Here is a 57,671-nt window from a genome sequence, read left to right on the forward strand (position 1 = left end):
AGCAGGCGCAGCGCGGTGTGCAGGACATGCTGCACAAGGATCAGCGCCCCCGCCACCGGCACCGATGCCAGCGGCCAGAACATCGACAGGCCCAGTGCCGGCGACATCTGGTTGCTGCCGCGCAGGGCGGCGGCCCATCCCTCGACGGTCATCACCCACAGAAACCACGCGACCGCCAGCGCCACCAGCAGGTCGCCCGCATGGCGCAGAAGGCGGGGCAGACGGGTGCGCACCACGTCAATCGCAATATGGTCGCCATGGCGCAGCGCGACCGACGCGCCAACAAGTCCGATCCAGATCATCAGATAGCGCGCCGATGTTTCGGACCAGATCAGCGGCGCATTGAAGACATAGCGAGCAACCGTGCCGGCGATCACGATCGCCACCATAAGGAATCCTGCAGCAACAAGCGGTATAGCGACGGCGATGTTGACCGCCTTCGAGATCCGCCAAAGTCCTGTCACGATCCGGGATTTCATGGTGCCGCTATCCTTTGCCCTGAATGGCCGGGACCGCGATGGTTATCCCACGCGATCCCGGAAACTTGTCCCTGCGCGCTCAGTCCGCGTAAAGGTCTTTCTCAGCGGTCTTGACCGCCTCTTGCAAATCCTTGCCCAAGGCCACGGCCTCGGCGCCGAACTCGGCCTCCATCGTGGCGGTGACGGCCGGAATGGCAATGTTGCGGAAGGCGGCCAGTTCATCGGCTGAAGGTGCATAAACCTCGATGCCGGCATTCTTGAGGAACTCGTTGCCGAACTGTGTCGCACGCAGGGCCATCTTGGCGCCGCGTCCTGCCACCTTTGCGCTTTCGGCCCCGGTGGTGAAGATTCGCTTTTGTTCGGGCGTCAGACTGGACAGGAAGTCCTCGGACGTGACCCACCAATCGGCCCCGTAGAGGTGATTTGTGATGGTCGCATAGCTCTGGACCTCCTGCAGGTTGCCGATGGCAATGATCGGCACCGGATTGTGCTGTGCGTCGACCACGCCGGTCTCCAGCGCGCCGTAGAGCTCATCCCATGGCACCGGCGTTGCGGCGGCGCCCAGTGCATCCATCAACGCAACATGGCTGGGGACTGACATGGTGCGGACCTTCAAACCCTTCATGTCCTCGGGCGTTTTGACCGCGCGGGTGCCATTGGTGAAGACATAGAAATCCCCTGCCGTCACCGCCAGCAGCCTCAGGCCCGTCGCAGCGGACAATTCGTCGGACAGGGTCTGCCCGAACGGGCCGTCGAACACTCGCTCGGCCACGACTTCATTGGGGAACACGAAAGGCAGTTCCAGCCCGTTGATCGCCGGGTAGAACTGTGCCAGCCCGCCGATGGAGGCGATGTTGACCTGGATAATCCCAGCCTGCGTCAGTTCCATCCGCTCGCGTTGATTACCCAACGCACTGGAAGCCTGTATATCCACGGCCATATCCCCGTTGGACAGGCTTTCGACGATGCTTTTGAACACGGTTGCGGACATATGCGCCGCAGAGGTTGCGGTATCTGCGGGTTCTTCATGGGCGAGAGTGATCGTCACGCTCTGCGCCCAGGCCGGAACCGCTACGATGGCGGTGAGGGCCGTTGCGAAAAAGGCGGATGCAATGGTCTTCATGAACTATTCTCCTGTCAGTACCGGCGCATGTCGTGCGCGCCATTTTTTCTTGAGCGGGAACCGCACCAAACTTCCGACACCCGGCAAAGTCACCCCTGATCTCGCCGTGAGAGTTCAATGGATAGCGTTCAGAAACAAGCAAGAGTTTGGCACACCGGTTTGCCGAAACAAGAACGCTGGAGCGGTGGGTGACCCACCAGAGACACCCCGCATCAAGGATGAAGCGCAACATCGAATCGCTGCCTGCGCCGGGCCAAGGGTCCCAACGCCGCGGTCGCCCTGAACCGCGTCAGAAAGGGGCGGTTTCCATGATGCGGGACAGGATGGTGCAAAACCGGCGCGTCACCGGCGGCAGGTTGCGATGCCGCCGGGCGACAAGCGAGATGGTCGCGTTCTTAAGCGGCGCATCGCGCAGCGACCGGGCCACGAGCGCGCCCGCGCCCAGCTGGTCATGGATGCAACACATCGGCAGTAGCGAGATCCCCTGCCCCTCTTTCGCAAAACCCACCAGGCCATAAACCGAATCGCATTTCAGCGCGGGGTCCAGCGCGACACCGGCCCGGTCGATCACATCGCGGATACCATAGATGCTGTCGGGGGGCATCGCGATCGGCAGATGCGCGATATCGGCCAGTCCCAACGTGCCGTCGGGCAGGGCGTATCCCGGTGCCACCACCGCATAAAGCGGCGCGGGCGTCTGTGTGACGACCGCGACATCGCGATGCGCGGGCGGATCGAAGGCAAGACCGAGATCCGCCTCATCGGCCGCTACCGCGCGCATGACGGCAGTGCTGCCCGCGCGCACCACCGACAATTTGACATCCTTCGAATTGGGTCGGAATTCCACGATGGCGGGCGTGATCAGCCCGCTGATCGTTCCCTCGACACAGGAGATGCGGATGGCGCCGCGCCGCAGGTCTCGCAGGGCCTCGATCTCACCCATGGCAAAGGCTTCGTCGCGCCTGACGCGGCGGGCGTGATCCATGAAAATCCCCCCCGCGTCAGTCAGGCGCAATCCGCGCGCGTGACGCTCGAACAGCGGCACGCCCAGATCCTCCTCCAGCCCGGTGATGCGCCGACTGACGGCAGAGGCTGCGATATTCAGCTTTTCCGATGCCTTGCGGATCGACCCTTCGGCCGCCACGATCAGGAAACAGTTCAGGTTGGGATCAAGCACCGATTACGTCCGTTCGAATTTCCAAGTTGCATCCCGCGGCAGGCTCGTATTAGAACCGGGGCACTCCGACGACCCTGCAAACTTATCCTTGCACAACTTTGCGACTTGCGAGGATTCAAAAATGGCGTTCAGGGTACTTCTCGGGCAGTTTATGCACGAGACCAACACCTTCTGCAAAAGAGTAACCGACGAGGACGCCTTTCGCGCCTTCTACTGCCACGAGGACGATGACGTGCTGTCCGCCTTGGCCGACACCGCCAACGAGGTAGGCGGCTTTGTGGATATCGCGCGCGCACGCGGCTGGACGCTGATCCCGACGGTGGCCACATTCGCCACCCCGGGCGGCATGGTCACGGACCGCGCCTGGGACGCCTTCGCCGGCCGCATCTTGGACACAGCGCGCCGTCAGGACCCGTTTGACGGGGTGGTCCTGTCCCTGCATGGCGCGATGGTCCGACGGGACGGCACGGATGGCGACGCCGCACTGGTGTCCAGGCTGCGCGACATTCTCGGGCCGGATGTGCCCATCGCCGTGACTCTGGATCTGCATGCCAACCTGGCCCCGGTCCTGTGTGATGACGCGGAAATCGTCATGTCCTACAAGACCTTTCCGCATGTCGACATGCGCCAGACCGGACGCAAGGCCGCGCTGGCTCTTCAGCGTCGGATGCAGGACCGGATGGCCGTGGCCACAACCATTCGCAAACTGCCCATGCTAACTCTGCCGGAAGGCGGCCGCACCGACAGCGAGCCGATGCTGGGGTTGATGGCGCTGGCCGCAAGACTGGAATCGGACAATGCCAATTTGCTGGACATCTCCATCAATGCCGGGTTCTCGCTGGCCGACGTTCCGGAAATCGGTCCGACCGTCACCGTTTGCCACAGCGGCGCGCAAATGGCGGCAGAGGCGGCGGCCGATCAGGTGGCCAAAGCGATGTGGGACGCACGCAATGCCCCCGCCGAAGAGATGCTGACGCCTCCCGAGGCAGCACAACTTGCCCGGTCGCATGACGCGGCAGAGCCGCTCGTTCTGGCCGATCCTTCCGACAATCCCGGCGACGGCGCCTATGGCGACACGACCAGCCTGCTGGCGGAACTGATCAACGGTGGCGGCGACAATATTCTGTTCGGCGCATTATGCGATCCCGCCTCCGTACACGCTGCGCAGCAGGCCGGAGCGGGGCAGACGGCGCAGATTTCACTGGGCGGGCATTTCGACGCCGGGTTCGGCGGCGGCCCCCTGCCTACCTCGGCGCTGGTTCTGGCATTGGGGGATGGGCGCTATGTATGCGACAGTCCGATGTGGAACGGCGTAGCACAGTCCTGCGGGCCGTCCGCCTTGCTGCGCATCGCGGGCGTTGACGTTCTGGTGACATGTGCCGCCACGCAGGCGCTGGACATGAACATCTTTCGCGCCTTGGGAGTCGAGCCGTTGCACAAGCGGGTGATCGCGTTGAAGTCTACCCAGCATTTCCGCGCCGCCTACGCGCCGGTCGCACATCGCATCGCGCTGGTAGATGGCGGGGGATTGGCAAGTCCACGTCTTGATCGGCTGGAATTCAAGCATATTCCGCGCCCGATCTTTCCGTTCGATCCGGTGCCATGAACAACTGCCGCAGCGACGACAAAAACCTGACTTGGCCATCATCTGATGCTCTTCGCGAGCCAGAATTCAGGACACAAAAACCGCCCTATTGGGTGGTTTCAAGCTTCGATCATGACCAATTGGGACCGCAGCCCTATTATGTTAAGTTGACAGACCGGCCTCGAGGTCTCCGACCCGGCAGAAATCCACGCCGATCTCGGACTTCGCCACCACAGGGCAAACGCCGTGCCGTTTCAGCCGACCGATCACCTCCCCAATCTGGAAGTCATGCTTTTCAGCGATCCTCGCCGGATGGATGAACCGAGATTTGAAATCGGTCGAACCGAGGGATACGCTGATCCCTCGTCATGAACATCTCCTTCTTCCCAAACTTGGGAGGTTACAGGAAATGTCCCCCGAGTAACGGCATATCGACATACGATAGCTTCGGCCGTGGCCAATGCGCTTGTGGACAGGTTACCTTTGGCGCCGGGCCCATAGGAGCAGCCGCCCAGCCCCCCGACCGTGCTGTCAAAAGTGCGCAGACCGAGTTCCAGCGCGACCGGCACATTGCCAAGCGCCTGCCCGCCGGTGTTGTGAGAATACCCGGTGAGGCGCTCGGACGGGAGTGTTCGGGCCAAGGCTGCTCTGTAAAATGCTAATCTGTCTTCGGTCTCCATGTGGTCGGTGCACAACCGGCACCTGCCCTCTCGATGAAAGGGACAGGATCTGCGCTAAAAGTCGGGTAGTCCGCTCCGGTGTCAGCGGGCCATCAGGTCCGGTAGAAACAGCGTGATCTGCGGAAAGGACAGCAACAGGATCAACACGACAATCTCCATGCCAAGAAAGGGCAGAATCCCACGAAAGATTGTGCCGAGCGGCACACGCGTCTGGGCCGCCGCCACATAAGCGTTCAGGCCCAGAGGCGGCGTCAACAGTCCGATCTCGACGGTCTTGGTCACGACAATGCCGAACCAAACGGGATCGTAATCCAGCGCCATCGCCGTGGGAAAGGCCAGCGGCATGGCGAGCGACAGAATCGCAAGCTGATCCATAAACATGCCCATCACCAACAGTACGAGAATGATGATCCCCATGATGACCTCGCGCCGCATTTCGGTCGTTGCGACGAATTCCAACATGCTGTGCGTGATGCGCGTGAAAGCCAAGTAATTCGAGAAGATTGCGGAACAGGCAACAATGGCAACGATCATCACTGTGGCGCGGATCGCTCCACTGACGGATCTGTTGAATTGAACGAAGCTCAACGTTCGCTGAAACAGGACTATCAGCAACGACCCCATGACGCCCAACGCAGCCGCCTCCGACGGTGAGGCAAGACCGCCATAGATCGCGCCAATCACCGCCACCAGTAACAATACCATCGGAATGACGTGGCGGCTTTCCTTGACCGCCTTCTTCAAGGCGAACGGCTCCCCCTTGGGTGCCTGATCGGTGGTTTGGGCGATGATCTTAATCACTACGGCGAGGCCGGACGCAGTCAGGAGGCCGGGAATGATCCCGGCGATAAATAGCTTGCCGATCGAAGTCTCGGTCAGCACGCCGTAGACCACCAGTACGATCGATGGCGGCACGACCACGGCCAGCGTTCCGCCGACGCTGACCACCGCCGCCGCGAGACGATCAGAATACCGGTGCGCCCGCATCTCGGGAAAGGCCGAGGCCGACATGGCCGCGGTCGAGGCCGTGGAACTGCCCACCAATGCCGCCAGGATGACGGACGCGGCGACCGTCGCCATGGCCAGTCCACCCTTGACGTGGCCGATCCACGATTGACAGGCAATGATGGCGCGCCGCGTAACATCCCCTGCGGTCAGCAACTCGGCCATGAGGATGAAGAGCGGAATTGCAACCAAGATGAAAGAGGCAGAAGTGTCAAAGAAGGTCCGCTCGAGCACCGCAAGGGCCGGGCGCGCGCCCAGTTGCGCGACAATGCCGACGGTTCCGGCGATCCCCATCGCAAAGGCAATGGGAACCCTGAAGGTCATGAGAACAGCCAACAGAACGACTATGGCAATAAATGTTAGCATTTAAGGTCCGCGCATTTTCAGGGGTGTGAGACAGCCGCCGCAAACGGCGACTGCCTTCGATGGTTTTCGGGATCAGGTTACTGGCTGATCAGTTCGCCATAAGTTTCCAGAACCGCCTGCGCCTTGTCGTTATCGATCCGAGTGACCCAATCAGCGCTCACGGCTTCCAGCTCGGCGGACATGGCCGCCAGCTCTTCCTCTGTGAACTCGTAGGTATCGATCCCCTCTGCGGTCCACTTCTCGATGAGACCGGCGACCGACTCGTCTTGGGCTTGCGCGACGTGCAGCGCGGTCTCGTCGCCGAGGCGGATCAACTCAGCCTGCGTTTCCGCTGACAGGCCGTCAAATAGGTCGCTGCGGACCACCATGACGAAGCTGTAGCCTCCAAACGAGCCGTTGGTCGAAATATGGCTTACCACCTCGTTCAGCTTGTAGCCGGGAACCGAGGCCAGCGGGAACAGCACGGCGTCAAGACGGCCGCGCTCCACCGCGGTATAGACTTCGGGCCCCGGGATCGAGATTCCGACACCGCCAAGCGCACGCGCCGTCATGGCCTGGGTCGAACCCGACGTGCGGATGTCCTGAGCGTCCCAGTCCGTGGGCTCACCCAGCCGCGTCTTGGCCAGTACCTGGTAGGGCGGCAACACGAAGCCGAAGATCGGCGTAACACCCGTTGCCAGAATCTCTTCCCGCAGAGGTCCCTCTTTCAGCATGGTTTGCAGCGCCTCGGTGCCCTGCTCTGCCGAGCCATAGAAGCCCGGCAAGGCGACCACTGAATTCAGCGGGAGTACATCGGCGTGGTAAGGTGTGCCCAGCAGCGCAGCGTCAAGAATGCCGTTGGTGACCGCATCGAGCTGGGCCTTCGATTTCGCCGCCTGCTGCGACGGGAAATGCTGGAACGCAATTTCGCCGCCGGTGGCCTCTTCCACGGCCTCCATCCATTTGGTCGTACCCTCGACGGATACGATATGGCTGGTCGACTGGAAGTCCCCGAGCCGCAAGGTTTCCGCGTAGACACCAGCCGTTCCGAATGTAACTGCGACAGTCAGTGCCGCAAGAAAAGTAGTCGTCGTTTTCATTTTGGTCTCCTCCCATTGGATTTTTGTCTTCAGGTCCCCGCAAGATCGCGCTTCATCAACGCGTCGTGCAGTAGCCGCAAGACCAGTACACCGCATCCCAGAGGGATGACGGCATAGGCCCACCCAAGCGGCCAATCGATCACCCCGTATTCCACATGCCCGTGCGCTATGGCTTCGAAGGCGAATTTTCCGGACATGGCAGTGACGGCGGCAAAGAAGGCCGCCGGCAGCAGAAGGCGCAGCAGGGAAATCACATGCCCGAGTAGGCCCGGCAGGACTTTGGGCGTGAATTCCAGCGCCAAGTGGCCGCCATCGCGAAAGACTCGCGACAACGACAAAGTGGCGAGCGCCGGCATAAGAAACAGCTCGGTCAGTTCGAATTGGATCTGCACGGGTCTGTTCGCAAAAAGCCGAAGCAGGATGTCGGCATTGATCAGTCCTGCCACGGCGACAAGGCTGAGGCACCCCGCGAGATGCAGGATGTCCTCCAGTTTGCTAAGGACCTTTTCAAGCATCGGCCTTGCCTCCCTTGCCGTTGCAGTTCCCGGTTTCAGCGCTTTGGCAGTTCCACAATGGCAGAGCCCATGGCCGACAACTCGCCGTCCTGCTGCTCCGCGCGCTGCTGGATCTCGAGCAGGTAGCGACCGTCCTCCTGAAACTTCCGGATGACCGTGCCGTGAATCAGAATGATGTCTCCCTCGGGATTGTGCCGGCGAACCTGGCACTTGGCCTGCCGCAGGAATCCGTCATCGCCCATCCAGTTCGTGATCTGGTGGGTCAGCCATGAGGTGCGCTCAGGGCCGTAGTCATAGGCGCCGGGTGCGCCGACCTCGAGCGCAAATTCCTCTTCCCAATGCACACGCTCGGGGCAGTCGGGAATGCCGTAGCGATTCTTCGGCCCTGCGCTGGGGTGTTTCTGCTGAAGCTGCCAAGCTAGCTTATTGGCGCGAATATACAGACCGCCCCAGCCCTGCGCATAGGCAATGAAACCGGTAGCCGTCATCGGGCCCTTGACCATCGTGGGCAGTTCTTCACCCTCGGCCACGTCGTCCCAATAGCGGGTCTCGGCACCGCGGATCGTCTCCTGCTCGTAATACTTGTAGTATTCGTTCAGTTCGTCCTCGGTCCAAACCTTACGGCCTTTCTCCTTGGCCTCGGTGTACTTCGTGCCGTTCTCGCGTGCCTGGTCGCGGTCGGTCCGAAAGCACCAGCTGTCCGCATCGGCGACCAGATCACCGGATGCCGTGTCGTAGAAATCGACATGGTAGATCTGCTGAACGGCCTTGCCAGCGAACCGAGTGTCATGCTCGATCAAGTCCTTCAGCACCGCCTCGGTGCGGAATTCCATGTTGCGGGTGATGGTCTTGTGCCAGTTCCAATTGGCGCCGGACCACATGGCGTGCACGCCCGGCAGACCGCCGACGTAGCCGGAGATGATGCGGTTCGTGGCGAACAGGAAGCTGGGCAGCGCAATCACGTCGCCGTACCCAGTGGTTTTGGCATAGGCTGGATCGCACCAGAGCGGGTTGTCGTCGCCGATGCCGTGCGCGTAGTGACGAATGTTGTCGCGAGTGGCTTCATAGCACCACGGCTCGACGGTCTTCTCGATCTTTACACCGATCCGCTTGCGCAGATCGTCCAGACCCTCCTCGGTGATCTTGGGGAATTTTCTATGGGTCATGTCGTTCATGGTCTTCTTTCTCCTCAGACTATCTATCGGGCGCGCGGGTCATTCCGCGTTTTCGAATTTCTTGGTTTCCTGATCGCGCAGGATCTTGCGGTTGACCTTGCCAGCCGGGGTTTTCGGCAGTTCAGTGACAAACTCGATCTGGCGGGGGTATTCATGCCGTGCGAGCCGGGCACGCACGTGGTCCTGAATGTCCTTTTTGAGGCCATCAGTCTCCTCGGTCCTGAGGATGATGAATGCCTTGACCACCAGTCCGCGCAGTTCGTCGGGTGCGCCGATCACGCCGCATTCGGCGACCGCCGGGTGGCTCAGCACTGCGTCTTCGACTTCGACCGCGCCAATGGTCCAGCCAGCCGAGATGATCACGTCGTCGGCTCGTCCGCCGTGATAGAAATACCCGTCCTCGTCGACGTGCCCCAAATCCTTGGTCGGGAACCATTCGCCGCGTTTCCTGACCATCAATTCTCCGGTCTCACCGGGAGAGGCGGGGCTGCCATCGGCGCGTTGCACTTCTACCTCGACACCAGGGACCGCCTTGCCCATTGCACCTTCCCGAACTTCGAGATCGTCGGCGCCGGGGTAATTCGCGATGATCACACCTATTTCGGTGGTACCGTACATGGACCGCACCTTGGTGCCGAACACGTGTTCCACATAATTGGCGGTTTCCGAGTCGATGGGCTCACCGGTGAAGGACAGCTTGTCGAAACAGTAGGTAAAATTCTCCGCTTCTCCGGAATTGCGCATCATCCGGTAATGGGTTGCCGCAGCCGTCAGGTTGGTGATTTCAAAATCATGCAGTGCCTTGAGCAATCGCACGGGATCGAACTTGCCGCTGAAAGTGCCGGTCGAGACCCCCATCGCCAGCGGCGCGAACGTCCCATGCCACAAACCATGCCCCCAAGCCGGTGAGGATGGGCAGAAGAACCTGTCGCCGGGTCGGATCCCGGTGGCGTAGAGTGCGGCGACCATCAGCGTGACGATGGACTGGTGGCTGTGCTCGACTGCCGCAGGCAATGCCCGCGTCGTGCCCGAAGTGTACTGCAGCGCCGCCATGTCACTGCCAGTCGTGGTCCAGTCAAACGTCGCGGGAAAGTCGCTCAGACCATCGAGGAAGTCCTGATCGACAACGGTGACGTTCTTCGCGTTACCCTCTCGCGCCTCTGCCGCTTTTTCGGCGTTGGTGAAAAAGACCTCAGGCTTGCAATCGCCCACACGCAGCCGGATGCCATCCGGCCCGAACAGCGAGAACATCGGCACCGCGACGGCGCCAGCTTTGATCACACCGAACAGCGCGCAATAGAACGCCAGTGACGGATCGATCATCACGGCGACGCGGTCGCCCTTGCCTACGCCCTTCTCCGTGAGGAAGTGGGCGATTTGCGATGAACGGCGCGAGATTTCCTCGAAAGTGATTACTTCGTCTGCGCCGTTTGCATGAGCGACCCGCAGGGCCACCCTGTTGCTATCCACATGACGGTCGATGCATTCATGGGCAATGTTGAAACGCTCCCGGTTTCCATCGAACAGCTTCCACAGTCCATCCTTCGAATAATGCTTCTGTGCGTCTGCGTACGACGTGAAATCCGTCAGGCGGGTCATTCTGGTCTGCCTCCCAAAGTCTCGTATTCGGCGCACCGCAGGGTGCTCATCCGGCTCGTTGACAACGGTAGAGATTAGAGGCAATTATTGTCAATACGCTAATATTATTGTATATAGGCAATGATATTCAGCGATATCGAGGTTAGAATGACAACAGATCAGGCCACATCTTCGACTAAACGGCAGGTGCCCGCCGTCACACGCGCCCTTGCTATATTGAGATTTCTTGCCCGATCTACCGAACCGGTCGGGGTCAATCCGATTGCGCGCGAGCTGAAACTGGTCCCCAGTACCTGCCTACACATTCTGCGCGTCTTGCAGGATGAGGGACTGGTGGAATTTGATTCGGAAACGAAACGCTACTCCATCGGGATCGGCATACTGCCGCTCGCCAGGTCGGCTCTACAGCGCAACACCTTCTCAACCCTGGTCCAGCCGAAGCTTTCAGGCTTGTCGCAAAAGTTTGGCGTCACTGGCATTGCAACGCAACTGGCTGAACCCAACCAGATGATCGTCGTCGCCCTGTCGCAATCCAGCCTACCCTTCCGCCTTCAGGTCGACCTTGGCAGCCGATTTCCCGCCTTGATCAGCGCGACGGGTCGTCTGATTGCCGCTTTCAACGTCCAGGACGAGGTTGCCCTCAAAACGGGCTTTGACAAACTGGTCTGGGATCACCCGCCAACCTTCGATGACTGGATGGACGAAGTCCGCGAAGCACGGGACCGCGGCTATTCCGTGGACCATGGCACCTATATCTCGGGCGTCACAGTCGTGGCGGTACCCGTCTTCAGCAATAACGGAACGATGTCGCGATCCATCGTCGCCATCGGCATTTCCGAGCGCCTGAAGGACAAGGAAATTCCGAAACTGGCCAAGGCCATGCAGGCTGTCCGCGACCATATCAACGACCTGCAGATTGAAACAGGGAGCTAAAACTTGAGTACACATAATTTTGTGCCGGATGGCTGGAAAACCGTCCCGATCGAGGGATTCATGGGGCTGATTGGGCCTCTGCTTCGATCGACCGGCATCGAAGAGAAAAACACTTATGGATTGCAGACCACGGACAATCACAGGAATCACATCGGACTGGTGCATGGCGGCGTGCTGACAAGCCTGATGGATCAGGTGCTGGCCATCGTGGCCTGGAACGCGGCGGACCGTCAGCCGACTGTGACCGTCCAGATGGACACACGGTTTCTGGGCACGGCCAAGGTCGGCGATTTCTTGGAAACCCGTGCCGAGATCCGCCACGCGACCCGGAACCTGATCTTCGTTGAAGCCGAAGTATCCTGTGTCACCGGCCCGATCGCATCCGCATCGGCCATCATGAAAACCACGACGCAAGCGAGGCACACGAAATGAACGACACGGCCGAACGTACGGGCCCCCTGGCCGGGGTGAAGGTGCTGGACTTCTCAAGGATCCTGTCGGGTCCCTATGCCAGCATGGTCCTGGCTGACCTTGGCGCCGAAGTCATCAAGGTGGAACCGATCGAAAAAGGCGACGAGACCCGGGGGTTCCCGCCCTTTCAGGGCAAGCTCAGCCACTATTTCATCGCGCTCAATCGCGGTAAGCAGAGCATCGCTCTCAACCTCAAGTCGCCCGAAGGCGTAGAGATCGCCAAGGATCTCGCCCGGCAGAGCGACATCGTGCTCGAGAACTTTCGTCCCGGTGTCATGAGCAGGCTCGGGCTTGGATATGAGACCCTGCGCAAGGACAACGCGCGGTTGATCTATTGCACGATCACCGGCTTCGGACAGGAAAGCCCCCTTGGCGACAAGCCTGCGTTCGACATCGTGGCGCAGGCCCTGTCGGGTGTGATGAGCGTGAACTGCGAGCCGGGCCAGGCGCCAAACAAGCTTGGTATTCCCCTGGGCGACATCGCTGGAAGCATCTTTTCGCTCTTCGGACTTCTGGCCGCCCTGCACGAGCGCAACGCCACCGGCAAGGGACGGCATGTCGAAGTCGCCATGCTGGACAGCCTGATCGCCTTGCAGGGCTACCTGTCGCAAATCTACTTCGTGACCGGACAAAGCCCGCAGCCGGTCGGCAGCCAGCACCCAAGCATCGTGCCCTACGGCTCCTTCCCCACATCTGACGGACATGTGATCGTCGCCTGCCTGACTGAAAGCTTCTGGCACAACTTCGCGCGATGTCTTGGTCACGCGGATCTCATCGAGGATCCGCGATTCGCGGCCTACGAACAGCGACTGGCCAATCGCGATGCGTTGCAGGTGATCATCCAGGATCGGATGACGTGCGACACGACGGATTACTGGCTGGATCGCCTGAGCGCGTTCGACGTTCCGAACGCCCCCATCCTGTCGATCGGGGAGGCGCTGGAACAGCCGCATGTCCGCGACCGCGGACTGATCGAGACGGCCGAGCACCCGACCGAGGGTAGCATGCGGCTGGTCCGTGGACCGATCCGGTTCGATGGCGAGGGCCCGTCGGCCGCGAGGGCGCCCAGACTGCTTGGGGAAGACACCAGTGATGTCCTCAAAAATAATCTTGGCTTGCGCGAGGAAGAAATCGAGAAACTTGTCGCAAGGGGCGTAGTTCTCGATAAGGATTGAGGCCGGCAGCTTGGCGCGACGAAATCGTAGCTGCCATCGATCTTCTGGCTTCGGGATTATAGAGAAGGTGAAATCGATCAAAACTTCCCGTCAGGCGCTGGCCCACATGAGGCGGTTTCGCGATACCTTCATGGCTTGGGACTGAGAGTGATCAGATCCGGCTCCAGATCGCTGGTAGAAGTCACGCCGATCTCGGACGTCGCCACCACGGGCGAACGCTGCGTCGTGTCGGTCGGCCGACCACCTCCCCGATCTGGAGATTATGGGACACGGCAATCCTCGCCGGATGAATGAGCCGAGCCTTGAAGTCAGCCACGACCGCCGGGTCGAACCGCAGGATCCGGTGGCCGTCATCGGGGCCGACGATCCAGTTGACGGCCAGGCTCACCTCCTTCGGACACCCATCACCAGACGCCAGCCGACGTCCCTCGGGATCTTCAGCGAGCCCAAGGCCGCCATCGGTGACAGGCCAGCTATGCTGGCTGCCGCGTGACGCTTGACCTCCACCGGATCGACCCGAAGCGCACCCCAATTTGGTGGTCGCTACAAAATGTCTGCCCGCCACATCACCCGCACTTGCTATGTCCGCAGCTTGCGCAAGTCATGCAGCCCTCGATCATGCGCATCTCGTATTGGCCACAGCTCGGGCAGGGCATGCCCCGGGGCGCGTTCAGATTGACCACCCCGGCCTGCGGGTCGCTCTTGAGCCCCGCTCCCTCACCGTCGATGAAGCCGATCGCGATCATGTGCCGTTCGATGACGCCGCCAATGGCCGCCAGGATCGAGGGGATGTATTTCCCGTTCATCCATGCCCCGCCGCGCGGATCGAACACCGCCTTGAGTTCCTCGACAACAAAGGACACATCACCGCCGCGCCGGAACACCGCCGAGATCATCCGCGTGAGCGCGACGGTCCATGCGAAATGCTCCATGTTCTTGGAGTTGATGAACACCTCGAAGGGCCGACGCCGCCCGCCCATCACGATGTCGTTCACCGTCAGATAGATCGCATGTTCGCTGTCGGGCCATTTGAGCTTGTAGGTCACCCCCTCAAGCGTCTGTGGCCGCTCCAGCGGCTCGGACATGTAGATCACCTCGCCGCCGTCCGCGACCCCGTCGCCCCTGGTCTCGCCGGGTGCCACATCCGCGGCCTCGCTCACCGACAGGACAGAGCCGGTCACGTCGTTTGGCCGGTAGGTCGTGCAGCCCTTGCAGCCGGTTTCATAGGCCATCATGTAGACCGTCTTGAAATCGTCAAAGCCGATATCCTCGGGGCAGTTGATGGTCTTGGAGATCGACGAATCCACCCACTTCTGTGCCGCCGCCTGCATGCGGACGTGATCGGTGGGGGCGAGGGTCTGGGCATTGACGAAATACTCCGGCAGTGCGGCGTCGCCGAACCGGTCGCGCCACATCTGCACAGCGTAATCGACCACCTCCTCCTCGGTGCGGCTTCCGTCCTTCTGCAGAACCTTCCGGGTATAGCTGTAGGCAAAGACCGGCTCGATCCCCGAGCTGACATTCCCGGCGTAGAGGCTGATCGTGCCCGTGGGCGCGATGGAGGTCAGAAGCGCGTTTCGGACGCCATGCTCCGCGATCGCGGCCTTCACATCCTCGTCCAGATGTTGCACCAGCCCGCCCGAGAGATAGGCCTCGCGGTCGAAGAGCGGAAACGCCCCCTTCTCCCTGGCCAGTTGCGCCGACGCCAGATAGGCGGCGCGGGCGATCGCGTGCAGCCAGCGTTCGGTCTGACGCGCCGCCTCCTCGGAGCCATATCGCAGCCCCAGCATCAGCAGCGCATCGGCCAGCCCGGTCACGCCCAGCCCGATCCGGCGCTTGGCCTGCGCTTCGGCCCGCTGCTCGGGCAGCGGAAATTTCGACACGTCCACGACGTTGTCCATCATCCGTACCGCCACGGCCACCAGATCGGCAAGCGCCGCCTCGTCAAGTGCGGCCCCCTCCCCGAAAGGATCGCTCACCAGCCGTGCCATGTTGATCGACCCCAGAAGGCAGGCGCCATAGGGCGGCAGGGGCTGTTCACCGCAAGGATTGGTCGCCGCGATGGTCTCGCAATAGCTCAGGTTGTTGGCCTCGTTGATCCGGTCGATGAAGATCACCCCGGGCTCGGCATAGTCATAGGTCGCCTGCATGATCGTGTTCCACAGATCGCGCGCCTGCACCGTGTGATAGACCTTGCCACCGAACTGAAGCTCCCACGATCCATCCGCCTTGACCGCCTCCATGAAGGCATCCGTGACCAGAACCGACATGTTGAACATCCGCAGCCGCGCGGGGTCCGACTTGGCGGCGATGAAATCCTCGATATCGGGGTGGTCGCAGCGCATCGTCGCCATCATCGCGCCCCGCCGGGACCCCGCCGACATGATCGTGCGGCACATCGCGTCCCACACGTCCATGAACGACAGCGGGCCGGAGGCATCCGCCGCCACGCCCAGCACATCCGCCCCGCGCGGCCGGATGGTCGAGAAATCATAGCCGATCCCGCCCCCCTGCTGCATGGTCAGCGCGGCCTCCTTGAGCATGTCGAAAATGCCGGCCATGCTGTCGGGGATCGTGCCCATCACGAAACAGTTGAACAGCGTGACATTGCGCGCCGTGCCCGCCCCGGCGGTGATGCGGCCCGCCGGCAGGAACTTGAAATCCTCCAGCGCGCCATAGAACCGCTCTTCCCAGACATCCGGCTCCGCCTCCGCCTCGGCGGTCGCCCGCGCGATCCGACGCCAGGTATCTTCCACCGATTTGTCCAGGGGGGTGTCATCCGCCTGCCTGAAGCGATATTTCATGTCCCAGATGGCTTCGGCGATGGGGGCGGCGAATCGGGTCATTGGCGCATTTCCTGATCACTTGGGGAAGGCTTTCCAGCCTAATCTTCCCGGTTGAAAACCGCAAGATTTGGAATACCTTTAATATCAAACACATCATCTGGATGGAACCTTGGGCAAAAGCTTCGTCAATCTTATAAAGCTCAGCGTCGGCACCGAGTCCGTCGACGGGCTGATCGCATGGCACGCCACCCGCCGCCCCCAGACGAGCGACGGTCTGCCGCGCCATATCACCCGCATGTGGCCGAAACGCGAGGCCGAGCTTCTGGGCGGCGGCTCGATCTACTGGGTGATTCGCGGCGCGATCCGGTGCCGGCAGCGCATCCTTCGGCTCGATGAGGTCATCGGAGAGGACGGCATCCGCCGCTGCGCCATCGTCCTCGATCCCACGATGATCCGCACCCAGACCGCCCTGCGCCGCCCCTTTCAGGGCTGGCGCTACCTGCCTGCGTCCGACAGCCCCGCGGACCTCACCGCCGCGCGCGAGAGCGACGACGCCCTGCCCGACGATCTTGCCACCGCGCTGGCCGAAATCGGTGTCCTTTAGCCGCTGCGCGCCCGCCCGGGGGCCACCCGACGGCCCTGACCGGCCGAACGGCGGGTCAGGGCGCGCCCTGCGTGCGCGGCACGCGCACTCCGTCTGGAAACGCCCGCTCAGGCGTAAAGCGACTCGATTTCCTCGCCGTAGAAATCGAATATCTTCGCCCGGCGCACCTTCATCGTCGCGGTGACCTCGCCATCGTCGTGATCCAGTTCCTTGGGCAGCAGGTAGACGCGCTTGACCTGCTCGACCCGCGCCAGTTCCGCGTTGAGCCGTTCGACCTCCGACTCGATCAGCTCTTTCACCTTCGGATTTTCCGCCAGCGACCGGAAGGTGGTATAGCCGATCTTCTGCGATTCGGCCCAGAGCCGCACCGTCGCCATGTCGATCTGCACCAGCGCGCTGACATACTTCCGCGCGTCCGCAATCACGATGCACTCCTTGATATAGGGCGAGGCCTTGATCACGTTCTCGATCATCGACGGCGACAGGTTCTTGCCGGCCGCGTTGATCATGATGTCCTTCTTGCGGTCCACGATGGAGATCGACCCGTCGGGCGCCTCCTCAGCCACGTCGCCGGTGTGCAGCCAGCCATCGGTGATCGCTTCCGCCGTGGCCTCGGGGTTCTTATAGTAGCCCTTGAAGACGATCCCGCCCTTCACCAGCAACTCGCCATCCTCCGCGATCCGGTGTTCCATGCCCTCGACAAAGAACCCCACGCGCCCGTCGCAATTGCCCCAGTCGGGTTGCAGCGTCGCCGCCCCGGTGGTCTCGGACATCCCCCATGCTTCGCGGATGTTGATGCCGATCCCCCGCAGGAACGCCAGAAGCTCACCCGACACCGGCGCCGCCGCCGAGATCGCGAACCGCACCCGCCCCAGCCCGGTATAGGCTCGCACATGCCGGTAGATCAGCAGATCCCAGACCGCATTGGCCAGCCGGTCCGCCATGCTCCAGCGGTCGCGCCGCCGCGCCCCGCGCGCCCGCGCACCCCTCAGGGCCCGGAGAGTCAGCCCCCGCCGCAGCGGCCCCGCCGTCTCGGCCTGCACCATGATATCGGCCTGCATCTTCTCCCAGATGCGCGGCACCCCGAAAAAGATCTCCGGCGCCACGTCGCGCAGGTCGATCCCGATGGTGCGCAGGCTCTCGCCGAAATTCATCACCATCTGCCCGACAAGCGCGTTGGTCACTGTCACGTTCTGCTCGGCGATATGGCACAGCGGCAGATAGCTGAGGATATTCGTGCCCGGCCTGAACTCCGCGAAGAACTGCGCGGCATAGCAACCCGCGACCCAGAGGTTGTGAAAACTGATCTCCGCCGCCTTGGGCAAGCCGGTGGAGCCTGAGGTGAACACCATGATCGCCGTATCGTCCGGCGCGACCGCCTCGATCCGCGCCTCCACCGCGCCCGTGCCCTCGCGCGCGATCCGCGCGCGGCCCAGTTCGAGCAGATCGTCAAAGCTCATGAGGTTGAGAAGATCGCTCTTCGCGGTGCCCTTGGGGTCGAACACGATCAACTGGCGCAGCCTGGGCACCCGTCCCTCAAGATCCACGATCTTGTCGAACTGCTCCTGATCCTCGATGAACAGGATAGACGTGTCCGAGGCGTTCACCAGATGGTCGATCTCCGCCGCGGGGCTTGTGGGATACATCCCCACCACGACGCCGGCGGCACTGTTGATCCCGAACTGCGCCAGCACCCATTCACGGCGGTTTTCCGACAGGATGCCGACATGCTCGCCCGCCTGCATGCCCACCTCCATGAGCCCGGCCGCGAGGGCCTGCATAATCTCCTCGACCCCGGCCCATGTCAGCTCGTGCCAGATGCCGAATTCCTTCTGCCGCATTGCCACGCGGTCCGGATCGCTCGCGGCGTGGTCGCGGATCACCTGCACGTTGGTGCGAAACCCTTTCGCGGCGAACTGGCTGCTGTCGTAACTCATCCCCGCCCCCTCAGCTCAACCAGCGCTTCCGGCGCTTGTAGTGTTTCACATCTCGGAAGGACTGGCGCACGTTCCCCTCGCCCCCCACACCGAGGTAGAAGCTCTGGATATCGGGATCGTTGCGCAGCGTCGGCACGTCGCCCTCCATCACGATCTGCCCGCTTTCCATGATATAGCCGTAATCGGCGACAGAGAACGCCACGCCCGCGTTCTGCTCCACCACAAGCATGGTGGTGCCATCCTCGGCGTTGAGTCGGCGGATGGTCTCGAAGATCTCCTCGACCACCTTCGGCGCAAGGCCAAGCGACGGCTCATCCATCAGGATCATCTCCGGTTGCGCGATCATCGCCCGGCCAAAGGCCAGCATCTGCTGCTCGCCGCCCGACAGATAGCCAGCGATCTGTTTGCGCCGCTCCCGCAGTTGCGGAAAGAAATCATAGACCTTGTCGAAATCGGCTTTCAGGCCCGGCCGACCGTCAAGCGCATAGCTGGCGGCGATCAGGTTGTCCTCCACGGTCATCTCGGCAAAGATGCGCCGCCCCTCGCGGACGTGAAACAACCCCTTCTTCACAAGCATATCGGGCGCGATATGGCGCGTGTCCTCGCCCTTGAACCGGATGCGCCCTTCGCCGACCTCGCCATTCTCCAGCCGCAGAAGATTGCTGGCCGCCTTGAGCGTGGTGGTCTTGCCCGCGCCGTTGGTGCCCAGAAGGGTGACGATCCGGCCCTTGGGCACCTCCAGCGACAGTCCGCGCAGCGCCTGCACGGTATGGTGATAGGTCACCTCGATATTCTCGATGCTCAGCACGCCCTGCCTTCTCCCTTCCGGAGTTGCCGCCGCCCCGGCTGCCCGCCGGGACGGCGCGTTTCGGTTCCCGTCAGACCGACAGCCAGTCCGACCTCGGCTCGAACAGCCCGCTTTCGGTCGAATACTGATAGACCCGCCCGGTGCCGATCTTGTTGGACACCATCGAAACGTTGGGCCCGAAGAAGCCGCCCGAATCCCAGTCCTGAATCCCGGCCAGCTCCTCGGCGGCATTGTCGGCGGTCAGCTCCAGCCCCTTGTTGGCCACCCGCCGCAGCGCCTCCAGCCCGATCTCCATCGAGCACAGCGCCTCGATCCCCCATGTCGGCATGTAATTCTCAAGCGGCGTGCCCGCGAAATGCTCCTTCTGGAAGGCGGCATAGGTCCGATAGCGCGGCGCGTCCTCCTGATCATAGGAATAGCGATAGGGCATCACGCCAAGATACCCTTCAAGGAACGGCCCGGCCTCCGCCGTCACACGGTCCGCGATGAGCTTCTCCATGCCCCAGAACGTGCCCATGAACTTCGTCTGAAGCCCAAGCTGCCGCGCGCCGCCGATCAGCTGCGGCCAGACCCCGGTGACATAGCCCTGAAGGATGCAGTATTCCGCGTTCGACTGCGCCAGCTTCGTCACATGGGTCGGAATGTCCGCGCCCTCGGCCTTCGTGGATTCCTCCAGCACCACCTCGATGCCAAGCTCCTCGGCCTTCTGGCGCCCATGCGCCAGCGGATCGCGCCCGAACTCGGTGTTGGAATAAATGAAGGCGACGGTGCTCCCGCCCTCGTTGGCGATGTTCTGAAGCAGGATGTCGAACTGGTCCTCGTAGGTCGGACCGGCGACATACTGATAGGGGTTCTTTTCGGGGTTCGCCAGTTCCGTGGCAAAGGACGTGGACCCCATCAGCGTCGCGTTCTTGCCCTTCAGCTCCGGCGCCACCAGCTTCATGAAGCCGGTGGAATCCCCGAAATACATCACCAGGTTATCCTCGGTCGCCAGCGCCCGCTGATAGTTGGCAAGCGCGCGCTGCGGCACGTAACCGGAATCCTCCACCTCCACGCGGATCGGCACCCCGCCGATCCCGCCCTCGGCATTGGTGATCGCCTCGAACATCTTCGAGGCCGGCGAGACAAGCTGCCCGGCGGTGGCGAACGGCCCGGTCATGGGCAGTGATTGCGCCACCACGTATTCCTTGGGCTGTGCCTTCACGATGGCCGGCAGCCCGATCACCCCGGTCGCGGCGGCGCCGGTGGCGAGAAATGAACGTCTGTTGAGTTTCATGGTATCCTCCCTTTTGGCTCTGGCCCTGTGCGTTATTATCCCCGCGCGAACGGCCAACGGTTCAGCGCGCGCAAAATACGGTCGGTGATGTGAACGATGCCCAGCGGCTCGAACATCAGGAAAAAGATGATCAGGAACCCGAACGCCATCTCCTGCAACGGCGCCCGAAGCTGCGCGACACTCGGATCGCCCCCCGACACCGCGCCAAAGACGACCTTGATCACCTCGGGCACCATGACGATCACGATCACGCCGAAGACCGGCCCCATCGTGCGCCCCATCCCGCCCACGATCAAGGCCGCGACGAGTTGCAGCGACAGCGCCAGTTCGAACTGCTCGGGCAGGATCGAGGCATAGAAATACGCCAGCAGCGCCCCCGCCAGCCCGCAGAACGCCGCCGATATGGCAAAGCTCGTCAGCTTGAACCGCAACAGCGAAATGCCAAGGATCTCGGCCGAATAATCGCGGTCCCGGATGGCGATGAAGGCGCGGCCCACCCGCGTGCGAAACAGGTTCTGCACCGTCAGGATCGTGGCAAAGGCAAAGACCGCGATCAGCACGAACATCTCGCGCTTGTCATCAAGAACCCAGCCCGCAAGGTTCGGCGCGGGCGTTTCGATGCCCGTCATGCCGCCGGTCCAGGGGGCAAACAGATCCTGTTCGATCACGAAAATCACGATGAAATTCGCCGCCAGCGTCGCCACGGCAAGATAAAGCCCCTTCACCCGCAGGCTCGGCAGCCCCACGACGATCCCGATCAACGCCGAGATCGCCACCGCCACCGGCACCGCGATGAACGGCATCACCGCATCGGGAACCGTGCCGGCCCCCAGATTGTGAAGGATCGTCACCCCATAGGCCCCCACCGCGATAAAGGCGGCGTGGCCAAGGCTCATCAACCCGGTATAGCCGATCACCACGTTCAGCCCGACCACCGCGATCAGCATGATCCCCATCTGGCAGGCCACGAGGATCAGGTAATCGTTGGCAAAGGCGGCAAATCCGGCCAGAACGACCATCATCCCGTAGACGAAGGCTTTCTTGTAGCTGTTGTCGAGAACCCGCTCGTCATCGGCATAGCTGGCCTTGAGGTTGCCGTTGATCATATCCGCTCCACCTCTTTCTGACCGAACAGGCCATGCGGCCGGACCAGAATCACAAGAAGCACCGCGACATAGGGCACGATCCCGGCCCAGTCGCCGCCGAATTTCCATTGCGTCATCGCCTCGAGAACCCCGACCACGAGCGCCGCGATGAACACCCCCACATAGCTGTCGAGTCCGCCCATCAGCACGATCGCCAGCACCGAGAATCCGAACAGGCCGAGCGAGGGCGACACCCCGTTGCGCGTGGCCAGGATCGCCCCCGCGATGGCGCCGGTCAGGCTCGCCAGAACCCACGCCCGCGCAAAGACCCGCGGCACGGATATGCCCATGCTATAGGCGGTGGACTGGTCCTCCGCCGTCGCCCGGATCGCCACGCCGCCCTTGGTGAACTGCACCATCGCCACGATCGCGCCGAACAGCAAAACCGCGATCACCGCGTTCACGAGATCCGTCCCGAACAGGAAGATCTGCGTGTCGAACAGGGTGAACCGGATCGGCGTGTTGGGCGCGAGGGACGGCACGTAATTGGCATCCGCCGTCCAGATAAGCTGCGCCCCCCCGCTCATCACCGAAATAAGGCCCACCGTCACCATGATCATGGCGAACACGGACTGTCCCATGAGCGGGCGCATCAGAACCCGCTCGATGATCAGCCCCACCACCGCATTCGCCGCCAGCGCCCCGATCAGCCCGATGATCACCCGAGGCAGGTTGGTCAGCCAGTCGAGAACCGCACCGAGAGGCGAGAACATCGGCAGCCCCTCTTTCATCTCCACAAGCCACGCCGGCTCCCAGCTCACATACCACGCCGGCGCCCAGCTCATCCCCGGCAGAAGCACCGCGAAGGTGAAGTAGAAATAGGCCCCGAACATGATCAGATAGCCATGCGCGAAATTCACCACCTTCGTGGCCTTGAACACGCTGACAATTCCCACGGCGATCAGCGCATAGATCGCCCCGCTCATCAGCCCGTTGATCCCGAATTGCAGAATCTGACCCATGATCGCCCCCCTATGCCGCCGCGCCGAGATAGGCTTCGATCACCGCCGGGTTCTGCGACACCTCTTGCGGGGAGCCTTCGGCGATCTGCTGGCCGAAATTCAGCACGACGATATGCGCGCAGATGTCCATCACCATATGCATGTCATGCTCCACCAGAAGGATGGTGGTGCCGAACCGCTCCTGCACATCGAGGATGAAACGCGCCATGTCCGCCGTCTCCTCGCGGTTCATCCCCGCCACCGGCTCATCGAGCAAAAGAACCTGCGGCCGCATCGCCAGCGCCCGGCCAAGCTCCACCCGCTTTTGAAGGCCATAGGGCAGCGCGGTGATCGGCACCTTGCGGATGTGGTCGATTTCAAGGAAATCGATCACCCGCTCCTCGATGTCGCGGCGGAATTCCAACTCCTCGCGCTGCGCCGGTCCGAAATACCGCAGCGCCCCCCAAAGCCCGGTTTTCAGCCGCGTGTGCCCGCCCAGCTTGATATTGTCGAGAACGGTCATCCCCCGGAACAGCGCGATATTCTGAAACGTCCGCGCAATGCCGAGGGCCGCGCGGCGGTCCGGCGCCATGCCGGTGATGTCGCGCCCGTCGAACCACACCCGCCCCCGGTCGGGCTGATAGAACCCGGAGATCGCGTTGAACAGGCTGGTCTTTCCGGCGCCATTGGGGCCGATCACGCCGGTGATCTCCCCCGCCTGCGCCTCGAAACTGATGCCCTGCAACGCCTTGATACCGCCAAAGGACAGATGCAGATCCTCGATCTTCAGCATGAAATGCCGGTCCTTGTCTCCTCCCCCGCAGCCACGCGACAGCGTCCCGCGCCAGACAGCGCGGACATCCCGATCACATGGCCGAAAGGCCCTCCCCGGACGCGCGCCTTGTCCGAACCTGCGACTTTTCGCTGCCGCTTGACGTTCGGGAGGCGCCGCCCCTTTGAGACGAGTTTACATGCGTTGGATCATCTCGCAACGATTATGAAGGCCGCAGCCCCCGAAACACCGCGGAAGGGGAGCCGGGAACGCGGCCAGTCCATTGAAAGAACTGGTTTTTCGCCGGACAGAAACGGCATTTTGACCTTGCGTAAAGACCCGCCGCCCATCGCGGCTTCACCTTTGGTCATACACTCCGGGAAGCCGCCGCCTTGCGGCGACGGGGCAGAGCCCTTTGCGCTGTCATCCCAATGCTCCCCGGATGCGGCTTTCTTAACTGCGTCTTCAACAAGCTTTCCGACATCTTACCGAACGCCAGGTTAAAGGCGCAAATCCGGACGGCGACACCGACGCGATACCGACAAAATACCGACGTTTTACCGACATGGGTTTTTCTGCCTTAACAAGGGCTTGTGCTGATTCGCCCAGGACGGGCGAGGCCCGCTTATCCCTCAACGCCCAGCCGCGCCTCCAGCGCCGCCATCACCTCCCGGTCGGGGCCTTCCATCGGCGCACTGCGCGAGCGGTACAGCGTCGCCTGACTGCGCAGCACGAGCCCGTCGGCCAGAAGCTTCAGGTGATTGGCCCGAAGCGTCTCCCCGGTGGAGGTGATGTCGGCGACCGCCTCGGCCGTCAGGTTCTTTACCGTGCCCTCGGTCGCGCCCTGACTGTCCACAAGCTGATAGTCGGCGACCCCGTTCTCGCGCAGGAAATCCCGCACAAGCCTATGATATTTCGTCGCAATCCGAAGCCGAAACCCGTGCTCGGCCCGGAACGCGGCGGCCGCCGCATCCAGATCGTCGAGCGTGTCCACATCGACCCAGCACTGCGGCACGGCGATGATCAGATCCGCCTGACCAAAGCCCAGTTCCGCCAGAACCGCCACCCGCTGCTCCCACTGTCCCAGCTTCTCGCGCACCAGATCGGTGCCCGTCACGCCAAGATGGATGCGCCCGGCGGCCAGTTCCCGAGGGATCTCCCCGGCGGACAAAAGCACCAGTTCGACCCCCTCGACCCCCTCCACGGCCCCGGCATATTCTCGCTCCGACCCGCTCCGCGCCAGTCCAATTCCCCGCGCCCCGAACCAGTCAAAGGTCTTCTCCATCAACCGCCCCTTGGAAGGCACGCCCAGCTTCACGCTCATGCCAAATCCTCCAGCCGCAGAAGCAGGCCGGGCCGGATCACCCCACCCACAGCGGGGATTTCGCGCCCCTGTCCCAGAACGCGGGTCAGCGCATCATAGCGTCCGCCGGTAGCCACGGGCGGCAGATCGGGCCGCGTCCCGGCATAGAACCCGAAGACGAACCCATCGTAATATTCCATCTGCGTGCGCCCGTAGCTGCCCTCGAATTCAAGCGCGCCGACGTCCACGCCGCGCTTGTCCAGCGCCTCGATCCGATCCTGCAGGCAGAACACCGCCTCGGTGATCGCCGGCATATCCACCGCGATGTCGCGCAGGCGTTCCAGCGCGTAGGGAAGCGTTTCGCGCACGTCGAGGATCGCGTCGATCAGATCCACCTGCACCGCGGAAATCGGCGTCGCCGCCGCATCCTCGCGCAGCGCCGCAATCCGCGCCGCGACCTCTGCCTTCGAACGCAGCCCGATCAGCGGCGCGGCGCGCGCCAACGGGTCGCCGTCGGCCAGAAGCGCGGCACGGCTCGGCGGCACCGGCGCCCGGCCCGAATACCGCTCCAGAAGCGCACGAAAGCGTCTGGGCCGCCAGATATGCCGCGCCAGCGCCCGTTTGCGCGGCTCCGTCGTCTCCAGCCCCTGCACGGCGGCCTTCAGGATGCCGATGTCGCCCGTCGCCGCGCGCAGATCCAGCGGCGACAGTGCGTCGCGGATCAACGCGAACACCTCTGCATCCGCATCCGCCGGGGCTTGGCGCGCGAAGATCTCAAAGCCGACCTGCGTGTATTCATTGGGGCGCGCGGCATCATCCTCCTGCCGGCGGAACACTTCGCCGGTATATGTATAGCGTGCGGGTTCGGCGCCATGCTCCATGTGCATCTGCACCACCGGCACGGTGAAATCGGGCCGCAGCATCTGCTCGCCGCGCAGCGCGTCCGAGGTCACATAGGCCCGCGCGCGGATGTCCTCTCCGTAGAGATCGAGAAGCACTTCGGCGGGTTGCAGAACCGATGTCTCCACCCGCACCGCGCCTGCTGCCTCGAACCGCGCCCGAAGCGCATCGGCCCGTGCTCGAATCTCCGCCCGCTGAGGCATCAGTGCCGCCCGCCCTGCTGAGCGGACAGGATCTCGCGCACCTTGGCGACCAGATCACCGCGCGGCACCTCGAACTGGCTGGGTCGTTCCTTCCATTCCTCAAGCGTGGCGCCTTCGGCGAGCTTCGCGCCCAGCACCAGATCCTTGATCTGCACGACGCCTTTCGCCTTCTCGTCCCCGCCCTCGATCACCGCGACAGGGCTGCCGCGCCGGTCCGCGTATTTGAGCTGGTTGCCGAAATTCTTGGGGTTGCCGAGATAGACCTCCGCCCGAATACCAGCGTTTCGCAACTCTGCCACCATCGCCTGATAATCGGCCATGCGCCCCTTATCCATCACGGTAACAACCACCGGCCCCTCGACGTGCCCACCGATCCGACCCTTTTCGCGAAGGGCGGCCAGAAGGCGATCCACCCCGATGGAAATGCCGGTCGCCGGCACCGATTGCCCGGTAAACCGTTTGACCAGATCGTCATACCGTCCGCCGCCCGCGACAGAGCCGAATTGCCGCTTGCGCCCCTTTTCGTCAAGGATTTCAAAGGTCAGCTCTGCCTCGAACACCGGGCCGGTGTAGTAGCCGAGACCGCGCACCACGGAGGGATCGATCACGATGCGGTCGGGGCCATAGCCCTGGGCGGCGAGCAGATCGGCAATCTCACCCAGTTCCTTCAATCCCTGCATGCCGATGTCGGTTTGTCCGACCAGTCGCATCAGGTGATCCATGACAGCCCAATTCCACGCTTGGCCAGCCGAATGACTGCGATCCTGAAGATCATTCAACTTAACCCCCATACCACCCGGAATCCTTTCGTCGGGCTGAGGGGGGCCGTCGCGGAGTTCTTTTTCGACAATGGTCTTTGAGTTGAGAAACGCCAAAACCAGTTCAGCCCGGTCCTCAGTCAGTCCCACCCCCTCGATGAAGGCGCCCGAGGCGTCCTTTCGGCCGGTGGTCAGAAGCTGGTGCACGCCCTCTTCCCCAACCTTGTCGAACTTGTCGATGGTGCGCATTACAGCGGCACTGCGCGCTTCGTCGTCTCCGAGGCCCATCGCCTCCAGCACTCCGTTCAGCACCTTCCGGTTGTTCACCCGCACGATGTAGTCCCCGCGCGGAATGCCCACCTCTTCCAGCGTGTCGGCCAGCATCGCGCAGATTTCCGCGTCGGCAGCCATGCTCGCGGTGCCCACGGTATCCGCGTCGCATTGATAAAACTGGCGATACCGCCCCGGCCCCGGCTTTTCATTGCGCCAGACCGGCCCCATGGCATAGCGGCGGTAGGGCGTGGGCAACTCATTGCGGTGCTGGGCATAGACGCGGGCGAGCGGGGCGGTCAGATCATAGCGCAGCGCCAGCCAGTCGCCCTTACCGCCCTCATCATCCTCCTGCCACGCAAAGACCCCCTCGTTGGGGCGGTCCACGTCGGGCAGGAACTTGCCAAGCGCCTCGACCGTCTCGACCGCGCTGCTTTCCAGCGCGTCAAAGCCGTAGCGATGATAAACCCCGGCAATCCTGCCTAGCATCTCGGCGCGTTCGGTCACTTCCGCGCCAAAATAGTCGCGGAAGCCTTTGGGCGTTTCCGCATTGGGGCGCGGAGCTTTCTTTGGCTTGGCCATTTTCGCGGTCCTTCGCAACTGCCTTTGCGCAGGCATCTACCGGATGGCCCAAGGGGGGGCAAGGCGCGTTGCCGGGCGCGGCCTGCATCACGTTGTCTTCACGCCGGAAATATCGCTGAATTCCGCCCGAAAACGGGGCCTTGGCCGCATTTGCGCCTCAGATATCGTCGAACCCGCCGCCTCGTCCGTGTCCGCCAGCAAAGCGGGCCGCCCCGGTCATGCCCTCGGCCTCGAAGGCGGAAACGGAATCCCACTCCCGCCGGAGCGCGGCTGCCAGACCCGGTCCCGACAGCCGCGCCGACAGATGATCCGCGCGCAGGCAGGCTTGGGGAAAACGGCACATTCCCTCTGCGATTTCCAGTGCGGCATCGAGCGCGGCGCCTTCGGGCACCACGCGGTCCGCCAGCCCGAAGCGCAGCGCCTCCTCGGCGCCGACGGGCCGGCCCGTCAGGATCATGTCATTGGCACGCCCCTGCCCCATGATGCGCGGCAGGCGGACGGTTCCGCCGTCGATCAGCGGCACGCCCCAGCGGCGACAGAACACGCCGAAGGTGGCCGCCCCGCCGACCACGCGCATGTCGCACCAGGCCGCCAACTCCAGCCCGCCGGCCACGGCGTAGCCCTCCACCGCGGCGATCACGGGCTTGGACAGAACAAGCCGCGATGGCCCCATCGGCCCCGGCAGGGGCTGGGTGCGGGCATCCGACCAGTCGGGCGGAATCTCCACCGCCGCGATCCATGCCGCGCCGTCATCCTCTGCCGCGGCCTTGAGGTCAAACCCCGCGCAGAAGTGCGCCCCCGCGCCGGTCAGTATGGCGACATCCACGGCGTCGTCGTCCTCAACATCCTGAAAAGCTTCAAAAAGTTTGGGGGCGGTGGCGGGGTCCACGGCGTTGCGCGCCTGTGGCCGGTCGATCGTCACGATCCGCACGCGCCCCCTGGTTTCGATCCCGATTGACATTGTTCATCCCTCCTTCTTTCTCCTTTCGAACATTCCGCGAGCCTCAAGGCAAGCGGCATAGCTTGACGCGCCGCGATGGTGGGGCTACCGCTGCGGCATGGACCGGCTTGAAGAAAACATCGCCCATCTCACCCGTGTGGTTGACGAACTGTCCGACGTGATCGCGCGGCAGGACCGTGAGATTGCGAAGCTGACCCACAAGGTCGAGATGCTGATCGCAAGGGAAGCCGGGCGCGAGGCCGACAGTCCCGGCGGCGTCCTTCTTGGCGATGAGCGGCCGCCGCATTACTGAGCGGCAATCACCCGAAGATCCCGAAATCACGCCCCTGACAGCGAATCAGGGTTAACGCGCTGAATTTGCTGAAAAACACGTTTCGGTATTACGTCGGCAAAACGTCGGTATTGCGTCGGTACCGAATACCGCAAAACCACCGAAACGCGCCCCGTTAACACGGCGCGCGGTGGTTTTCGGGGGCCGGTCGTGTCCCCTGACGAAGCGGCGGGCCCGCCGTCAGGGGATAGTTTCACCGGGGGGAGCAGCGCTCAGGTCCAGTGGGCCGCCGTCCGACGCTCGAAGGATTCGCGGAACTGCCCGGTCGTCTTCGGCAGAAGATCGCCCGTTTCCCAGTCGAGGATGACCGCGTAGCGGCGCACCGCGTCCAGCGTGTCGATCTCGCCCGCCTTGTAGAGCTGCGACACCTTCTCTGGGTCCATCCGGGCCCAGGACAGGCGTTCGGCGCGAATCTCGGACCGCAGCTTGTCGGTCGCCGCCGTGTCGATCTCATACTCGCAAAGGTCGGCGTCGATCTCCCGCAGCACCACGCCGTAATCCCGCGCCGCCCGATCCATCGAGACATAGTCGTCGATCACGTCCTCGCGCACCTTTTCGGGATCGCGGTCGAGCGGATCGCCGAAGCCGCCGCCGCCCGCCGTGGGCCGCGCGAACTCGTCGCCGGTATAGACCGGGTAATCGGAGAAGACAGACCCGAGCCATTTCGGCTCTGACTCGCCGCTGCGGGTGATCGTGAGCCCGTGCGGCATCGACGGCAGACCGCCCTCCACCCCCCAGACCACGGCGCGTTCGCGGTCGCAGATATAGGACATCACAGCATCCTCACTGTCGAGCAGGACGGAGGTTTTCTGCACCCCGGTGCCGCCACGCCATTTGCCCGGACCGGCGCTGTCGCGCAGGATCTGGAATTCGGTCGTGCGGGTCGGGTTGACGCGTTCGTTGCCCTCGTTCGGCTGCGACATCAGGCCGGTTCCGAAACAGGCCGTCGTCACGTCGGAGCCGTCCTTGCCGTTGCGCCCGCCCCAGCCGCCGGGCAGCCATTCATAGAACATGAACATCGGCTTTTCGGGCGTGCGCAGGTCGCGCCCGCCGGCCAGCAGGTATTCGAGGTTGAAGGCGCAGGCGATGGCGCGTTCGGGCATGATCTTGGACCACATTTCGAAGATCGCGTTCATGATCTTCTCGAACGGCATCAGAAAGCCGGTCACGGCCACCGGCCACTGGGCGCTGACGACGCTGTTTTCAGGCGCGGAAATGTCGATCATCCGGTAGAATCCGCTGTTGAGCGGCAGATCGGGGAAGAAGGTCTTCATCCCCGCCACCACGGCCGAGAAGGTCGCGCCGGGCGCCGAATTGTAGATCGACGCGATGGTGGCGTGACTGCCGGTGAAATCATAGTGGATGCGGTCGCCCTTGATCGTCATCTTGATGTGGATCGGGATCATCCCCTCGCCCTGACCGGGGTCGCGGTCGATGTAGTCCACCGTTTCCCATGTGCCGTCGGGGAGGGCGGCGATACGCTGACGCACGGCGCGCTCCACGTAGTCCTGCACCTCGTTCATGCCCTGAAGCACCTGATCGCGGCCGTATTTGGCGACAAGCCGCAGCACCTCACGCTCTGACACCTGGGTGGCCTGCGCCTGCGAATGAATGTCGCCGATGATCGAGGCGGGATCGCGCGTGTTGGCGGCGATCATCCCCGCGACATCGTGGCAGAACTCCCCCGCGCGGAACAGGCGCACCGGGGTGATGCGCACCGCCTCGCGGAACATGTCACGGGCGCTGACGTCGAACGATCCGGGGACGGAGCCGCCCAGATCGGACCAGTGCCCGTTCGACTGCGAAAAGCCGATCAGCGTGTCATCGTCGAAGATGGGCCGAACAAGGCGCACGTCGCTGAAGTGGGTGCCGCCCGCGTAGGGATCGTTGATCGCGTAGACATCGCCGGGCATCATCTCGCCCCCGAAAACGCGGATCACGTCCTTGCAGGTGAAATGCAGGGTGCCGACATGCACGGCGATGTCCTGATTGCCCTGCGCGACGGAATTGCCCTCCGCGTCGTGCAGCCCGTTGGAGAAGTCGCGGTTGTAGATCACGAAGGAGTAACAGGTGCGCAGCATCTGTTCGGCCATCTGATCGACCGCCGTGATGAAGGAGTTTTTCAGAACCTCGAAGGTCACCGGGTCGAGTTGGTCATGTGTCGTCTGTGTCATGGGTCATGCCTTCGTGTGAATGAGGATGTTCATGTAGGCGTCCACCTCGGCCTTCATGGCGGGCGGGACCACGGTAGTGGAGTCGAACTGCTCCACGACGGCCGGGCCGCTGAAGGTGGCGCCGGCGGTCAGGGTCTCGCGCTCATAGATGGCGGCATCATGCGCCGCGCCGTCGAACCAGACCTTGCGTTGGCTGCCCGGCTCTGGCGTGTAGGTCTTCACCTCGCTTCTGGCCGGTTCGGCCTTGGGCACGATGCCGATGGCCTTGACCGCCGCGCGGAAGAGAGAGACCGGCGCATCCCTGCGCGAATAGCTGTATTCGCGGGCGTGCTCTTCGTGGAACGCCTCGATCAGATCGTCCATGTCGGTGATGCTCGATGGCGCCGGCACCTCCAGGGAACGCCACTGTCCCTGATACATCATCTCGACCGTGCGTTGCAGCATCATGTCCTTTTCCTCCACGCCCTCGCGGGTGAGCTGGGCGCGCGCCTCATCCTCGATCCGCTGGAACGCAGTTTCGAGGTCGGCCGGGTCGGTGCCTTTGGCGGCGCGCATGAAGCTGTCGGAGAAATCGTGCTGAATATCGACCAGCAGGCAGCCAAGCGCGGAGGTCACGCCGGGGTTGGGGGGCACGATCACCGTCGGGATCGACAGTTCACGCGCGACGGCGGCGCCATGAAGCGCCCCCGCCCCGCCGAAGGCGCAGAGCGCGAAGTCGCGCGGGTCATAGCCGCGCGAGATCGACAGAAGCCGCACCGCGTTGGCCATGTTGGCATTGGCCACGCGCACGATCGCCTCTGCCGCCTCGTGCAGTTCCATGTTGAACGGTTCCGCCACGGTGGTGCTCACGGCGTCTTCGGCCAGCGCGGGATCGAGCGTGATCTTGCCGCCCGCAAGCGATGTGCCGAGCCGGCCCAGCACCACGTTGGCGTCGGTGTTGGTCGCCACCTCGTTGCCGTTTTTGTAGCAGGCCGGCCCCGGGTCGGCGCCCGCCGACTGCGGCCCGTTACGCAGGCTGCCGCCCTCGTCCTTCCACGCCAGAGAGCCGCCGCCCGCGCCGATGGTCAGCACCTCGATCGACGGAAAGCGGATCGGATAGCCGTATTCGATATACCAGTCCTTGGTGATCCGCGGCTCACCCTTGTAGGACACCGACACGTCGGTGGAGGTGCCGCCCATGTCGAACCCGATGGTGTTGGGATAGCCGCAGAGGTTGCCGATGAAGCGGCTGGCGATGGCGCCCGCCGCGATGCCCGATCCGGCAAGGCGCGCCGCGAAGTCGCGCACCGCCTTTGTGGTCATCACGCCGCCGCCGGTGTGCAGCAACAAAAGCTCGCGTGCGTATCCGCCCTCGGCCAGCTTGTCGGCCAGCCGCGCGACGTAATCGACCACCACGGGCGAGACCACGGCGTTGGCCATCGTGGTGGAGAACCTCTCATGCTCGAAGATCTCGGGCATGATCTGCGAGGAGATGGACACCGGCACGTCGGGCATCACCTCCTTGAGGATGTCGCGCATGCGCTGTTCGTTGGTGCCGTTCACGTAGGAGTTCATGAAGCAGACCGCGATCGCCGCCACGCCGCGCTTTTTCAGCACCTCGGCCACGCGGTAGGCGTCCTGCTCGTTCAGGTCGATCAGGATCTCGCCCTCTGCGTTCACGCGCTCGCGCACGGTCAGGCGGTCGCGGCGCGGGATATAGGGCTTGGCCACGTCCTTGTAGGTGTCCCAGAGGTCTTCCTTGTTGGCGCGGCGAATCTCCACCACGTCCCGGAAACCCTCGGTGCAGACCATCGCGGCGCGCGGCAGGTTGCGGGTGATCAGCGCGTTGGTCGCCACGGTCGTGCCGTGCGAGAACATGGACACGTCCGACAGGTCGATCTTCCCCTGCTCGATGCCGTTCATGATCGCGCGCATCGGGTCATCCGGCGTCGAGGCGGTCTTCTCGATGCGGATCTGACCTGTCGTCTCGTCCATGATGCAGATGTCGGTGAAGGTGCCGCCCACATCGACGGCGACTCTGGTATTGGCCATGTTAGCTCCTCAGGGTTGGTCCGGGCAAAACCCGCCCGTTGGCCGAAGGGAGGCCTTCGGCGGGATAGGTGAAACGATTGTCTCGGGTGAGGGGATCGGCGCCGCTACGGGCGGCCCCGGCCCGCGGCGGTCACATCGCCTTGCGGAAGCGGCCCGCCTCCTTGCGCGTTTCGGTCGGGGTGCATCCGAACTTCGCCCTGTAATGCTTGGAGAACTGCGACTGATCGGCAAAGCCCCAGCGATAGGCGATCTCGGCCACGGTCGCGCCCTGCCCGCCGGCGCGCAGATCTTCGTTGCAGCGGATCAGGCGCCGGTCGCGGATGTAGCCGTTGATGGATTGATCGGATTCCGAGAACAGTTGCTGAAGATAGCGCAGCGAGATCCCGCAGGCATCCGCCACCATGCGCGGCGACAGATCCGGTTCCTTGAGGTTCTCACGGATGAACTGCTCGGCCCGATAAAGATGTGCCGCCCGGATGGACGAGGTGTTGCTGCCCAGCACCCTCTGATCGCTGCGAATGGCGAGGCACAGCATTTCGAGCAGATGGCTGCCCGCCGCTTCGCGCGCGGCGTCGTCGAGCTGCTGAATATGCGAAACGGCTGTGCGCAGGGTGCTCAGGAAATAGCTGGCCACGCCCTGCCGCGCATCGAAGGTCAGCCCGCCAAGCCGTTCGGACGGCCCGATCCGCGCCCGCACACTCGCGGAGGGCACCTTGAGCACCCATTGCACGTTGCGGTGATCATGCCAGTATTCGTAGGGGGCGTCGCTGCGCTCCACGAGAAAGCCGCCCGGCTTGCAGGAGGTGCGGCGCTGGTTCTGCGAGAACTGCACTTCCTCCTTCTCCGGGATCGCGATCAGAAGCGAGCTTTCCGTTTCATCGAGAAAGTGACGGCGCTGCCGCCGGTAGAGAATGCTGTCGCAATGAATCCGTGACAGCCCGACGACCCCCAGCGACCAGCGATCCATCTCTCCGAAGAAATCGGTGCGATTCCGGCAATCGGTATCGAGAGGGAAATACGCCTCCGACACCACCTTTTGCCACTTGTCGCCGCCTGTCGGGGCGGCAGAACGTCCACTGTTGATAATCATTTTCTGTCTCTTGTGCCCATACGTTGAAGTGTCGACACGTCCCGTGATGACCGGATACTGCCACAAAACGGCGTGTGTTCTTGGCGATTCGCGCATAAATCCTTGCATTGCGAGCGCGCGCGGGATCCATCGGTGGTGTTGTCGCGCTTGATGCCAGCCAAATCCGAAAAACCTCAGTGCATTGCGCAGGTTGCAGTCAAATCGCCGTTCCGGGGGGCGACCGCTCCGCATCGGCAAAGGCCGCGCGGATCTCCCGGTCCCCGGCCCCCGCGCCCAGCAGCGCGCTCAGAAGCAGCCGCGCCTTGATCGGCGACAGGCTGCCGGCGAAGATCACGCCCGCGTCCTCAAGCGTGCGCCCGCCCGAATCCTTGCCATAAACGGGTAGCGTCCGCCCTTCGGCGCAGCGCGAGGCCACGACGACCGACACCCCGCTCGCGGTCAGACGTGCGATCCGTTCGGCAAAACCGCGCGGGGCATTGCCGCGCCCGAAGGCGGCCAGAACAACGCCGGTCTTGCCCGACGCCTCGCAGTAATCAAGATAGTCCGGCGTGCTGCCAAGGCCCAGCAACAGCAGCTCCACCCCCGGATCGAGCCGGGGCGCGGGAACGCTCTGCCGCGCCGCCGTGCGGCGGTAGAGATAGACTTGGCCGTCATCCACCTCGCCCAGCTTGCCCAGCCCGTTCGAGCGGAAGGTGTCGACGCGCGAGGTATGCGCCTTGGTCACCTCGCGGGCGGCGTGAATGTCGCCTTCGAACAGGATGACGGCCCCCTGCCCCCGCAGCCCGCCGCTGGCGGCGCAGCGGAGGGCGTCGGCGATATTGCGCGGCCCGTCGGTGTCGGGCGCGCCCGCGTGACGCTGCGCGCCGGTAAAGACCACCGGCTTGTCAGAGGCGACCAGAAGATCGGCGAGAAAGGCGCTTTCCTCCATCGTGTCGGTGCCATGGGTGACAACGACCCCGTCCACCGCGTCATCGGCCAGAACCGCGTCGATCCGGGCGCACAGGCGATGAACCGTTTCAAGATCGAGCGCGTAGCTGCCGACCGCATCGAAATCCTCGACCTGCACGGCGATCCCCTCGGGCCGCGCGTGCAGCGTATCGAGAAGCCGTTCCCCGGCGAGACCCGCGTTGACCGGCCCGCCCGCGCTGTCGGCGGTGGAGGCGATGGTGCCCCCGGTGGCGATCAGAGTCACAGTCTTCATGGCATCCCCTCAGATTGCGGACACGCCCCGCGCTAACCGGCGCGGCGGCGGTTGCGACGCCCCTCCGAGAGCGCGATAATCTCGTTCCAGCGGCGGACGAGAAAGTTGTGCTCATCCATCGTGCTGTTCCAGACTGCGATATGCTTGGAACGCGCGCGGTAGGATCCGCCGGACCGCACCTCGCCGGCGCGGATCGCACACCGACCATCCGGATCGGGAAGCTCGCAGGCCGCTGGCTTGCCCTCGTACCAATAGTCCCATTCCTCTGGGTCGAGGAAGGCGCGCACCCGGTCGGGCACAGACATGTAATAGCCCTGCCGCGCCATGCAGGCCCCCGCCCAGCCGTCGAGAAACCAGTTGAACCAGGCATAGGCCATATCAAGGCGCCGACCCTCAAGATGCCGGGCCAGACACAGGCCGCCGTGCCATGCACGATAGCCTTCTGCCGGGGATGCCTGCCGCACGTTCAGACCGCGCGCCTTCATCGCCACAACGGCCGGGGACCAGATCGACGCGATAGACAACTCACCGCTGGCGAACCGTTCCACCGGCTCTGATGCCCGGCGCCAGAACGGTGCGAGATGGCCGGAGTTCACCAGTTCCACCGCATGATGATACATCTCGTCGATCTCGGCCACGGTCATGTTGCCCAGATCCCCCACCTCCATCCGGCCCGCCGCGACGAGTGCCATCGTCAGATCGAAGGCCCCGATTGCCGGTTCGTCCACAAGCGCCACCCGGCCATGCCAGCGCGGATCGAGCAGTTCGGCCCAACTGGTCACATCGCGATCCACGTCAAGCGGCGCCGTCCCCTGATTGATGGCGAAACTGTCGAAATTATACACCGTGGGCAGCATGGAGATGCGCCCCGTCGGGCTTGCCGACAGCGTCGCGTCGGGCTGCACATAAAGCCGGGTCGCGGGGGCATCCCCCAGCCCGCCGCCCGATCCGCCCACGCCGGCGGAACGGGCAAGATCGCTCATCTCGTTCCACGTGTCGATCCGGGCGGTGTCGATGGGTTGAATAGCGCGCCAGTGCCAGACGATGTCGAGGTTGTGAAAGCACTGATCGTAGACATCATAGCTGTCCGGCGCCATGGCGGCGGTGCGCTGCGCGGAGACGAAATCCTGCTCCATGAACTCGATGGGAAAACCGAGATCGGCCTCCGCCTGATCCTTGAGAAGCCGCCATGGCAGAATCTCGGTGCAGAGAATGCGCAGTGGCTCCATCAGGCGACAGCTTTCACTTGCTTGAGCCCCATGAACGCGGAGAACGACCGGCGGATCTGCTCGGGGTCGAGGCCTTCAAGGATGAACACCAGCCGCGAGACGCGCGGGCCATCGGGCCAATGCTCCATATGAACCGGGGCGTGGACAAGGTGCTGCACACCGTGGACGGCGACAGGACGATCTTCGCCCTCGATGGCGAGAATCCCCTTGAACCGGAAAATCCGGTCGCCATGGCGATGCAGAAGAAGCGTCAGCCAGATGCCGAAATCGGTCCAGTCCACCCTCTCTTCGATCGTCATGGAAAAGGTCACGACGCCCAGATCCTCATTGAGGTTGTGGTGATGGCGATGGTGCCCGTCGGGTTCGGTTTCATCGGGAAGGGGCGGCAGGGAGGGATCGAGACGGCCGACGATCGCGTCGGTGGCGTCCGAGCCGGTCACCACCCGCGCCGATGGGTTGATCCGCGACAGCGTGGCGCGAAGGGCGGGGATCTCCGCCTCCTGCGCCAGATCGGTCTTGGTCAGGATGATCCGGTCGGCGGCGGCGATCTGGCGGACGGCCTCGGCCCGGTGTTCCACCTGTCGGGCGGCGTTCACGGCGTCCACCGTGGTCAGAACGCCGCCGTTTTCGAAATGGCTGCGCAGCACGGGGTGCGCGCGCAGGGTTTGCAGCACGGGATAGGGATCGGCCAGCCCGGTGGTTTCGATCACCACGCGATCAAAGTCGATCTCGCCGCGAGTGCGCAGGCTTTGCAGGTTCATCAGCGCGTCGGCCACCTCGCCGCGCACGGTGCAGCAGATGCAGCCGGATTTCATCAGAACCACATTGTCGTCGATCCGGTCGAGCAGGTGATGATCGAGCCCGACCTCTCCGAATTCGTTGATCAGCACCGCGGCCCGCGCCATGCCCGGATCGGTCAGCAGCCGTTGCAGGAGGGTCGTCTTGCCCGATCCCAGAAACCCGGTAAGCAGCGTGACGGAAATCATCGCGCCTCCATCCAGTCGATGAGCGCATCGTCCAGCGGGTCGATCTCGCGTCCAGCGAGGGTCTCGGCCTCGGGCCACAGGTGGGAAAAGGATTCGAAGACGGTTGATGCGCCGGTCGCGTTGGACACAACGTAGGACGTGCCCTGCCATTCGGCGAGCGTCACCCGGCGAAACGAAAGCACCCGGTTGGCCGCCGCAACGCGCCGCGCCCCTTCGGAGCGGCGCGAATGCCGGTCGGTGTTGCGGGTAAAGACCCCGGGCCGATCCACAGAGTGGGTCCAGTGGTCGTCACAGCCCAGAATTCCGCATAGCGAACACATGATGTCTCTTGCCTCTTGTCGGGTGACGGGCGGCCCCCTCGCGGGGACAGCCCGATGTCTTGCGTGCGGATCAACCGCGCGGGAATCGCTTGTCGTAGTCGTCCGCCATCTCGTTCATGGTAACGAAACGCACACCTTCATGCGACTTCATATGCGCAATCAGACGCTCCAGCATCAGCAGAACCTGCGGACGGCCCGAGACGTCGGGGTGAATTGTGATCGGAAACACCGCGTAATCCATGTTCCGGTACACCCAGTCGAACTGATCGCGCCACATCTGCTCTATGTCGCGGGGGTTCACGAACCCGTGGCTGTTGGGCGATTTCTTGATGAACATCATCGGCGGCAGATCGTCGAGATACCAGTTTGCCGGGATCTCGATCAGATCGGTTTCCTCTCCACGCACCAGCGGCTTCATCCAGTCCTCGGGCTTGGCGGAATAGTCGATCTTGGTCCATTTGTCGCCCACGCGCACCCGGTAGGGGGTGAAATCGTTGTGCATCAGGGAGTGATCGTACTTGATCCCCTTCTTGAGCAACAACTCGTTGGTGACATTGGAAAATTCCCACCACGGCGCGACATAGCCCGTGGGCCGCTTGCCGGAGATTTCGGTGATCAGTTCGATCCCCTTGTCGAGCACCGCCTCTTCCTGTTCGGCGGTCATCGCGATCGGGTTTTCGTGGCTGTAGCCGTGAATCCCGATTTCATGGCCACGCTTGGCCACGTCGCGCATCTGGTCGGGGAAGGTCTCTGCCGAGTGGCCGGGAATGAACCACGTCGTGGTCAGCCCTTGCTGATCAAAAAGATCGAGCAGACGGGGCGATCCGACCTCGCCGGCGAACATCCCGCGCGAGATGTCGTCGGGGCTGTCCTCGCCGCCGTATGAGCCAAGCCAGCCCGCAACGGCGTCAACGTCGATACCGAAGCCGACCTGAATATCTTTAGCCATGTGTAGTCTCCTTGTTGAGTCAGTGATGGATCAGCGTGACCGATGAGGGGTCCACCCCAAGGGTCACGGACGCGCCGGCGGAAAGGCTTTGCGCCTCTGGCGATCCGGCGTGCGTTTCCACGTCGATCTCGCGCCCGTCGCTGAGCTTGACGCGGATGTACCCGATGGAACCGACAAGTTTCTTTGACGCCACGGTCCCTTCCAGTGCGATCTCGCCGGGCGTCTCGCGCAGTCCGATCCTGAAGGATTCCGCCGGTATCACGGCCATGTCGGCACCGGCGGTGCCCACACCGGCCATCGGCCCGTAGGGTGTTTCGATCTGCTGCAATCCGCCGTCGAGCATCTTGCCGGATTTGCCCTCGATGATCGTGTTGGAGCCGATGAATTCGGCCACGAAGGGTGTCGCGGGGCGGGTATAAAGCTCTTTCGGGGCAGAGATCTGTTCGACCACGCCATTCGACATGACCACGACGCGATCCGACAGGCCCAAGGCCTCCGACTGCGCGTGGGTCACGAAAACGAAGGTGATCCCCAGATCGCGTTGAAGCAACTTCAGCTCATTCTGGATGATGCGGCGCAGGTTGGCGTCCAGCGCGCCCAGAGGCTCATCGAGAAGCAGGATTTCAGGTTCGACAACCAGCCCGCGCGCCAGCGCGATCCGCTGTCTTTGTCCGCCCGACAGGCGGTCGGCGGTGCGATCGGCGAACTCGGTCAGGTCGAACATGTCGAGAATGCGATCCACCTTCCGTTTCTTTTCGGCCGTCTCCATCTTCTTGACATCAAGCCCGAAGGCGATGTTCTGGCGCACCGTCATGTGCGGAAACAGCGCGTAGTTCTGAAAGATCATCGAGGTCGGGCGACGTTCGGGTGGTGTGTGCGAGATATTCTTGCCCATGATGAGGATCTCGCCGTTGGTGATCTCCTCGAAACCGGCGATCATCCGAAGGGTCGTCGATTTGCCGCAGCCAGAAGGCCCGAGGAAGGCCACGAATTCACCCTTTTCGACCTTGAGGTCGAAATCCGACACCGCAACCGTGCCGTCAGGATAGGTCTTGCCGACCGATTGAAGTTCAAGATCGTAGAGCATGTCTTACCTTGCCTCGGGAGTTGGGGAGTGAAGCGGTGGGCGCGCGGGAAGAAGTCCGCGCGCCCGTGCCGTGGATCAGGCGTTCAGGAACTCGTCCCAACGCTGGATCAGGTGGTCATACTCATCCGGCCACTGGTGCCAGTAGGCGACGTTCGCGGCGCGCTCTTCAAGCGAACCGCCATCGCGCAGGTCGCCGGGGTTGATGCCACGCTCGGCCTCACCCTCCCACGGCGCGCCTTCGTACCAGAAGGCGTATTTCTTGGGGTCCATCACGTTCTTGATGTTGGTCGAGGGCGAATAGTAGCCCTGCTCCGTGACGGCGATCCCCGGCTCACCGGAGAGCCAGAAATTGGCATAGGCGATCACGGCTTCGCGGTTCGGCGTGCCCTTGAGCATCGACGGGCCGATGGACCATGCGCGATAGCCTTCCTTCGGCCGTGCGTATTTCGCGGGCTTGCCCTGAGCCTTAACCGCCATGACGGCCGGCTGCCATGCGTCGCAGACAACCATTTCGCCCGACGCCATCAGGTTCACCAACTCCCCGAAGTCACCCCAGAGGGCCCGGAACTGACCGTCTTTCTTCTTGGAGATCAGGAATTTCGTGGCCTCGTCGATTTCCTCGACACTGGGATTGCCGGGGTTTTTCACATCGAGCATGCCCCAGGTGTTCATGGCAATGATGGCCTGACCGAAGGCGATCAGCGGGTCCACGTTCAGGCCCGACTTGCCGCGCCATTTCTCGTCGAAGATGGCCGTCCAGGTGTTGGCTTCCTCGTCGGACAGAACCTCCGGGTTGTAGCCGATGGAGTCATAGTTGTAGACCGCCGGCACCATGTAGAGTTCGGTCTGCGCCTCGTCGGCCCAGATCTGGCCGACGATCTGCGAGCGCGTCTCCCACTTGGGGCTGGGCTTGGTGAAGGTATCGCGGATGTTGGCCCAGTTGGGAACGTCCGATACCGGAATGGTTTCGACATTGTCCGTGGCGATCAGCGCGGGCAGACGCTCTGCGATGATCTCCCATGTGTCGAAATCCGAAGAACCCGAAAGGATCTTTGTCTGCGAATCGGGGAAGGTCGCGGGCGTGCCCGAGACAGAGCCGACACCGCTGGCATTCTGGAACATCTCCAGGATGCGGTCCTGAACGGTGGTCGACAGGCCGGTCGTGCGCAGCGCCTGATCGCCCAGGCCCTGTGCGTGTGCCCAGCTTGTCCACGGGTGCATCCCCGTGCCAAGGGCGGCGGCGCCGAGCGCGGCGGAGCCCTTCATGAAATTGCGGCGGTTGGTTGATGTCATGGTCGATATTCCCTGTTTCAGTTGGTTGAAGTTCAGTAGCGGCCCGGCAAAAGGCCGCCATCGACCGTCACCACCTGCCCGGTCAGGTAGGAGGCGTCGGCAGATGCCAGAAAACCGATGACGCTTGCGATCTCTTCAGGCTCGCCCAGACGGCCCATCGGAATGTAGGGCGACGCGATTTCCGCCGCCTTTGGCCCGAGGCTGTTCTTCTCGCTGAGAAGCTGCGCGGTTCGCGTGTAGCCCGGTGCAACACCATTCACGCGGATGCCGCGCCTGGCGATTTCCACCGCGAGGCCGCGCACGAGCCCCACAACCCCGGCCTTGGCCGAGGAATAATGCACATGTTCGTCCCAGCCATAGGCCACCCCCATGATGGAGCTGAGACAGACGATCGCGCCGCCCTCCTTCATCACGGGCAGCGCCGGGCGGATCACCCGCAGCATACCCTTCAGGTCGATGTCGAAAGTGGCGTCCCATCTCTCGTCGGTCATCTCCGAGATGGGCACCCGGTGGGCGATCCCGGCATTGGCGACGATCACGTCGATCCGGCCGTGCCGCCCGGCCACATCGGCCACCAGCGCGTCGGCGGCGGGCGTGTCGCGCACGTCGAGCGGCATGAATTCGGCGCTGCCCCCGGCGGCGGTGATCCCGGCCACGGTCGCCTCGCCCTCATCGGTGAGCACATCGGTAACGACCACATGATCGCCCTGACCCGCGAACCGCATCGCCGTCGCCCGTCCGATGCCGATTCCGGCCCCGGTCACGATTACAACTCTCTTGTCCATCTTGTCCCTCACAGCATCACATCCCCGGAATTCGGTCCGAGCGTCTGGCCCACGAACAGCGCCGCGTCGTCAGAGCACAGGAACGCCACCACGCCGCCGATCTCTGCCGGCTCGCCAAAGCGGCCAAGCGGAAGCTCCGCCTTCTTGGCCGCCTTCCAGTCGTCCGAAAGCGCCTCCACCAGCGGTGTATTGACCGGCCCCGGTGCCACGGCGTTGACGCGAACGCCCCGCCCGGACACTTCGCGGGCCAGCGATTTGGTCATGCCGATGATCGCCGCCTTGGCGCCGGCGTAGTGGACCAGTTCCACCCCGCCGATCTGTCCAAGCTGAGAGGCGATGTTGACGACGATCCCCCGGCCGGCTTCCAGCATCGCGGGCAGGCAGGCACGGGTCATCAGATAGGTGCCGCGCACATGCACCGCGAAAATACGGTCGAAGTCGGCCGGCTCGATCTCCAGAAACGGCGCCTGATGGCCGAAGCCCGCGTTGTTGACGAGAATCTCGGGCGCGCCCATCTCGGCGCGCAGCCGATCCATCATCGCGCCGACCACCGCCTCGTCGCTCACGTCGGCGGCATAGGCGCGCGCCTCGCCCCCTGCATCGCGGATACGCGCGGCGACGGCCTCGGCGGTCTCAAGGTGCAGATCATTGACCGCAACCCTGTGCCCCTCGCGCCCCAGCCGATCGGCAATGGCCGCGCCGATGCCGGACCCCGCGCCTGTGACAAGTGCGATCATGCGTCCTCCTGCCCGGCAAAGCGCTTGTTCCGCGTGAACCGCTTCATCAGCAGCCCGTAGATCACCAGCAGCGTGAAGCTGAACAGCGTGGTCAGCACCCCGAAGGCGAACACGTTGGGATAGATCTCGACCGAGAAGGTTCCGTAGATCGCCAGCGGCAGCGTCAGATCGGCCCCTGCGGTAAACAGCGTGCGGGAAAATTCGTCATAGCTCAGCGTGAAGCTGAACAGCATGGCCGACAGCACACCGGGAAAGATGAGCGGGAAGGTCACGCGCCGGAAGGTCTGCGCCGGGCTCACGCCAAGCGACAGCGACGCCTCCTCCACCGATCTGTCAAAACGATTGAAGATCGCCAGCATCACCAGAAAAGCGAATGGAAACGTATAAACCACGTGCAGCACGAAGGACGTGCTCCACCATGCGCGCCCGATGTCGAGGAAGTTCGACAGAAGCGCGACACCGAGCCCGACTAGAACACCCGGAACCATCATGCCCAGGATGATGAGATAGAAGACCGGCCCGGACCCCTTGAACCGGGTGCGGAAGGCTTCGGCGCTCATGGTGCCGAGCGTGACCGACACCACCGTGGTCAGGAAGGCCAGCACCAGCGAGCGGATCAGGCTGTCGCCCACCGGAAGCTGCGAAACGCGCGAGGTTTCGGCCAGCCCCAGAAGGTGTTTGTACCAGTAGACCGACCATTCTTGGATCGGGAACTGCGGGCCGCCGCCCTGGCTCTGGAAGCTGAGGATCGCCAGAACGATCATTGGCCCGTAGAGGAACAGAAGAAACAAGGCGGCATAAAGCGCGAGCGCGGGACGGAGCAATCCGACTTGCATGATTACATCTCCTTCCGGATATCGACGACCCGCAGGGCGAGCGTGATGACAGCGGTAATGATGACGGTCAGCACCACGCCGGCCACCGCGGCGAAGGCCCATTTGAGCGATCCGACCTGACTGACGATGATGTTCCCCAGAAGGTTCACCTTGCGCCCCGAAAGCGAAGCGGCGGTGGCAAACTCCCCCAGCACCATGACCGAGACGAAGATGGTCCCGACGATGACCCCCGGCAGCGACAGCGGCAGCACGATACGGCGGAAAATGGTTCCGAACGACGCGCCAAGATCCCGGGCCGCCTCGATGATCGAGTCGTCGATCCGCGCGATCATGAATGTGATCGGCCCGACCATGAACACGCAGTAGATCTGCGTCATGCCGACATAGACCGAGAATTCAGAGAAGAGCAGGAAACTCAGAGGCTCTGAAACGATGCCGAGCTTCAGCAGGATTATGTTGATCGCCCCTTCGGTGCCGAGCATGGGCCGCCATGCGATCACACGAATGAGGAACGAGGTCCAGAACGGAATCACGCAGGCCACCAGAAGGGCGGTCTGAAGCGTGCGGTTCTTGACGAAAAGCCCGATGAAAAGCGCGACCGGGTAGCCCACGACGATCGTGGCCAGAAGCACGATAATCCAGGTTTTCAGCGTCGTGCCGATCGCGGTCAGGTAGGTCGGGGAACTGAGGAACCGCTCCCAGCTCGCCGTGGTCAGGGTCGGTTCAACGGCAAAGGTGCTCTGGGTCCAGAAGGAAACGTAGATCACCATCACCAGCGGCATCAGCATGAAGAGGACCATCCACAACACACCGGGCGTCAACAGCAGGAACGCACGGCGGCGATCCTTGGCTTCACGCGTGGCGGCCGGGCTTACGGCGGGCTCGTCGGGAAAGTCTTCGATTACCGTGGTCATCACGCGGCTCCCTTGAACAGCACCGCCGCGTCGGGCGGAAAGTGCAGGGCGTAGGCCTGGCCCTCTTTGAGATCCGGCAGGCGCGAGTCGCTCAGGTGGTCCACCACCTGGATCAGCTCACCGTCCGGGGTTCGGAAAAACGACAGCGCCGTGGGGCCGTTGAATTCGCCCGTCACATAGGTCGCTTCGAAATGGTCATGCGCCTCGGGCACTTGCGCCGGATCGCAAACGCCGATCTCGTCGAAGCGCACCGCCAGTTGCACGGGCGTATTGTCGGCCACCTGCTCCACGATCGGCAGCAATCCCACCGAAGTTCGCAGGGCGCCGCCCTCCACCACACCCGGCAGAAGGTTCCATGCGTTCAGGTGACGCGCCGCGGCCGGGTTTTTCGGCTGTGAGAAGAGCGTGCTGGAATCGTCGACCTGCGCGATCTTGCCGTCGGCCAGAACCGCCACAGTGTCGCCCATGGTCAGCGCCTCTGTCTCGGAGCCGGTGACATGCAGGAAGCTGACCTTCAGACGCTCTCGAATCGCGCGAAGCTCATCGCACATGCGGGCCCTCAGGTTGGCGTCCAGCGCCCCAAGCGGCTCGTCGAGCAACACGATGCGCGGCTCTGTCACCAGTGTCCGGGCCAGGGCCACGCGCTGTCGCTGTCCGCCGGAAATCTCCCCCACACCGCGATGACCGAAGCCGTCCAGCCCGACAAGATTCAGCGCGTCTTCGGTGCGCTCCCTGATCTGGGCCTTGCTTTCGATCGCCCCGGACTCGCGGTACCGCAGGCCAAAGGCGACGTTGTCCGAAACCGAAAGGTGGGGAAAAAGCGCGAAGTTCTGGAACACGAAGCCGATGTCGCGGCGATGCGGCGGCTTGCCGTCCAGACGCTCGCCGTTCAGCAACACCTCGCCCTCGTTCGGCTCTTCATAGCCCGCAATGAGGCGCAGCAACGTGGTCTTGCCCGACCCGGATGCGCCGAGAAGTGACAGGTAGGTGTCATCGGGAACAATCAGGTCGAGGCCGTCCAGAGCGACAATGTCACCGTATCGCCGTGTCACGCCATTAAGCTTCAGCACGTTTCTCTCCCAGCTTGAACGTTTTGCGCACACAAACATCGTTTTTCGAGTCAGGCAAGAAGAAAATGATGTCTGTATGCAAAGCGCAATATTTTTGGTCTTTGGTGATTTTTCAGTGGAAAATCAGTGCATCTTCCTGCTATTTTTCGCCGTGAGGCGCTCATACAGAGAGGAATTGGGATTCTGGCCATGATTTTATTTGCTCTTTGCATACAACAATCGAATCACTACAGCGGGCAAAAACACCCTATGGTGGTATCCGATCCGATTCCCACACGGACCTAGGAGATCCAGACCATGACCCGAAAGGCGACTGCCGCCGTCGTATCCGATCCGCAGCCCGCCACTCTCTTCGAGGCGGCCGCCGATCTGCTGCGTGCGAATATCGCCGACGGCAAGCTCGGTGCCGGCGTTGTGCTTCAGGAAAGCGCGTTGTCTGAACGGCTGTCGATGTCGCGCGCCACCGTTAAGCGCGCTCTGTCGATTCTCGCGCAGGAAGGTCTGATCCGGAAATTCTCGGGACGCGGCTACCTTGTTACCGGATCGGACGAGACACCGCGCCGGCTCGACCTGCGCACCCTCGATCTCGATCTTGAAACACTGGACGACACGGTGGGCAAGCCGAACTGGTTGCGTATTCAGGATGCGGTCGAAAACGCGCTCTCACGATGTCTGATCTTTGGCCGCTACCGGGTGGTCGAGGCGCTCGTCGCGCAGGAATTCGATGTGAGCCGCACCGTGGTGCGCGATGTTCTCTCGCGGCTTCAGGAACGCGGGCTGGTGCAGAAAAGCGCCAGTTCCCGTTGGGTGGTAGAGCCGCTGACCGCGCAACGCATCAAGGACAAGTTCGAATTGCGCATGGTGCTTGAGGTCGCGGCGCTCTATTCGTCCGAGCCTGACACGGCCGCGCTTGTGGCGCTGGCCAATGACATCCGCGCCCTGCCCGAGGATCGCCCCGTCGCGCCGGAGACATGGTTCGATCTCGATCACAGGTTTTTCGAACTCGCCATCCTGTCCACGCCCAATCAGGATCTTATCCACTACGTGAGCGCCAACCGCGGCGCGCTCTGGGCGTTGCAGCGCGTGCTCTTTTCCATCGGCCTGCCGCCGGACAGACAATCCCTGCTGGAGTTGTGCATGGTCATCGATCTGCTTCAGGCGGGCACCCCCACGGCGGCGGCGAGCATGCTCTCGACCCATCTGGAAAACGCCCTGAACCGGACCATTGCGCAGCTCAAGATCGTGTCGGTCATCAACCCGCCCGACGATCTCGCCCCTTACCTCGTCCCCGCCGGGGACGGCTAGGCGCCCTCAGGCCAGCGCGCCGGGCGCGATGCAGCCGCATTCCTGCTCCATCGACACGGTTGCTAGTGCCGCAAGTTTGGATCTATGACGCCGATGGGCCCACCAGCCGCCTTTTCGACAAAGCCGGCAGCGGAGAGAAGCGCCTCTTCGCCACGGGGCTGTCCGACAAGTTGCACCCCCACGGGCAAACCACCGGGTCCGAAGCCGACTGGAACAGAGATCGCGGGAAGTCCGACGGTGGTGGCGAGGAAGGCGCAATCGAGCCAGTCCATATAGGTCTCCATGGTCTTGCCATCGACCGTATCGACCCACTCCTCCTCAACGGCGTGCGGCATGCAGCCGACAACCGGGCAGGCCAATACATCGAAATCCGCGAACACTCCCTGCATCTCGTCGTACAGGCGCGAGCGAATGAGATGGGAGTCGATAATATCGTCCATGGACAAGCCCAGGCCGAATTGCACGTTGTCCTCCAGCGTCGCCTTGAATCCCTTGCGGATTTCCGGATCTATGTCGCGCATCAACGTGGCCCAGAGAATTCCGCGCTGAACATAGTAGCTCCGTTTCATGTCGGTGAAGTCGGGCTGAACCTCCTCCACCGTCGCCCCATGCCTTGCGAAGGTTTCCATCGCCTGGTCCAGGTGGTGGCGCATGTCGGGATCGACGGCACATTCACCGCCAAGATCAGGCGCGTATGCGATCCGCAGCCCGGTGGCGAGGTCACGCTCCGCGGCGGCCTGATAGGTGGTCTGGATGGGCGGATAGGATATTGGATAGCGTGGGTCGTAGCCGGTCATCGCATCGAGGAAAAGTGCACAGTCGCGAACCGAACGACCCATCGGACCCTGAGCGCCCTCAGTGATGTATCCCGCCTGTGCTGGCCCGCCGGCGACCAGACCGGGGCTTGGGCGAAGCCCGACAACACCGCAATAGGCGGCAGGTGTGCGCAAGCTACCACCGTGATCGGACCCGTGACTCAACCATGCCTGCCCCGTGATGAGCTGTGCCGCGGCACCACCGGAGGAGCCACCGGGATTGTAGCGGGTATCCCAAGGGTTGCGCGTGGTTCCGAACACTGCATTGAAGGTGTTGGCGCCCGCGCCAAATTCCGGCGTGTTTGTCTTTCCCAGAATAATGCCGCCGCGCTCTTCAATACGGGTGACGAGCGGATCGGATGTCTCCGGGACATACTCGGCGAGCGCCGGTGTGCCCCAAGTGCTGCGCACCCCGGCGACCGCTGTAAGGTCCTTGATGCCCAGGGGGAGCCCAGCGAGCCCACCGGGCTGATCCGGCTCCCTGTTCGCGAGGACGTCGGCCGCCTGTCTGGCATGATCGAAGCAGGTTGTCGGCATCGCATTGATCGCGGAGTCTGTCTGTTCATGCCGGGTCTGTGCCGCCTCGACAAGGTCCATGGGCGACACGTCGCCCCGCCTGAGCAGATCGACGACCTCGACCGCGCCGAGGGCACAAAGTTCGGGGCCGGTGTAGAGTGTTTCGCCGCGATCGTTCATTGTTCGTCCTTTCGGTTTCCACCTGAGATCCGGGAGTATTCTCGGCCCGGTTCCGGGTACCGTGATTCCTCGCGTTATCTTGCGTATGCACCGACCCGCCGGAACGGCGGGTCGGTCATGGCGATCAGGAGAAGAAGCTTTCGCGTTCGACGAGGAACGGAGTGTCGTAGTACCGCTTGTACTCCGTCGATTTCCGGGCGTATGCGTAGTACGCCTCGACAAAACGCCGGTGGAAGTCGCTCGTGTCTTTGACTTCGTCGATAACCTCTCGCGACGCATCCTTCAGAGCCTGCCAGACATCGTCCGGGAAGGTGTCGATAACCAGATCCGGCGCCGCGTTGAGCTTTTCGTAGGCCTGAAGGTTGGCATGGAACGTATCCGCCGAGGACCGGTTCGCCTCGGCTTCGGACACGGCCTCCACCATGGTGCGCTGTGCGTCTGTCAGGGCTTGCCATGCATCCAGGTTGATGCCGAATTCGATACCGCCGTAGATCTCGACCGGCGACGGCGCATACATGTACCCGGCGACGTTCTCGAAACCGAAGGCGAGGTCGTTCGCGGGGCCGACCCACTCTGCGCCGTCCAGAGTGCCGGATTGAAGCGCGGCGAAGATCTCTCCCGGCGGGATCGAGACAGGGTTCACGCCGACCTTGCGCAGCACCTCACCATAGAGGCCGGCGGCACGGAAGTTCACGCCCTTCAGATCATCGAGCGATTTCACCTCGTTCTTGAACCAGCCAGCGGTCTGAACCCCCGACCCGCCACCGATGAAGATCTGCAGGTTTCGGTCGTTGGTGAATTCATTCAGCAACTCCTGCCCGCCACCGTAGTACATCCAGGCGTGCATCTCGTCGAACGTGAGACCGAAGGGGGCTGCGGTAAAGAATGAGTGCGCGATGTCGCGCCCCGAGAACCAGGAGCCGGAACCGTGATAGGCTTCTGCGGTGCCGCTTTCGACAGCCTCCTGCGTGCCGAAGGGCGCCACCAGTTCGCCGGCGCCGAAGACCTGCACGCGAATCTCGCCTCCTGACATCTGTGTGATCCGCTCCGCCCAGCGCAGGGCAGAAACCCCGGGCCCGGGCAGGCCGCGCGGTACCGACGTCACGAGTTTCCAGTTGTGCTGCGCCTGGGCACGCGCCACGCGCGGTGCGGCAAGCGCGGCCGGAGCGGCAATAGCCGCAGCGATGAGTGATCTTCTTTTCATGTTTCTTCTCCCGGTTGGTGTTGCGTCAGTGATAGATCGCGTCGGGCAACCACGTCGCCAGTCCAGGGACAAGAACGACGATTGCAAGCGCGAGCATCTGCAAGAGGATGAAGGGAAGGATCCCCCTGTAGATGTCGCTTGTCCTGACTTCCACAGGGGCGACACGCCGGAAGTAGAACAGCGCGTAGCCGAATGGCGGAGTCAGGAAACTCATTTGAAGGTTCAGGCTGATCAGGATGGCGAACCAGACCGGGTCCACCCCGGCGGCCATCAACGGGGGCCCCGCGATGGGAACGACGATAAAAATGATCTCCACATACTCGATTATGAACCCGAGCAGGAAGATGATCGCCATCGTCACCAGCACCGCCTGCAGGTTTCCACCGGGCAGCCCGTGGAGGAAGTCTTCAACCATCGCCTCGCCCTGAAGGCCCCGGAACACCAGCGACAGCATCGTGGCGCCAAGTACGATGAGCGTCAGCATCGAGACCAGCCCGGCAGTTTCGGTTGCAACCTCCCAGAGTGGACCGTCACGGATTTCCTGCGCGATGGCCACAAGCGTGCCGAGGCAGAGAAGGACGAGCGCGGTGAACCCGATTACGGTGCTGACCATGCCGGCCTGAGTTCCGCCGGTCAGTTTGACAAGGATGAGCACCAGCGCGGCGGGCAACACCGATCCCATCAGTACCACACGCCACAGCGGCAGATCCTTGCGGTCGAGGGCGGACATGACCAGAGCACCGGCCGCGCCGAATGCAGCGCTTTCGGTTGCGGTTGCAACGCCGCCGAGAATCGAACCCAGCACGATCAGGATCAGCAGGAGCGGCATCAGCAGAGAGTAGGCGATCTCGCGGAATTCGAGCTTGCGACGCTGTCCAAATTCATCGCGGTCGATCACCGGAGGACAGCTTTCGGGCCGTCGAAGTGAGGTCACGAAAATATACGCGATATAGAGCACGACCAGAAGCAGGCCCGGCAGCAGCGCGCCCGCAAAGAGATCGCCCACGGAAACCGGCTCCGCGGCCCAGTCCCCTGCCGCGCGGCGCCCGGCCTGATAGGCCGAGGAAATCTGGTCAGTCAAAAGAATCAACAAAATGGATGGCGGAATGATCTGACCAAGGGACCCCGACGCACAGATCACCCCGGAGGCGAGCGACTTCGAGTATCCGGCTGAAAGCATCGCCGGCATGGCGATCATCCCGAGCATGAATATCGTCGCGCCGATCACGCCGGTCGACGCGGCCAGAAGGGTGCCGACAATGATCACCGCATAGGCCATGCCGCCTTCACGCTCGCCGAAAAGGGCGCCAGCCGTGAGCATCATGCGCCGGGCGATGTTCGAACGCTCAAGGATACCGCCCATGAGAACGAAGAGCGGAACCGACAGAAAGATCGAATTGGTCAGGATCGCGACGGCGCGCGAGGGGAAGGCCGCGAGAAACCCGAGGTCGAAATGCCCCAGCGCAGCGGCGAGAAATGCGACAACCGTCGGCACACCGATCAGCACGAAGGAAACCGGGGCACCAGAAAGGATACCCATCAGCAGAAGGATGCCCAGCAGGCCCAGAATCAGGGCACTCATTGCTTTTCGCCTTTGCGGTAGGGATGGCGGCGCAGCCCCATGACAAGGGACACGATTGCGAGCGCGGCGAAGACCAGCGCGGCCAGCGTCTTGATGATGAAGAAGCCCGGCAGCCCCCCCAATGTCGGAGACCCCTCCAGCACACGCCATGATGTTTTTACCATCGGGATGGTATTCCACGCGGCCCAGGTCATCGCCGGGCACAGAAGACCTATCAGCGCCACCCGCTCGATCACTTCCATGACCGGGCGCGGGAACGATTGGCTCAAAACGTTGACGCGCACGCTTTCATTATGCAGCAGCACACGAACAAGCGGCAGCGATACGATGAAGAAGAACAGGTAGGTCAGCAGGTCGGTCGCCCACGGCCAGCCCAATGAAAACACATAGCGCAGCGCGACAATCACGATCTGGGAAGCGAGCAAACCAATCACAGCTGTTGCCGCAAGTGCGTCAAGCCATGCCACCGGGCCGAATTTTCGCCTGCGGATAAATCTGAGCATTGCCATCGATCACACCCCCAAGGCCACGCCGTCTTTCCGCGAATCGGAACCGCCGGTGAGCAGCCCGGTCTTCGCGTCGCGCCGGATCGCCTGCGCGCCCCCCATTCCGATCGCAGCGCGCGACACCTTGTGGCCCATCTCGGAAAGCTGGGCGGCTGTCGCGTCCGAAAATCCGCGTTCGATTTCGAGGACACCCGTTGCGATGTTGAGAAAGCTGCGGGGCGATTCAATGGCCTGCTGGATATCCATTCCATAGTCGACGAGGTTGGAAACCAGATGCGCATGGCCAGTGGCCTGAAAGGGTCCGCCCATAACCCCGAACGGCATCGCGTAATCGCCCTTGCGCTCCAGCAGGCCGGGAATGAGCGTGTGCAGTGGGCGCCGTCCGCCGATGAGTTCGTTGACATGGCCGGGCTGAAGCGAGAAACCGGCACCGCGATTTTGCAGGCTGATCCCGTACCGCTCCGAGGCGAGGCCCGACCCGAAAGGCCAGAAGGTCGAGTAGATCAGCGATACACACAAGCCGGCGTCGTCAACGACGGTGATGTAGACGGTGTCCCGGTGCAGCGCCTCCAGGCGCGGCTCCATATCCGTCCCGGCCCGACGGGGATCGATGCTCGCCGCGAGCCGGTCGATCGTGTCTTCGGACAGCAGTTCGTCGAGTTGCAGTTCGTTATGGTCAGGATCGCCGAGGTAGCGGTTTCGTGCGCTATAGGCCAGCCTCGTTGCCTCGGCCTCCAGATGAACGCGCTCGGCCCCATTCGGGTCGAGACGGTCGATTTCGAAGCGTTCGAGAATCCCCGCGATCATGAGGGCGGTTGCGCCCTGACCGTTGGGCGGCAGCTCCACCAGGTCGTGCCCACGATAGCCCCGCCGGATGGGCGTCACCTCTGTTGCGGCGGTCGTGGCGAAATCCTCGGCGCTGTGAAGGCCCCCCGCAGCACGGAGCGTCGCCAGGATGTCTTCCATGATTGGACCCGTGTAGAAAGCATCGGCCCCGCCGCGAGCGACAAGACGCAGTGCCTCCGCCTGAGCGGGCGCGGCGAAGATCTCGCCTTCCCGGTAGGGACGGCCATCCTTAAGGAAATGAGTGCGACCAGAGGCTTGAAGCCGCTCGCCAAACGTCTCCCAGTCGATTGCGCTGCGGCGATGGACGGGAACTCCACGCTCTGCATGAGCAATCGCAGGGGCGAGAACGGTCGCAAGATCGAGCCGCCCATACCCGGACACCAGATGCTCGAAGGCATTCACCGCGCCCGGAACAGTCACCGAATGCACCGAATTCAGGGCAACCGACTCACACCCCTGATTGCGAAGAAAGTCGGCATTCAGCGCCGCCGGAGCGCGGCCCGAACCGTTCAGGCCGATGTTCTTTCCGGTCTTGCTGTCATGGATGAGCGCGAACACATCTCCGCCAAGCCCGGTCATGGCCGGCTCGCAAAACCCCAGTACAACCGCACCGGCGACAGCAGCATCTACCGCGTTGCCGCCCTGCTTGATGATATCAATTGCCGTGAGGGCCGCGAAGGGATGAGAGGTGGCGCACATCGCATTGCTCGCAAGCATCGGCGCGCGTCCCGGTCCCTGATAATCATGGCTCATCCGCCGCTCCCTTTTTTCGTCGATGTGATGTTGTTCTCGCTTGCCGTCTCGAAGAAGGTTTCCAACGCGATCAGCGTTTGCGCGATATGCTCGCGCATCAGCTTGCCGGCAGCTACCGCGTCGCAATCGAGAACCGACTGAGCGATGGCCGCGTGCTGCTGGTGAGGCTGAAGCAGATCGGCCTCGTAGTCCTCCATTGTGAAGAGGGCGGCACTGTAGGGTGTGATCTTCATGCGAGTCTCTTCGGCGATCGCCTTCAACATCCAGTTTCGTGCGCCATCGTGGAGCAGCCCGTGAAACTCGAAGTCCAACTCCAGCGCGGCAGTCCGGTCACCGCGTGCGCAGGTGTCTTCGGAGGCGGCGATCACCGAGCGGAGTCGCAATCGCTCTGCCTCGTTCATGCGGAGCGCCGCCCGACCGGCGCACAGCGCCTCGATTTCTCCCATCGCCTCGAAAGCCTCGCCCAGTTCTTCGCGATTGAAGCTGCGTACGACGGCAGATCGCCGTGGCCGCGTTTCGATCAGGCCCGACGCCGCAAGTTGCCGGATCGCTTCCCTGATGGGGGTTCGGGACACGCCGAACCGGGTCGCCAGGGACTGCTCGTCAAGGCGGTCGCCGGGGCGCAGCTCCCCTGTCAGAACGAGATCAGCCAGTTTTTGTCGAAGTGAATGTGCCATGTGACTACCTCTTTCACATCAGGCTAGGGGCGATTTTGTGTCCTGTAAATCAAAATTGTATACCAAATTTCGATTTAGTCCACTTTGAAGGAAAGGCGCATCCTCCCGATGCGCCCCTCTCGACACCTGCGAATGTCACCCCTCATGATCTGGGATCGGTCTGAAAGCCGTCCGCCCACGGCAAATCCGCGTTCGGTTGGTTTCAGGTTGTATGAATGGTTTGCCCCTTCCAGACGGTTTCCTGAACCGTGCACGCGGCGATCTGGTCTGGCGCACCCTTTCGGATATCCATGCCGGGCACGATGAAATCCGCCCAGGCTCCCGGTCTGAGTTGCCCGGTCTCTCCCTCCATTCCCAGCGCACGCGCGGCGTTTACGGTGAAGAGAGGCAATGCGTCTTCGAGCGTGATGGCCTGATCCGGTCCGACAGTCCCAGGGAATCGGCCCGTGCTGTCGCGGCGGGTGATCATACCGGCGAGCCCTGTCCATGGGTTGGCATCGGGGGCCGCCGCGGGCCAGTCAGTGCCGAATATCACCTCGGCTCCGGCGCGCAGCAAGTCGCGGATCGGATGGCATCTTTCCATACGCTCCTGCCCCAGCACGGCCAGTTGCGCAGGGGTTGCGGCGTTGGGCATCCAAAGCTTCGGTGAGACTTCCGCCACCGCGTTCAGTTGCGCGAAACGGGGTAAATCCTCCTCATCAATAAAGGCGCTGTGAGAAAGCTCATGGCGCGGACCGGACGGGCCATTCGCCAGCCGGGCCGCTTCCACGGCATCCAGTCCCTTGCGCACCGCATTGTCGCCGACAGCGTGCATTTTCAAAACAAAACCGGCTGCATCCAGTTGGGTGACCCAGCAATTCAATGCTTCCGGTTCGATCAGGAGGGTCGCATTCGGGTCATGACCGGCCGCATCGTAGTCAGGCCCGACATAAGGTGCCAAGAACGATGCCGTGAAGGATGGTGCGACGCCGTCAAGGAAGAGCTTGGCGAAGCCCGTACGAAGATTCTCAGTGGCGTACTGCCGCTTCAACTGTGTCAGTTCATCCAGACCCAGCGGCTCGGGCCCCAGTGGCGCGAAGCAGGCGATATGCGCCGCCATGTGTATGGGAAGCTTCCCGGCTGCATCCGCCGACGCATAGGCCGCCAGATCCGCCTCTGTGGCCATCGGCTCCTTGAACCCGGTGTAGCCCAGGCTCGCGAAATAGCGCGTGAAATGGCTGACAGCGCGTGACAGTTCTTCAGGTGTGCGCGTGGTCATCTGTCTGACCGGGGCGCAGGCGGCTTCGTGAAGAATGCCTGTTGGGTGCCCATCGTCACCACGCTCGACCCCCCCGCCAAATCGGTCCGAAGTGGAAATGCCAGCCAGATCCAGAGCGCGTGAATTGCACCACAAGGAGTGTTGCGTCACATCGGCAAGGGCGACCGGATGTGCCGGCGCGATCCGGTCGAGCAGGTCGCGCGGGCGACGGCCCATCCCCTCTCGCATCTCCGAGCGCCAGGGACCGCCGGTAATCCAACGACCGGACTCGACATCCGCCGTCCGCGCGCCAGCGGCGTGCAGGAGCGTATCCAGCGTTGCGGTGTAGCCGACATACACTTCGAAAAGCTCCCGGCAGGCCCCCCAGAGCGCATGGGTATGCGATTCAATGAGCCCCGGCATGGCGAATCGCCCGTGCATCCGAATGTGTTTCGTGCCGGGCCCTTTCAGCGTCTCAATCTCGGAATCCGGGCCCACAGCGATAATCCGGCCGTCTTTTTCGGCCATCGCCGTGACCTCTGGCGCTTCGGGCCAAAGCGTTAAAAAATGCCCGTCTGTCCAGATCTTGTCTGCCTTCAGCATAAGTATCTCCATAGATTTTTGTTGACATAATCAATGAATAACGTTGACGATGTCAACAATAGCTCCGTAGTTTGATGCCCAGAGGTAAAGCTGATGCATACAACCGAGACAAAAAAGCGACCCGGAACGAAGCCACGCGTCCACCCACCGATCACCACGTTGATGGATGCGCTGTCGTTCCGAATCGCGCGCTTGGCTGCGATCAACGAAAAGGCCGGCAACGCGCTTTTTCGCGAACAGTTCGGGCTCACGCTGACAGAGTGGCGGGTTTTGGGCGTGACGCAGGCGATGCAATGCGTGCCCTTCAACCAACTTTATCGCTACCTCGTGATGGACAAGGGTCAGCTCAGCCGAACAGTCAAGGCGCTTGGCAAGCGCGACCTGATCGAGATCCTTCCCTCTGAAACGGACGCGCGCCAGATCCAGATACGCACCACACAGGCGGGCCGCGACCTGCACGACCGGGCACTGGTCTACACTCAGGAGCGCAATGAGGTCACTGTCGAGACACTCACGCCCGAAGAATGTGCGGAGTTCATGAGAATCCTGAAAAAAATCAGCACCGACAACGAAGATCGAGCATTCATGTCGGGAGTTCTGAAATGAGCGCCGCGCCCCCCGCGCCGATCACTGCCCGCCACCCAGTGCAGGTGGCGGGCCGGGTGATCGCCGCGCTGTTCTCGCTCTCAATCCTTGTCGTGATCGCGTTCTTTGTTCTCGACGAGGCCAATGCGCGCTTTGGAATCATGGCGCTCAGCGCCCTGATCGTCGTTCTGACCAAGCCACTGACACAAAGCACCCGGTTATTCACCCGTATTCCCTGGGTCGGCTGGACTGTCGATGCGGCTCTTGTTGTCGCCTTCGGCTGGGCGGCGATCTGGTTTTTCCGGGTCAAGCAGGAACTCTATTCGGGTTTCTTCATGGCCAATCCTCAGAATATTACCGCCGGCATCATGGGCATGGCCGTGCTGCTTCTTCTGACGGTCAGGGCCTGGGGGTGGTCTCTGGTGATCATGGCCCTTACCTTCGTCGGATTCGGTTTTGTGGGCCCGTGGCTGCCCGGACTACTTGAGCATTGGGGCATGTATCTCGGCGATTTCATGCAGATCGCCTGGTATTCCTTCGATGGCGTATTCGGGCGGACGACCGGACTTGTCGCCGACACCGTGCTTGTCTTTCTGATTTTCGGCGCCGTGCTGGAGAGGACAGGCGCCGGCGAAAGCCTGATCCACATTTCCACAGCGCTGACCGCGCGCATCCGCGGGGGGGCGGCGCATGCGGCCATTGTGGCGAGCGGCGTCTTCGGAATGATGAGCGGTTCGGTCGCCGCCAACATCGCCGGCACCGGCGTCTTCACCATCCCGATGATCAAACGGCAGGGGTTTTCCGCCAATTTCGCCGGTGCGGTTGAGACATCCGCCTCCTCTGGCGGACAACTTACGCCGCCGATCATGGCGGCAGCCGTCTTCGTGATGGCCGACCTTGTCGGCATGCCCTTCGCAATGGTCATTGTCGGGGCGGCGCTTCCGGCGCTTTTCAAGTATATTGGCCTTTTCGCACAGGTTTACGCGTCGGCGATCCGAATGGATATCGAGCCGCTTCCCGAAGATCAGGTTCCGGTCCTCACGCGACGGGACTGGCTCAACTCGTTGCTGGTGGCCCTGCCTATTGCCGCTCTGATGGCCACATTCGTTGTGGGCAAATCACCTGCCGTGGCTGGCCTCGTGGGTGTTCTGACTGCACTGGTAACGGGTTTCGTGCTGAACCCCGATTTCCGGCGAGAGCCGGTTCGCGTCCTGCAGGCAT

51 protein-coding genes (2 of these 51 cut by a window edge) are annotated in these 57,671 nt (G+C 62.8%); 10 read left to right on the top strand and 41 right to left on the bottom strand.

From position 1 onward, the window contains the following. The 3 genes from BMW66_RS05460 to BMW66_RS05470 all read right to left on the bottom strand — a co-directional run. Positions 1–479, bottom strand: partial view of a TRAP transporter small permease gene (locus BMW66_RS05460; RefSeq protein ID WP_093116250.1) — the 5' portion only. 49 nt of this gene lie to the left of the window's left edge; only the first 479 of its 528 coding nucleotides appear in the window; it begins with the start codon at positions 477–479; its stop codon lies beyond the left edge, outside the window. Between the two features lie 79 nt (positions 480–558). Then, the gene (gene dctP, locus BMW66_RS05465; RefSeq protein ID WP_093116253.1) at positions 559–1,602 is read right to left on the bottom strand and encodes a TRAP transporter substrate-binding protein DctP; all 1,044 of its coding nucleotides are present in this window, start codon (positions 1,600–1,602) and stop codon (positions 559–561) included. Positions 1,603–1,891: 289 nt separating this feature from the next. After that, positions 1,892–2,779, bottom strand: a complete 888-nt coding sequence (locus BMW66_RS05470; RefSeq protein WP_093116255.1) for a LysR family transcriptional regulator — start codon at positions 2,777–2,779, stop codon at positions 1,892–1,894. A gap of 121 nt (positions 2,780–2,900) precedes the next feature. On the opposite strand from BMW66_RS05470, the gene BMW66_RS05475 reads away from it, so the two are divergent. Beyond that, positions 2,901–4,385, top strand: coding sequence for a M81 family metallopeptidase (locus tag BMW66_RS05475; protein WP_175483168.1), 1,485 nt, complete (start codon positions 2,901–2,903; stop codon positions 4,383–4,385). A 740-nt stretch (positions 4,386–5,125) separates the two neighbouring features. Here BMW66_RS05475 and BMW66_RS05480 read toward each other — a convergent pair. The 5 genes from BMW66_RS05480 to BMW66_RS05500 all read right to left on the bottom strand — a co-directional run bounded on the left by BMW66_RS05480 (position 5,126) and on the right by BMW66_RS05500 (position 10,783). Beyond that, positions 5,126–6,415 (bottom strand): TRAP transporter large permease, encoded by a 1,290-nt coding sequence (locus tag BMW66_RS05480; RefSeq protein ID WP_093116259.1) that lies wholly within the window; start codon positions 6,413–6,415, stop codon positions 5,126–5,128. A gap of 77 nt (positions 6,416–6,492) precedes the next feature. After that, positions 6,493–7,494: a TRAP transporter substrate-binding protein gene (locus BMW66_RS05485; RefSeq protein WP_093116261.1), complete on the bottom strand. Its 1,002-nt coding sequence runs from the start codon at positions 7,492–7,494 to the stop codon at positions 6,493–6,495. Positions 7,495–7,523: 29 nt separating this feature from the next. Beyond that, on the bottom strand, positions 7,524–8,009 hold the full coding sequence (locus BMW66_RS05490) for a TRAP transporter small permease (protein WP_093116263.1): 486 nt from the start codon (positions 8,007–8,009) through the stop codon (positions 7,524–7,526). Between the two features lie 35 nt (positions 8,010–8,044). Then, positions 8,045–9,184, bottom strand: a complete 1,140-nt coding sequence (locus BMW66_RS05495) for an FAS1-like dehydratase domain-containing protein (protein WP_093116265.1) — start codon at positions 9,182–9,184, stop codon at positions 8,045–8,047. Positions 9,185–9,223: 39 nt separating this feature from the next. Further along, positions 9,224–10,783 (bottom strand): acetate--CoA ligase, encoded by a 1,560-nt coding sequence (locus BMW66_RS05500; protein ID WP_093116267.1) that lies wholly within the window; start codon positions 10,781–10,783, stop codon positions 9,224–9,226. 147 nt (positions 10,784–10,930) lie between these two features. On the opposite strand from BMW66_RS05500, the gene BMW66_RS05505 reads away from it, so the two are divergent. The 4 genes from BMW66_RS05505 to BMW66_RS05520 all read left to right on the top strand — a co-directional run bounded on the left by BMW66_RS05505 (position 10,931) and on the right by BMW66_RS05520 (position 13,855). Further along, complete coding sequence (locus BMW66_RS05505; protein WP_093116269.1) at positions 10,931–11,716, top strand: IclR family transcriptional regulator; 786 nt, start codon at positions 10,931–10,933, stop codon at positions 11,714–11,716. A 3-nt stretch (positions 11,717–11,719) separates the two neighbouring features. Continuing rightward, on the top strand, positions 11,720–12,148 hold the full coding sequence (locus BMW66_RS05510) for a PaaI family thioesterase (protein ID WP_245729375.1): 429 nt from the start codon (positions 11,720–11,722) through the stop codon (positions 12,146–12,148). Further along, complete coding sequence (locus tag BMW66_RS05515; RefSeq protein WP_093116271.1) at positions 12,145–13,362, top strand: CaiB/BaiF CoA transferase family protein; 1,218 nt, start codon at positions 12,145–12,147, stop codon at positions 13,360–13,362. The genes BMW66_RS05510 and BMW66_RS05515 overlap by 4 nt, the downstream gene beginning before the upstream one ends. 286 nt (positions 13,363–13,648) lie before the next feature. After that, positions 13,649–13,855 carry a hypothetical protein gene (locus BMW66_RS05520; RefSeq protein ID WP_093116275.1) on the top strand — a complete coding sequence of 69 codons (207 nt, stop codon included), beginning with the start codon at positions 13,649–13,651 and terminating at the stop codon, positions 13,853–13,855. A 73-nt stretch (positions 13,856–13,928) separates the two neighbouring features. Here the strand turns inward: BMW66_RS05520 and BMW66_RS05525 are convergent, their stop codons facing one another. After that, positions 13,929–16,208 (bottom strand): adenosylcobalamin-dependent ribonucleoside-diphosphate reductase, encoded by a 2,280-nt coding sequence (locus BMW66_RS05525; protein ID WP_093116277.1) that lies wholly within the window; start codon positions 16,206–16,208, stop codon positions 13,929–13,931. 109 nt (positions 16,209–16,317) lie between these two features. Between BMW66_RS05525 and BMW66_RS05530 the strand changes: the two genes are divergently transcribed. Beyond that, on the top strand, positions 16,318–16,752 hold the full coding sequence (locus BMW66_RS05530) for a DUF1489 family protein (RefSeq protein WP_245729376.1): 435 nt from the start codon (positions 16,318–16,320) through the stop codon (positions 16,750–16,752). Between the two features lie 107 nt (positions 16,753–16,859). On the opposite strand, the gene BMW66_RS05535 is transcribed toward BMW66_RS05530, so the two are convergent. The 10 genes from BMW66_RS05535 to BMW66_RS05580 form a co-directional block, all read right to left on the bottom strand. Next, positions 16,860–18,689: an AMP-dependent synthetase/ligase gene (locus BMW66_RS05535; RefSeq protein WP_093116279.1), complete on the bottom strand. Its 1,830-nt coding sequence runs from the start codon at positions 18,687–18,689 to the stop codon at positions 16,860–16,862. A gap of 10 nt (positions 18,690–18,699) precedes the next feature. Then, positions 18,700–19,497: an ABC transporter ATP-binding protein gene (locus tag BMW66_RS05540; protein ID WP_093116281.1), complete on the bottom strand. Its 798-nt coding sequence runs from the start codon at positions 19,495–19,497 to the stop codon at positions 18,700–18,702. A 70-nt stretch (positions 19,498–19,567) separates the two neighbouring features. Next, on the bottom strand, positions 19,568–20,773 hold the full coding sequence (locus BMW66_RS05545; protein WP_093116283.1) for an ABC transporter substrate-binding protein: 1,206 nt from the start codon (positions 20,771–20,773) through the stop codon (positions 19,568–19,570). Positions 20,774–20,808: 35 nt separating this feature from the next. Then, entirely contained in the window at positions 20,809–21,879 is a 1,071-nt protein-coding gene (locus BMW66_RS05550) for a branched-chain amino acid ABC transporter permease (protein ID WP_175483169.1), read from the bottom strand. Next, complete coding sequence (locus BMW66_RS05555; protein WP_093116287.1) at positions 21,876–22,880, bottom strand: branched-chain amino acid ABC transporter permease; 1,005 nt, start codon at positions 22,878–22,880, stop codon at positions 21,876–21,878. Before BMW66_RS05555 ends, BMW66_RS05550 begins: the two co-directional genes overlap by 4 nt. Positions 22,881–22,890: 10 nt before the next feature. Then, the gene (locus tag BMW66_RS05560) at positions 22,891–23,652 is read right to left on the bottom strand and encodes an ABC transporter ATP-binding protein (RefSeq protein ID WP_093116289.1); all 762 of its coding nucleotides are present in this window, start codon (positions 23,650–23,652) and stop codon (positions 22,891–22,893) included. 604 nt (positions 23,653–24,256) lie between these two features. Then, positions 24,257–24,955: an ATP phosphoribosyltransferase gene (gene hisG / locus BMW66_RS05565; protein ID WP_093116291.1), complete on the bottom strand. Its 699-nt coding sequence runs from the start codon at positions 24,953–24,955 to the stop codon at positions 24,257–24,259. Next, on the bottom strand, positions 24,952–26,037 hold the full coding sequence (locus BMW66_RS05570; protein ID WP_093116293.1) for an ATP phosphoribosyltransferase regulatory subunit: 1,086 nt from the start codon (positions 26,035–26,037) through the stop codon (positions 24,952–24,954). The genes hisG and BMW66_RS05570 overlap by 4 nt, the downstream gene beginning before the upstream one ends. Beyond that, positions 26,037–27,647: a histidine--tRNA ligase gene (hisS, locus tag BMW66_RS05575; RefSeq protein ID WP_093116295.1), complete on the bottom strand. Its 1,611-nt coding sequence runs from the start codon at positions 27,645–27,647 to the stop codon at positions 26,037–26,039. The genes BMW66_RS05570 and hisS overlap by 1 nt, the downstream gene beginning before the upstream one ends. A gap of 157 nt (positions 27,648–27,804) precedes the next feature. Then, positions 27,805–28,608 carry a crotonase/enoyl-CoA hydratase family protein gene (locus BMW66_RS05580; protein ID WP_093116297.1) on the bottom strand — a complete coding sequence of 268 codons (804 nt, stop codon included), beginning with the start codon at positions 28,606–28,608 and terminating at the stop codon, positions 27,805–27,807. 97 nt (positions 28,609–28,705) lie between these two features. Here BMW66_RS05580 and BMW66_RS05585 point away from each other — a divergent pair, with 97 nt between their 5' ends. Next, positions 28,706–28,900 carry a SlyX family protein gene (locus BMW66_RS05585; protein ID WP_093116299.1) on the top strand — a complete coding sequence of 65 codons (195 nt, stop codon included), beginning with the start codon at positions 28,706–28,708 and terminating at the stop codon, positions 28,898–28,900. Positions 28,901–29,151: 251 nt separating this feature from the next. Here BMW66_RS05585 and BMW66_RS05590 read toward each other — a convergent pair whose 3' ends face one another. The 15 genes from BMW66_RS05590 to BMW66_RS05660 form a co-directional block, all read right to left on the bottom strand. Further along, positions 29,152–31,113 (bottom strand): hydantoinase B/oxoprolinase family protein, encoded by a 1,962-nt coding sequence (locus tag BMW66_RS05590; RefSeq protein WP_093116301.1) that lies wholly within the window; start codon positions 31,111–31,113, stop codon positions 29,152–29,154. Between the two features lie 3 nt (positions 31,114–31,116). Beyond that, positions 31,117–33,144, bottom strand: coding sequence for a hydantoinase/oxoprolinase family protein (locus tag BMW66_RS05595; protein WP_093116303.1), 2,028 nt, complete (start codon positions 33,142–33,144; stop codon positions 31,117–31,119). Between the two features lie 130 nt (positions 33,145–33,274). Further along, positions 33,275–34,234 carry an AraC-like ligand-binding domain-containing protein gene (locus tag BMW66_RS05600; protein WP_093116306.1) on the bottom strand — a complete coding sequence of 320 codons (960 nt, stop codon included), beginning with the start codon at positions 34,232–34,234 and terminating at the stop codon, positions 33,275–33,277. Between the two features lie 196 nt (positions 34,235–34,430). Next, the gene (locus tag BMW66_RS05605; RefSeq protein WP_093116308.1) at positions 34,431–35,435 is read right to left on the bottom strand and encodes an asparaginase; all 1,005 of its coding nucleotides are present in this window, start codon (positions 35,433–35,435) and stop codon (positions 34,431–34,433) included. Positions 35,436–35,467: 32 nt separating this feature from the next. Then, complete coding sequence (locus BMW66_RS05610) at positions 35,468–36,664, bottom strand: ABC transporter substrate-binding protein (RefSeq protein ID WP_245729377.1); 1,197 nt, start codon at positions 36,662–36,664, stop codon at positions 35,468–35,470. After that, positions 36,664–37,650 (bottom strand): CobW family GTP-binding protein, encoded by a 987-nt coding sequence (locus BMW66_RS05615; RefSeq protein WP_093116313.1) that lies wholly within the window; start codon positions 37,648–37,650, stop codon positions 36,664–36,666. Before BMW66_RS05615 ends, BMW66_RS05610 begins: the two co-directional genes overlap by 1 nt. Then, positions 37,647–37,970, bottom strand: a complete 324-nt coding sequence (locus BMW66_RS05620) for a hypothetical protein (protein WP_093116315.1) — start codon at positions 37,968–37,970, stop codon at positions 37,647–37,649. Before BMW66_RS05620 ends, BMW66_RS05615 begins: the two co-directional genes overlap by 4 nt. 70 nt (positions 37,971–38,040) lie before the next feature. Continuing rightward, a complete protein-coding gene (locus BMW66_RS05625; protein WP_093116317.1) occupies positions 38,041–38,919 on the bottom strand; it encodes a polysaccharide deacetylase family protein in 879 nt (292 codons plus the stop codon). 19 nt (positions 38,920–38,938) lie between these two features. Continuing rightward, complete coding sequence (locus BMW66_RS05630) at positions 38,939–40,006, bottom strand: ABC transporter ATP-binding protein (protein WP_093116319.1); 1,068 nt, start codon at positions 40,004–40,006, stop codon at positions 38,939–38,941. Between the two features lie 75 nt (positions 40,007–40,081). Then, a complete protein-coding gene (locus BMW66_RS05635) occupies positions 40,082–41,299 on the bottom strand; it encodes an ABC transporter substrate-binding protein (protein ID WP_093116321.1) in 1,218 nt (405 codons plus the stop codon). Between the two features lie 32 nt (positions 41,300–41,331). Beyond that, positions 41,332–42,084: an SDR family NAD(P)-dependent oxidoreductase gene (locus BMW66_RS05640; RefSeq protein ID WP_093116323.1), complete on the bottom strand. Its 753-nt coding sequence runs from the start codon at positions 42,082–42,084 to the stop codon at positions 41,332–41,334. Between the two features lie 8 nt (positions 42,085–42,092). Further along, positions 42,093–42,821, bottom strand: coding sequence for an SDR family NAD(P)-dependent oxidoreductase (locus BMW66_RS05645; protein ID WP_093116325.1), 729 nt, complete (start codon positions 42,819–42,821; stop codon positions 42,093–42,095). Continuing rightward, positions 42,818–43,657, bottom strand: a complete 840-nt coding sequence (locus tag BMW66_RS05650; protein ID WP_093116327.1) for an ABC transporter permease — start codon at positions 43,655–43,657, stop codon at positions 42,818–42,820. The genes BMW66_RS05645 and BMW66_RS05650 overlap by 4 nt, the downstream gene beginning before the upstream one ends. A 2-nt stretch (positions 43,658–43,659) precedes the next feature. Continuing rightward, on the bottom strand, positions 43,660–44,571 hold the full coding sequence (locus BMW66_RS05655; protein ID WP_093116330.1) for an ABC transporter permease: 912 nt from the start codon (positions 44,569–44,571) through the stop codon (positions 43,660–43,662). Beyond that, positions 44,571–45,641 (bottom strand): ABC transporter ATP-binding protein, encoded by a 1,071-nt coding sequence (locus tag BMW66_RS05660; RefSeq protein WP_245729378.1) that lies wholly within the window; start codon positions 45,639–45,641, stop codon positions 44,571–44,573. Before BMW66_RS05660 ends, BMW66_RS05655 begins: the two co-directional genes overlap by 1 nt. 297 nt (positions 45,642–45,938) lie before the next feature. Between BMW66_RS05660 and BMW66_RS05665 the strand changes: the two genes are divergently transcribed. Beyond that, positions 45,939–46,946 (top strand): GntR family transcriptional regulator, encoded by a 1,008-nt coding sequence (locus BMW66_RS05665; protein ID WP_093116335.1) that lies wholly within the window; start codon positions 45,939–45,941, stop codon positions 46,944–46,946. Positions 46,947–47,008: 62 nt separating this feature from the next. Here BMW66_RS05665 and BMW66_RS05670 read toward each other — a convergent pair whose 3' ends face one another. From BMW66_RS05670 to BMW66_RS05700, 7 genes are all read right to left on the bottom strand, one after another. Continuing rightward, on the bottom strand, positions 47,009–48,457 hold the full coding sequence (locus tag BMW66_RS05670; protein WP_093116338.1) for an amidase: 1,449 nt from the start codon (positions 48,455–48,457) through the stop codon (positions 47,009–47,011). Between the two features lie 124 nt (positions 48,458–48,581). After that, on the bottom strand, positions 48,582–49,598 hold the full coding sequence (locus BMW66_RS05675; protein WP_175483170.1) for a TRAP transporter substrate-binding protein: 1,017 nt from the start codon (positions 49,596–49,598) through the stop codon (positions 48,582–48,584). An 88-nt stretch (positions 49,599–49,686) separates the two neighbouring features. Further along, on the bottom strand, positions 49,687–51,243 hold the full coding sequence (locus tag BMW66_RS05680; RefSeq protein ID WP_093116342.1) for a TRAP transporter large permease: 1,557 nt from the start codon (positions 51,241–51,243) through the stop codon (positions 49,687–49,689). After that, the gene (locus BMW66_RS05685; RefSeq protein ID WP_139196126.1) at positions 51,240–51,752 is read right to left on the bottom strand and encodes a TRAP transporter small permease subunit; all 513 of its coding nucleotides are present in this window, start codon (positions 51,750–51,752) and stop codon (positions 51,240–51,242) included. Before BMW66_RS05685 ends, BMW66_RS05680 begins: the two co-directional genes overlap by 4 nt. A 3-nt stretch (positions 51,753–51,755) precedes the next feature. Then, entirely contained in the window at positions 51,756–53,348 is a 1,593-nt protein-coding gene (locus BMW66_RS05690) for a gamma-glutamyltransferase family protein (protein WP_245729380.1), read from the bottom strand. Continuing rightward, positions 53,345–54,025 carry a GntR family transcriptional regulator gene (locus tag BMW66_RS05695; RefSeq protein ID WP_093116344.1) on the bottom strand — a complete coding sequence of 227 codons (681 nt, stop codon included), beginning with the start codon at positions 54,023–54,025 and terminating at the stop codon, positions 53,345–53,347. Before BMW66_RS05695 ends, BMW66_RS05690 begins: the two co-directional genes overlap by 4 nt. A 202-nt stretch (positions 54,026–54,227) precedes the next feature. Continuing rightward, on the bottom strand, positions 54,228–55,865 hold the full coding sequence (locus BMW66_RS05700; RefSeq protein ID WP_175483171.1) for an amidohydrolase: 1,638 nt from the start codon (positions 55,863–55,865) through the stop codon (positions 54,228–54,230). Positions 55,866–55,958: 93 nt separating this feature from the next. Between BMW66_RS05700 and BMW66_RS05705 the strand changes: the two genes are divergently transcribed. Next, positions 55,959–56,471, top strand: coding sequence for a MarR family winged helix-turn-helix transcriptional regulator (locus BMW66_RS05705; RefSeq protein WP_093116348.1), 513 nt, complete (start codon positions 55,959–55,961; stop codon positions 56,469–56,471). Then, positions 56,468–57,671, top strand: the 5' portion of a protein-coding gene (locus tag BMW66_RS05710; protein ID WP_175483172.1) for a TRAP transporter permease. The gene runs 716 nt beyond the window's last position; only the first 1,204 of its 1,920 coding nucleotides appear in the window; the start codon lies at positions 56,468–56,470; its stop codon lies off the right edge, out of view. The genes BMW66_RS05705 and BMW66_RS05710 overlap by 4 nt, the downstream gene beginning before the upstream one ends.

It is taken from the genome of Salinihabitans flavidus (assembly GCF_900110425.1).
Lineage (GTDB): Bacteria > Pseudomonadota > Alphaproteobacteria > Rhodobacterales > Rhodobacteraceae > Salinihabitans > Salinihabitans flavidus.

Bases quoted from the DNA above. Each gene is read 5' to 3' on its own strand.
- dctP (WP_093116253.1), bottom strand. From the start codon at position 1,602: ATGAAGACCATTGCATCCGCCTTTTTCGCAACGGCCCTCACCGCCATC.
- BMW66_RS05475 (WP_175483168.1), top strand. From the start codon at position 2,901: ATGGCGTTCAGGGTACTTCTCGGGCAGTTTATGCACGAGACCAACACC.
- BMW66_RS05480 (WP_093116259.1), bottom strand. From the start codon at position 6,415: ATGCTAACATTTATTGCCATAGTCGTTCTGTTGGCTGTTCTCATGACC.
- BMW66_RS05485 (WP_093116261.1), bottom strand. From the start codon at position 7,494: ATGAAAACGACGACTACTTTTCTTGCGGCACTGACTGTCGCAGTTACA.
- BMW66_RS05490 (WP_093116263.1), bottom strand. From the start codon at position 8,009: ATGCTTGAAAAGGTCCTTAGCAAACTGGAGGACATCCTGCATCTCGCG.
- BMW66_RS05495 (WP_093116265.1), bottom strand. From the start codon at position 9,184: ATGAACGACATGACCCATAGAAAATTCCCCAAGATCACCGAGGAGGGT.
- BMW66_RS05500 (WP_093116267.1), bottom strand. From the start codon at position 10,783: ATGACCCGCCTGACGGATTTCACGTCGTACGCAGACGCACAGAAGCAT.
- BMW66_RS05505 (WP_093116269.1), top strand. From the start codon at position 10,931: ATGACAACAGATCAGGCCACATCTTCGACTAAACGGCAGGTGCCCGCC.
- BMW66_RS05515 (WP_093116271.1), top strand. From the start codon at position 12,145: ATGAACGACACGGCCGAACGTACGGGCCCCCTGGCCGGGGTGAAGGTG.
- BMW66_RS05520 (WP_093116275.1), top strand. From the start codon at position 13,649: ATGAATGAGCCGAGCCTTGAAGTCAGCCACGACCGCCGGGTCGAACCG.
- BMW66_RS05525 (WP_093116277.1), bottom strand. From the start codon at position 16,208: ATGACCCGATTCGCCGCCCCCATCGCCGAAGCCATCTGGGACATGAAA.
- BMW66_RS05535 (WP_093116279.1), bottom strand. From the start codon at position 18,689: ATGAGTTACGACAGCAGCCAGTTCGCCGCGAAAGGGTTTCGCACCAAC.
- BMW66_RS05545 (WP_093116283.1), bottom strand. From the start codon at position 20,773: ATGAAACTCAACAGACGTTCATTTCTCGCCACCGGCGCCGCCGCGACC.
- BMW66_RS05550 (WP_175483169.1), bottom strand. From the start codon at position 21,879: ATGATCAACGGCAACCTCAAGGCCAGCTATGCCGATGACGAGCGGGTT.
- BMW66_RS05555 (WP_093116287.1), bottom strand. From the start codon at position 22,880: ATGGGTCAGATTCTGCAATTCGGGATCAACGGGCTGATGAGCGGGGCG.
- BMW66_RS05560 (WP_093116289.1), bottom strand. From the start codon at position 23,652: ATGCTGAAGATCGAGGATCTGCATCTGTCCTTTGGCGGTATCAAGGCG.
- hisG (WP_093116291.1), bottom strand. From the start codon at position 24,955: ATGAGCGTGAAGCTGGGCGTGCCTTCCAAGGGGCGGTTGATGGAGAAG.
- BMW66_RS05570 (WP_093116293.1), bottom strand. From the start codon at position 26,037: ATGCCTCAGCGGGCGGAGATTCGAGCACGGGCCGATGCGCTTCGGGCG.
- hisS (WP_093116295.1), bottom strand. From the start codon at position 27,647: ATGGCCAAGCCAAAGAAAGCTCCGCGCCCCAATGCGGAAACGCCCAAA.
- BMW66_RS05580 (WP_093116297.1), bottom strand. From the start codon at position 28,608: ATGTCAATCGGGATCGAAACCAGGGGGCGCGTGCGGATCGTGACGATC.
- BMW66_RS05585 (WP_093116299.1), top strand. From the start codon at position 28,706: ATGGACCGGCTTGAAGAAAACATCGCCCATCTCACCCGTGTGGTTGAC.
- BMW66_RS05590 (WP_093116301.1), bottom strand. From the start codon at position 31,113: ATGACACAGACGACACATGACCAACTCGACCCGGTGACCTTCGAGGTT.
- BMW66_RS05595 (WP_093116303.1), bottom strand. From the start codon at position 33,144: ATGGCCAATACCAGAGTCGCCGTCGATGTGGGCGGCACCTTCACCGAC.
- BMW66_RS05600 (WP_093116306.1), bottom strand. From the start codon at position 34,234: ATGATTATCAACAGTGGACGTTCTGCCGCCCCGACAGGCGGCGACAAG.
- BMW66_RS05605 (WP_093116308.1), bottom strand. From the start codon at position 35,435: ATGAAGACTGTGACTCTGATCGCCACCGGGGGCACCATCGCCTCCACC.
- BMW66_RS05610 (WP_245729377.1), bottom strand. From the start codon at position 36,664: ATGGAGCCACTGCGCATTCTCTGCACCGAGATTCTGCCATGGCGGCTT.
- BMW66_RS05615 (WP_093116313.1), bottom strand. From the start codon at position 37,650: ATGATTTCCGTCACGCTGCTTACCGGGTTTCTGGGATCGGGCAAGACG.
- BMW66_RS05620 (WP_093116315.1), bottom strand. From the start codon at position 37,970: ATGTGTTCGCTATGCGGAATTCTGGGCTGTGACGACCACTGGACCCAC.
- BMW66_RS05625 (WP_093116317.1), bottom strand. From the start codon at position 38,919: ATGGCTAAAGATATTCAGGTCGGCTTCGGTATCGACGTTGACGCCGTT.
- BMW66_RS05630 (WP_093116319.1), bottom strand. From the start codon at position 40,006: ATGCTCTACGATCTTGAACTTCAATCGGTCGGCAAGACCTATCCTGAC.
- BMW66_RS05635 (WP_093116321.1), bottom strand. From the start codon at position 41,299: ATGACATCAACCAACCGCCGCAATTTCATGAAGGGCTCCGCCGCGCTC.
- BMW66_RS05640 (WP_093116323.1), bottom strand. From the start codon at position 42,084: ATGGACAAGAGAGTTGTAATCGTGACCGGGGCCGGAATCGGCATCGGA.
- BMW66_RS05645 (WP_093116325.1), bottom strand. From the start codon at position 42,821: ATGATCGCACTTGTCACAGGCGCGGGGTCCGGCATCGGCGCGGCCATT.
- BMW66_RS05650 (WP_093116327.1), bottom strand. From the start codon at position 43,657: ATGCAAGTCGGATTGCTCCGTCCCGCGCTCGCGCTTTATGCCGCCTTG.
- BMW66_RS05655 (WP_093116330.1), bottom strand. From the start codon at position 44,571: ATGACCACGGTAATCGAAGACTTTCCCGACGAGCCCGCCGTAAGCCCG.
- BMW66_RS05665 (WP_093116335.1), top strand. From the start codon at position 45,939: ATGACCCGAAAGGCGACTGCCGCCGTCGTATCCGATCCGCAGCCCGCC.
- BMW66_RS05670 (WP_093116338.1), bottom strand. From the start codon at position 48,457: ATGAACGATCGCGGCGAAACACTCTACACCGGCCCCGAACTTTGTGCC.
- BMW66_RS05680 (WP_093116342.1), bottom strand. From the start codon at position 51,243: ATGAGTGCCCTGATTCTGGGCCTGCTGGGCATCCTTCTGCTGATGGGT.
- BMW66_RS05685 (WP_139196126.1), bottom strand. From the start codon at position 51,752: ATGGCAATGCTCAGATTTATCCGCAGGCGAAAATTCGGCCCGGTGGCA.
- BMW66_RS05690 (WP_245729380.1), bottom strand. From the start codon at position 53,348: ATGAGCCATGATTATCAGGGACCGGGACGCGCGCCGATGCTTGCGAGC.
- BMW66_RS05695 (WP_093116344.1), bottom strand. From the start codon at position 54,025: ATGGCACATTCACTTCGACAAAAACTGGCTGATCTCGTTCTGACAGGG.
- BMW66_RS05700 (WP_175483171.1), bottom strand. From the start codon at position 55,865: ATGCTGAAGGCAGACAAGATCTGGACAGACGGGCATTTTTTAACGCTT.
- BMW66_RS05705 (WP_093116348.1), top strand. From the start codon at position 55,959: ATGCATACAACCGAGACAAAAAAGCGACCCGGAACGAAGCCACGCGTC.